53 protein-coding genes (1 of these 53 only partly in view) are annotated in these 55302 nt (G+C 69.5%); 29 read left to right on the forward strand and 24 right to left on the reverse strand.

The window, feature by feature from the left end:
- The first annotated feature begins 355 nt into the window (after positions 1–355).
- Positions 356–1561, forward strand: a complete 1206-nt coding sequence (gene trpB / locus FG154_RS10510) for a tryptophan synthase subunit beta (RefSeq protein WP_145107433.1) — start codon at positions 356–358, stop codon at positions 1559–1561.
- A gap of 52 nt (positions 1562–1613) precedes the next feature.
- Here the strand turns inward: trpB and ahcY are convergent, their stop codons facing one another.
- Positions 1614–3005, reverse strand: coding sequence for an adenosylhomocysteinase (ahcY, locus tag FG154_RS10515; protein ID WP_145107435.1), 1392 nt, complete (start codon positions 3003–3005; stop codon positions 1614–1616).
- Positions 3006–3123: 118 nt separating this feature from the next.
- On the opposite strand from ahcY, the gene FG154_RS10520 reads away from it, so the two are divergent.
- Together FG154_RS10520 and FG154_RS10525 are read left to right on the forward strand one after the other, a co-directional pair.
- Positions 3124–4083 (forward strand): glycosyltransferase family 8 protein, encoded by a 960-nt coding sequence (locus FG154_RS10520; RefSeq protein WP_145107437.1) that lies wholly within the window; start codon positions 3124–3126, stop codon positions 4081–4083.
- Complete coding sequence (locus FG154_RS10525) at positions 4080–4673, forward strand: HD domain-containing protein (protein ID WP_145107440.1); 594 nt, start codon at positions 4080–4082, stop codon at positions 4671–4673. Before FG154_RS10520 ends, FG154_RS10525 begins: the two co-directional genes overlap by 4 nt.
- A 2-nt stretch (positions 4674–4675) precedes the next feature.
- Here the strand turns inward: FG154_RS10525 and FG154_RS10530 are convergent, their stop codons facing one another.
- The 3 genes from FG154_RS10530 to FG154_RS10545 all read right to left on the reverse strand — a co-directional run bounded on the left by FG154_RS10530 (position 4676) and on the right by FG154_RS10545 (position 6826).
- On the reverse strand, positions 4676–4990 hold the full coding sequence (locus FG154_RS10530) for an H-NS histone family protein (protein ID WP_145107442.1): 315 nt from the start codon (positions 4988–4990) through the stop codon (positions 4676–4678).
- Between the two features lie 593 nt (positions 4991–5583).
- On the reverse strand, positions 5584–6138 hold the full coding sequence (locus FG154_RS10540; protein WP_011909904.1) for an ActR/PrrA/RegA family redox response regulator transcription factor: 555 nt from the start codon (positions 6136–6138) through the stop codon (positions 5584–5586).
- Positions 6131–6826, reverse strand: a complete 696-nt coding sequence (locus FG154_RS10545; RefSeq protein ID WP_145107444.1) for an SCO family protein — start codon at positions 6824–6826, stop codon at positions 6131–6133. The genes FG154_RS10540 and FG154_RS10545 overlap by 8 nt, the downstream gene beginning before the upstream one ends.
- Positions 6827–6919: 93 nt before the next feature.
- Here FG154_RS10545 and regB point away from each other — a divergent pair, with 93 nt between their 5' ends.
- The 11 genes from regB to rfbF all read left to right on the forward strand — a co-directional run bounded on the left by regB (position 6920) and on the right by rfbF (position 22158).
- A complete protein-coding gene (gene regB / locus FG154_RS10550; RefSeq protein ID WP_145107446.1) occupies positions 6920–8308 on the forward strand; it encodes a sensor histidine kinase RegB in 1389 nt (462 codons plus the stop codon).
- Positions 8309–8414: 106 nt separating this feature from the next.
- Positions 8415–9977, forward strand: coding sequence for a PAS-domain containing protein (locus tag FG154_RS10555; protein ID WP_145107448.1), 1563 nt, complete (start codon positions 8415–8417; stop codon positions 9975–9977).
- Positions 9978–10028: 51 nt separating this feature from the next.
- A complete protein-coding gene (tsaE, locus tag FG154_RS10560) occupies positions 10029–10514 on the forward strand; it encodes a tRNA (adenosine(37)-N6)-threonylcarbamoyltransferase complex ATPase subunit type 1 TsaE (RefSeq protein WP_186312331.1) in 486 nt (161 codons plus the stop codon).
- Positions 10507–11535 carry an aminoglycoside phosphotransferase family protein gene (locus FG154_RS10565; RefSeq protein WP_145107451.1) on the forward strand — a complete coding sequence of 343 codons (1029 nt, stop codon included), beginning with the start codon at positions 10507–10509 and terminating at the stop codon, positions 11533–11535. Before tsaE ends, FG154_RS10565 begins: the two co-directional genes overlap by 8 nt.
- On the forward strand, positions 11517–12182 hold the full coding sequence (locus FG154_RS10570) for a nucleotidyltransferase family protein (RefSeq protein WP_145107452.1): 666 nt from the start codon (positions 11517–11519) through the stop codon (positions 12180–12182). Before FG154_RS10565 ends, FG154_RS10570 begins: the two co-directional genes overlap by 19 nt.
- On the forward strand, positions 12175–15177 hold the full coding sequence (gene addB, locus FG154_RS10575; protein WP_145107453.1) for a double-strand break repair protein AddB: 3003 nt from the start codon (positions 12175–12177) through the stop codon (positions 15175–15177). The genes FG154_RS10570 and addB overlap by 8 nt, the downstream gene beginning before the upstream one ends.
- A 31-nt stretch (positions 15178–15208) precedes the next feature.
- Positions 15209–18526 (forward strand): double-strand break repair helicase AddA, encoded by a 3318-nt coding sequence (gene addA, locus FG154_RS10580; protein ID WP_145107454.1) that lies wholly within the window; start codon positions 15209–15211, stop codon positions 18524–18526.
- 58 nt (positions 18527–18584) lie between these two features.
- Positions 18585–18905: a thioredoxin gene (gene trxA / locus FG154_RS10585; protein WP_145107455.1), complete on the forward strand. Its 321-nt coding sequence runs from the start codon at positions 18585–18587 to the stop codon at positions 18903–18905.
- 245 nt (positions 18906–19150) lie between these two features.
- Entirely contained in the window at positions 19151–19708 is a 558-nt protein-coding gene (hslV, locus tag FG154_RS10590) for an ATP-dependent protease subunit HslV (RefSeq protein WP_108221315.1), read from the forward strand.
- Positions 19705–21006: an ATP-dependent protease ATPase subunit HslU gene (gene hslU, locus FG154_RS10595; protein ID WP_145107457.1), complete on the forward strand. Its 1302-nt coding sequence runs from the start codon at positions 19705–19707 to the stop codon at positions 21004–21006. Before hslV ends, hslU begins: the two co-directional genes overlap by 4 nt.
- Positions 21007–21384: 378 nt before the next feature.
- Positions 21385–22158, forward strand: coding sequence for a glucose-1-phosphate cytidylyltransferase (gene rfbF / locus FG154_RS10600; protein WP_145107458.1), 774 nt, complete (start codon positions 21385–21387; stop codon positions 22156–22158).
- A gap of 45 nt (positions 22159–22203) precedes the next feature.
- Here the strand turns inward: rfbF and FG154_RS10605 are convergent, their stop codons facing one another.
- Positions 22204–23211 (reverse strand): glycosyltransferase family 2 protein, encoded by a 1008-nt coding sequence (locus FG154_RS10605; RefSeq protein ID WP_145107459.1) that lies wholly within the window; start codon positions 23209–23211, stop codon positions 22204–22206.
- A gap of 369 nt (positions 23212–23580) precedes the next feature.
- The gene (locus FG154_RS10610; protein ID WP_085996593.1) at positions 23581–23742 is read right to left on the reverse strand and encodes a hypothetical protein; all 162 of its coding nucleotides are present in this window, start codon (positions 23740–23742) and stop codon (positions 23581–23583) included.
- Between the two features lie 327 nt (positions 23743–24069).
- Between FG154_RS10610 and otsB the strand changes: the two genes are divergently transcribed.
- Together otsB and otsA are read left to right on the forward strand one after the other, a co-directional pair.
- On the forward strand, positions 24070–24852 hold the full coding sequence (gene otsB, locus FG154_RS10615; protein ID WP_145107460.1) for a trehalose-phosphatase: 783 nt from the start codon (positions 24070–24072) through the stop codon (positions 24850–24852).
- Positions 24849–26261, forward strand: a complete 1413-nt coding sequence (gene otsA, locus FG154_RS10620; RefSeq protein WP_145107462.1) for an alpha,alpha-trehalose-phosphate synthase (UDP-forming) — start codon at positions 24849–24851, stop codon at positions 26259–26261. The genes otsB and otsA overlap by 4 nt, the downstream gene beginning before the upstream one ends.
- Positions 26262–26297: 36 nt before the next feature.
- On the opposite strand, the gene FG154_RS10625 is transcribed toward otsA, so the two are convergent.
- Together FG154_RS10625 and FG154_RS10630 are read right to left on the reverse strand one after the other, a co-directional pair.
- Positions 26298–26999, reverse strand: a complete 702-nt coding sequence (locus FG154_RS10625; RefSeq protein WP_145107463.1) for a winged helix-turn-helix domain-containing protein — start codon at positions 26997–26999, stop codon at positions 26298–26300.
- Positions 27000–27017: 18 nt separating this feature from the next.
- Complete coding sequence (locus tag FG154_RS10630; RefSeq protein WP_145107464.1) at positions 27018–27221, reverse strand: hypothetical protein; 204 nt, start codon at positions 27219–27221, stop codon at positions 27018–27020.
- Positions 27222–27547: 326 nt separating this feature from the next.
- Here FG154_RS10630 and FG154_RS10635 point away from each other — a divergent pair, with 326 nt between their 5' ends.
- From FG154_RS10635 to FG154_RS10645, 3 genes are all read left to right on the forward strand, one after another.
- A complete protein-coding gene (locus tag FG154_RS10635) occupies positions 27548–27763 on the forward strand; it encodes a hypothetical protein (protein ID WP_145107465.1) in 216 nt (71 codons plus the stop codon).
- 85 nt (positions 27764–27848) lie between these two features.
- Positions 27849–28094 carry a WGR domain-containing protein gene (locus FG154_RS10640; RefSeq protein WP_145107466.1) on the forward strand — a complete coding sequence of 82 codons (246 nt, stop codon included), beginning with the start codon at positions 27849–27851 and terminating at the stop codon, positions 28092–28094.
- Entirely contained in the window at positions 28091–29146 is a 1056-nt protein-coding gene (locus FG154_RS10645; RefSeq protein ID WP_145107468.1) for a saccharopine dehydrogenase, read from the forward strand. The genes FG154_RS10640 and FG154_RS10645 overlap by 4 nt, the downstream gene beginning before the upstream one ends.
- 105 nt (positions 29147–29251) lie before the next feature.
- Here the strand turns inward: FG154_RS10645 and FG154_RS10650 are convergent, their stop codons facing one another.
- From FG154_RS10650 to FG154_RS10670, 5 genes are read right to left on the reverse strand one after another with little or no spacing between them, the layout of a single operon-like run.
- Positions 29252–29989, reverse strand: a complete 738-nt coding sequence (locus FG154_RS10650; protein ID WP_145107469.1) for an SDR family NAD(P)-dependent oxidoreductase — start codon at positions 29987–29989, stop codon at positions 29252–29254.
- Positions 29986–30546 carry a DUF3833 domain-containing protein gene (locus FG154_RS10655; RefSeq protein ID WP_145107471.1) on the reverse strand — a complete coding sequence of 187 codons (561 nt, stop codon included), beginning with the start codon at positions 30544–30546 and terminating at the stop codon, positions 29986–29988. The genes FG154_RS10650 and FG154_RS10655 overlap by 4 nt, the downstream gene beginning before the upstream one ends.
- Before the next feature lie 3 nt (positions 30547–30549).
- Positions 30550–31755: an MFS transporter gene (locus FG154_RS10660; protein ID WP_145107474.1), complete on the reverse strand. Its 1206-nt coding sequence runs from the start codon at positions 31753–31755 to the stop codon at positions 30550–30552.
- Positions 31752–32501: a DUF1365 domain-containing protein gene (locus FG154_RS10665; RefSeq protein ID WP_145107476.1), complete on the reverse strand. Its 750-nt coding sequence runs from the start codon at positions 32499–32501 to the stop codon at positions 31752–31754. The genes FG154_RS10660 and FG154_RS10665 overlap by 4 nt, the downstream gene beginning before the upstream one ends.
- A gap of 8 nt (positions 32502–32509) precedes the next feature.
- On the reverse strand, positions 32510–33802 hold the full coding sequence (locus tag FG154_RS10670; protein ID WP_145107478.1) for an NAD(P)/FAD-dependent oxidoreductase: 1293 nt from the start codon (positions 33800–33802) through the stop codon (positions 32510–32512).
- A 220-nt stretch (positions 33803–34022) separates the two neighbouring features.
- Here FG154_RS10670 and rpoE point away from each other — a divergent pair, with 220 nt between their 5' ends.
- Positions 34023–34568, forward strand: a complete 546-nt coding sequence (gene rpoE, locus FG154_RS10675; RefSeq protein WP_145107480.1) for an RNA polymerase sigma factor RpoE — start codon at positions 34023–34025, stop codon at positions 34566–34568.
- A gap of 8 nt (positions 34569–34576) precedes the next feature.
- Positions 34577–35221: a ChrR family anti-sigma-E factor gene (locus FG154_RS10680; RefSeq protein ID WP_145107618.1), complete on the forward strand. Its 645-nt coding sequence runs from the start codon at positions 34577–34579 to the stop codon at positions 35219–35221.
- Between the two features lie 61 nt (positions 35222–35282).
- Here FG154_RS10680 and FG154_RS10685 read toward each other — a convergent pair whose 3' ends face one another.
- The 9 genes from FG154_RS10685 to FG154_RS10725 form a co-directional block, all read right to left on the reverse strand.
- On the reverse strand, positions 35283–36419 hold the full coding sequence (locus FG154_RS10685) for a DNA recombination protein RmuC (RefSeq protein WP_145107482.1): 1137 nt from the start codon (positions 36417–36419) through the stop codon (positions 35283–35285).
- Between the two features lie 10 nt (positions 36420–36429).
- Complete coding sequence (gene mutL, locus FG154_RS10690) at positions 36430–38268, reverse strand: DNA mismatch repair endonuclease MutL (protein ID WP_145107485.1); 1839 nt, start codon at positions 38266–38268, stop codon at positions 36430–36432.
- A gap of 56 nt (positions 38269–38324) precedes the next feature.
- A complete protein-coding gene (locus tag FG154_RS10695; RefSeq protein ID WP_145107486.1) occupies positions 38325–39632 on the reverse strand; it encodes a M16 family metallopeptidase in 1308 nt (435 codons plus the stop codon).
- Positions 39629–40975, reverse strand: coding sequence for a M16 family metallopeptidase (locus FG154_RS10700; RefSeq protein ID WP_186312332.1), 1347 nt, complete (start codon positions 40973–40975; stop codon positions 39629–39631). The genes FG154_RS10695 and FG154_RS10700 overlap by 4 nt, the downstream gene beginning before the upstream one ends.
- Positions 40976–41053: 78 nt before the next feature.
- On the reverse strand, positions 41054–41581 hold the full coding sequence (locus FG154_RS10705) for a DUF3035 domain-containing protein (protein WP_145107490.1): 528 nt from the start codon (positions 41579–41581) through the stop codon (positions 41054–41056).
- Between the two features lie 53 nt (positions 41582–41634).
- Entirely contained in the window at positions 41635–42195 is a 561-nt protein-coding gene (gene lspA, locus FG154_RS10710) for a signal peptidase II (protein ID WP_145107494.1), read from the reverse strand.
- 1 nt (position 42196) lies between these two features.
- Entirely contained in the window at positions 42197–43786 is a 1590-nt protein-coding gene (purH, locus tag FG154_RS10715; RefSeq protein WP_145107496.1) for a bifunctional phosphoribosylaminoimidazolecarboxamide formyltransferase/IMP cyclohydrolase, read from the reverse strand.
- A gap of 26 nt (positions 43787–43812) precedes the next feature.
- Positions 43813–45510, reverse strand: coding sequence for a heparinase II/III family protein (locus FG154_RS10720; protein WP_145107498.1), 1698 nt, complete (start codon positions 45508–45510; stop codon positions 43813–43815).
- 25 nt (positions 45511–45535) lie between these two features.
- Positions 45536–46765: an RsmB/NOP family class I SAM-dependent RNA methyltransferase gene (locus FG154_RS10725; RefSeq protein ID WP_145107499.1), complete on the reverse strand. Its 1230-nt coding sequence runs from the start codon at positions 46763–46765 to the stop codon at positions 45536–45538.
- A gap of 67 nt (positions 46766–46832) precedes the next feature.
- On the opposite strand from FG154_RS10725, the gene FG154_RS10730 reads away from it, so the two are divergent.
- Positions 46833–47012, forward strand: a complete 180-nt coding sequence (locus FG154_RS10730; RefSeq protein ID WP_009563153.1) for a DUF1674 domain-containing protein — start codon at positions 46833–46835, stop codon at positions 47010–47012.
- Positions 47013–47109: 97 nt separating this feature from the next.
- Here FG154_RS10730 and dapB read toward each other — a convergent pair whose 3' ends face one another.
- Positions 47110–47919 carry a 4-hydroxy-tetrahydrodipicolinate reductase gene (gene dapB, locus FG154_RS10735; protein ID WP_145107502.1) on the reverse strand — a complete coding sequence of 270 codons (810 nt, stop codon included), beginning with the start codon at positions 47917–47919 and terminating at the stop codon, positions 47110–47112.
- Between the two features lie 164 nt (positions 47920–48083).
- Here dapB and rbfA point away from each other — a divergent pair, with 164 nt between their 5' ends.
- The 7 genes from rbfA to pnp all read left to right on the forward strand — a co-directional run bounded on the left by rbfA (position 48084) and on the right by pnp (position 54936).
- Positions 48084–48497 carry a 30S ribosome-binding factor RbfA gene (gene rbfA / locus FG154_RS10740; RefSeq protein WP_181318508.1) on the forward strand — a complete coding sequence of 138 codons (414 nt, stop codon included), beginning with the start codon at positions 48084–48086 and terminating at the stop codon, positions 48495–48497.
- Positions 48487–49224, forward strand: a complete 738-nt coding sequence (locus tag FG154_RS10745) for a phosphodiester glycosidase family protein (RefSeq protein WP_145107506.1) — start codon at positions 48487–48489, stop codon at positions 49222–49224. The genes rbfA and FG154_RS10745 overlap by 11 nt, the downstream gene beginning before the upstream one ends.
- Before the next feature lie 67 nt (positions 49225–49291).
- Positions 49292–50197 carry a tRNA pseudouridine(55) synthase TruB gene (truB, locus tag FG154_RS10750; protein WP_145107508.1) on the forward strand — a complete coding sequence of 302 codons (906 nt, stop codon included), beginning with the start codon at positions 49292–49294 and terminating at the stop codon, positions 50195–50197.
- A gap of 194 nt (positions 50198–50391) precedes the next feature.
- The gene (gene cysK, locus FG154_RS10755) at positions 50392–51468 is read left to right on the forward strand and encodes a cysteine synthase A (RefSeq protein WP_145107510.1); all 1077 of its coding nucleotides are present in this window, start codon (positions 50392–50394) and stop codon (positions 51466–51468) included.
- Between the two features lie 209 nt (positions 51469–51677).
- Positions 51678–52187 carry a DUF1643 domain-containing protein gene (locus FG154_RS10760; RefSeq protein ID WP_011909865.1) on the forward strand — a complete coding sequence of 170 codons (510 nt, stop codon included), beginning with the start codon at positions 51678–51680 and terminating at the stop codon, positions 52185–52187.
- Between the two features lie 154 nt (positions 52188–52341).
- Positions 52342–52611, forward strand: a complete 270-nt coding sequence (gene rpsO / locus FG154_RS10765; protein ID WP_011909864.1) for a 30S ribosomal protein S15 — start codon at positions 52342–52344, stop codon at positions 52609–52611.
- A 180-nt stretch (positions 52612–52791) separates the two neighbouring features.
- On the forward strand, positions 52792–54936 hold the full coding sequence (gene pnp / locus FG154_RS10770) for a polyribonucleotide nucleotidyltransferase (RefSeq protein WP_145107513.1): 2145 nt from the start codon (positions 52792–52794) through the stop codon (positions 54934–54936).
- An 81-nt stretch (positions 54937–55017) separates the two neighbouring features.
- Here pnp and FG154_RS10775 read toward each other — a convergent pair whose 3' ends face one another.
- Positions 55018–55302, reverse strand: the 3' portion of a protein-coding gene (locus FG154_RS10775) for an EVE domain-containing protein (protein WP_145107515.1). The gene runs 129 nt beyond the window's last position; the window shows 285 of its 414 coding nt (coding positions 130–414); the start codon falls outside the window, past its right edge; its stop codon occupies positions 55018–55020.

The raw sequence follows: 55302 nt of genomic DNA on the forward strand, positions 1-55302 counted from the left end.
GAAGGTGCCCGCCTCGCAAGGCCCCCGGCGGATACTTGTGGGTAACTTCAAGCCGGCTGAGACCGCCGAGACTTGAAATGGAGGGCCCCACCCCAGAGGGACCCTCCATCCACCCCACATGCTCCCATCCGGCACCACATGTGTCTCTGAAGGTCCCCGGGCGTCCTGCCCTGATGAGACCAAGGTAGCGCGATAGGCCCCGCCGCGCAAAGGCGAAGCCCCCGGTATTCGACTCGAATGCAAGCGGCCTTCTGGCGGGCGAGCGCCCGTTCTTCCCTGCGACGACGATCCGGCTGGAAGCCGCGCGCGGGGCGGCAGATAGTTCCTGCGACCAACCCAGAGCAGGAGGGGCCGAATGAGCGCCTATATGAAATCCCATCCCACGCGCGAAGGCTTCTTCGGCCCCTACGGCGGCGCCATGCTGCCCCCGCCGCTCGAGCCGCATTTCGCGGCGATCCGCGAGGCCTATGACCGGATCTCGAAATCGGCCGACTTCATCAATGAGTTGCGCTACATCCGCAAGCATTTCCAGGGCCGGCCGACGCCCGTCTCCTACCTCAAGAACCTGTCCGCGATCTGCGGCGGCGCGCAGATCTACGCCAAGCGCGAGGATCTGAACCACACCGGCGCCCACAAGCTGAACCACTGCATGGCCGAGGGGCTTCTGGCGCGCTTCATGGGCAAGACGAAGCTGATGGCCGAGACGGGGGCCGGCCAGCATGGCGTGGCGCTGGCGACGGCCGCCGCCTACTTCGGCATGGACTGCGAGATCCACATGGGCGAGATCGACATCGCCAAGGAGGCGCCGAACGTCACCCGCATGAAGCTTCTGGGCGCGACCGTGGTGCCGGTGGGCTTTGGCGGCCGCTCGTTGAAAGAGGCGGTGGACAGCTGCTTCCAGAGCTACCTTTCGCAGGCGGACACGGCGCTCTTCGCCATCGGCTCGGTCGTGGGGCCGCATCCCTTCCCGATGATGGTGCGCGACTTCCAGCATGTCGTGGGCGTCGAGGCGCGCGAGCAGTTCCTCGAGCTGACCGGAGAGCTGCCCGACATGGTGGCGGCCTGCGTCGGCGGCGGGTCGAACGCGATGGGGATCTTCTCGGGCTTCATCGATGACGATGTGGCGCTTTACGGGGTGGAGCCCTGCGGCACCTCGTCAAGGCTGGGCGAACACGCGGCGACCATCACCTATGGCGAGGATGGCGACATCCACGGCTTCCGCACGATGGTGCTGAAGGATGCCGAGGGCAATCCGGCGCCGGTGCATACCGTGGCCTCGGGCCTCGACTATCCCGGCGTCGGGCCAGAACATGCCTTCCTGCACCGCTCGGGCCGCGTGACCTACACCGGCGCCGACGACAAGGAGGCGCTGGCGGCCTTCTACGCCCTCTCGCGGCATGAAGGCATCATCCCGGCGCTGGAAAGCGCCCATGCCGTCGCCTTCGCCATGCGCGAGGCGAAGAACCATCAGGGCAAGTCGATCCTGATCAACCTCTCGGGCCGGGGCGACAAGGACATCGACTATGTGACCGAAACCCACGGCTTCGGCGACGGGCTGTAACGGGAAGCGCCGCCCGGTTGCCCGGGCGGCGCGTCTCGCGCGGCGGGCGCGCTCAGTAGCGGTAGTGCTCGGCCTTGTAGGGGCCCTCGACCTTCACGCCGATGTAGTCGGCCTGTTCGGGGCGCAGCTCGGTCAGCTTCACGCCGATCTTCTTCAGATGCAGCCGGGCCACCTTCTCATCCAGCGCCTTCGGCAGGATGTAGACGCCGGGCGCATACTCGTCGCCCTTGGTCCACAGCTCGATCTGCGCCAGCACCTGGTTGGTGAAGCTCGCCGACATCACGAAGGACGGATGGCCGGTCGCGTTGCCGAGGTTCAGCAGACGCCCCTCGGACAGCAGGATGATCCGCGCGCCCGAGGGCATCTCGATCATGTCCACCTGGTCCTTGATGTTGGTCCACTTGTGGTTCTTCAGCGCCGCAACCTGGATCTCGTTGTCGAAGTGGCCGATGTTGCCGACGATGGCCATGTCCTTCATCTCGCGCATGTGCTCGATGCGGATCACGTCGCGGTTGCCGGTGGTGGTGATGAAGATGTCGGCCGAAGCGACCACATCCTCGAGCACCACGACCTCGAACCCGTCCATGGCGGCCTGCAGCGCGCAGATCGGATCGACCTCGGTCACCTTCACGCGGGCGCCCGCGCCCCGCAGGCTGGCGGCCGAGCCCTTGCCCACATCGCCATAGCCGCAGACCACGGCCACCTTGCCCGCCATCATCACGTCGGTCGCGCGGCGGATGCCGTCCACGAGCGATTCCTTGCAGCCGTACTTGTTGTCGAACTTCGACTTGGTGACGCTGTCGTTCACGTTGATCGCGGGGAAGGGCAGCAGGCCCTTCTTGTGCAGATCATAGAGGCGGTGCACGCCCGTGGTGGTCTCTTCCGAGACGCCCTTGATCGCGTCGCGCTGCTTCGTGAACCAGCCGGGGGTCTCGGCCATGCGCTTCTTGATCTGGTTGAAGAGGCACACCTCCTCGTCGCTCGTGGGCACCGCGATCAGGTCGGTCTCGCCCGCCTCGACCCGCGCGCCGAGAAGGACATAGAGCGTCGCGTCCCCGCCGTCGTCGAGGATCATGTTGCAGGTGCCCTCGGGGAACTGGAAGATCCTGTCGGTATAGGCCCAGTATTCCTCGAGCGTCTCGCCCTTGATGGCGAAGACCGGCACGCCCGAGGCCGCGATGGCGGCGGCGGCGTGGTCCTGCGTCGAGAAGATGTTGCACGAGGCCCAGCGGACGTCCGCACCCAGCGCCACCAGCGTCTCGATCAGCACGGCGGTCTGCACGGTCATGTGCAGCGACCCTGCGATCCGGGCGCCCTTGAGGGGCTGCGAGCCGCCGAACTCTTCCCGCAGGGCCATCAGTCCCGGCATCTCGGTCTCGGCGATGTCCAGTTCCTTGCGCCCGAAGTCGGCGAGCGATAGATCCTTGACGATGAAATCGGCCATGGGCTTTCGGCTCCTGATCACTAAGTCGGCCCTGCCTTAGCATTGACGCGGGATCGGAGCAATCCGCGCCCCCTGCGGCTTTCGAGGCATTGCGGGCCGCAAGGACGAAAGGACGATCATGGCCCTGAATGTGGAAGCATCGCGGCCGGCGCGGGCGCGGCAGGCCGTGATCTTCTGTTGCGACCGGAACTATTACCCCTACGCCATGTTCGCGGCGGCGCAGATCGCAGGGCGGCACCCGGATCGCGGCTTTGACATCTGCATCGCATCCTTGGAGGCGCTGGAAGAACCGCCCTCGCTATCGGAACTGGGCGTGCGGCATTGCACGATAGACGCCGCTGACCTCTTTGCCGATTTCGGGCTCGACGATCGCCGGACGGCCGTCACCTATCTGCGGCTCGTGCTGCCCGAGGCCTTTTCAGGGGACTATGACCGGATCCTCTATCTGGACTCGGACATATATATTCAGGGAGGAGACCTTGCGGCCCTGCTCGCCCTGCCGTTGGCAGGACGGCCCCTGGCGGCGGTGCGCGACAACAAGCAGTGGCGGACGCCCACGCGGCGCATGGTCGATTTCGACCGGCTGGGATTGCCTCAAAAGCCCTATTTCAACGCGGGCGTCCTGCTCTTTGACGTTCCGGCCTTCCGCGCAGCCAGCCTGTTTCAGGAGGCGCTCCGCATCGGGCAGTCCCAAGGCCATCAGCTGGTCCGCAATGACCAGTCGCTGCTGAACGCAGCCCTGCTGGGCAACTGGGCCGAGCTCAGCCCGTCCTGGAACTGGCAATATACATGGTCCTCACGGCTGTTCGCCGCCATGCTCGGCCCGAACATCATCCATTTCATCGGCCGGTGCAAACCGTGGTGCGACCCGGACAATCTCCTTTCCCCGCAGTTCGCACGGGATCTGCAAATCTTCCTCGCCCGCCATTTCCCCGATCACCCCCCCCTTCCCCTTGGCCCCGGATTGCGCCCCGACTCTCTCGCCATGCGCCGAATGCTGATGAAGCACCTGCTTTCCTCCGGCAGACTTGCACGCTATCTCGACCGTTTTCCCTCGGACCTGACGGTGGGCCAATGAAACGCGCGTGGCAAAGGATGCTGTCGGGGCGCCGGCTGGACCTGCTGGACCCGACGCCCGTGGATATCGAGATCGAGGATATCGCGCATGGCCTCGCCTTCGTGGCGCGCTGGAACGGCCAGACGCGCGGAGACTACGCCTATTCGGTCGCCGAACATTCCCTTCTGGTCGAGGAGATCTTCAGCCGCTGCCAGCCACGAGCCGCGATGCGCTGGCGTCTGGCGGCCCTGCTGCACGATGCGCCGGAATATGTCATCGGCGACATGATCAGCCCGGTAAAGGATGCCATTGGGGCGCAATACGGCGATCTGGACGCGCGCCTCTCGGCGGCCATTCACATCCGCTTCGGCCTTCCCGCGCAATTACCCCTTCAGGTCAAGCGGGACATCAAGAAGGCTGATCGTATCTCTGCCTGGCTTGAGGCGGTGCAGATCGCGGGATTTACCGAGGCGGAAGCGGATCGCTTCTTCGGGCGCCCCGCCGAGGCGCTGCTCGACGGCCTGAAGATCCGCCTGCGGCCACCGGTTGAAGTGCGGGCAGCCTTCACCGCCCGCCACCAGGAGCTTCAATTGGCGCTGGATCGCCGCTGAAGTCAGATCGCCATGCTTTCGGCCGGTTTTCCGGCCTTGATCGCGGCGTCGAACCAACGCGGTTTGCGACCCCGGCCGGACCAGGTGTCCGAGGGGTTTTCCGGGTTGGCATATTTGGGTTGCGCCGCCGCGCGGCGTCTGGTGGCGGCGGCACCAGTCAGTTCCGATAGCGAGAAACCGAGCTCACGGGCCTTTTCTTCCAGTTCGGCCAGTGCATCCCGCTTCCGCCGGTCCTCATAAGTCGAGATCGCCTTGGCAACCTGTGCCTGAAGCGATTTGAGTTCCTTGAGGCTCATGGAGTCGAGATCGATATCCATTCATTCATCCCGTCATGCAAACGCGTGTCATCAATTACTTTTACGACCGGAGGAAAAGGTCAATCGGATTACAGGAAAAATTTCGATTTTCGTCCGCCTGCATCACAGGAATTTCAGCAAGCCTTATACTTTCAGGCAGGAGATGCCGGAATGGCACGCCTTTGGAAGCCGTTGATTATTCGCCTTGCGCTAGAAACAGCCTCGCCCGGAAGAACAGCTTTCAACGGCATGCAGCCCCATGGCCGCTGAAATGCGCCTGAGGTATTGCCGCCGCCTGTGCAAAGGACTGAACGCACCGGAGAGGCTTGCACCCACACCCCGGTTCAGGGCGCCCCGTGGCCAGCCAAAGCCTGTGGGCACAAGCGCCGCAGGAACGAGGCCCGATCGGCCCGCACGACTGCGTGACCGGCACCCGGCCGTCTCGGGGCGTGCAGCGCCCCCATGATCATGAACTTCAGAGCACCAACCCGCCGGCCCCAGGCGGATGCCCGCTCCGGCCGTCCGGGGCGCGCATCCGGCCTGTTCCGGGCCACCGGAACAACCGCGTGGCCCCGGACAGGGAGGCACAGGCCGCCGGTTCGACGGCCGCCGCTTCAGCGCGGGCTGCGCTTGGCCAGGATCCGCTGGAGCGTCCTGCGGTGCATGTTCAGCCGCCGCGCGGTCTCCGAGACGTTGCGATCGCACATCTCGTAGATGCGCTGGATATGCTCCCACCGCACCCGGTCGGCCGACATCGGATTCTCGGGAGGCGGCGGCAGGCTCTCGCCCTTGGCGAGCAGCGCGTGGGTCACCTCGTTGGCGTCGGCCGGCTTGGACAGGTAGTCCGTCGCACCGATCTTCACCGCGGCGACCGCGGTCGCGATCGCGCCATAGCCCGTCAGGACGACGATGCGGCAATCCGGCCGCCGCTCGCGCAGCACCTCGACCACGTCGAGCCCGTTGCCGTCCTCGAGACGCAGGTCCACGACCGCATAGGCCGGCGGACGCGCCTGCGCGATCGACTTGCCCTCGGCGACACTCTGCGCGGTTTCCAGCACGAAGCCCCGCTTCTCCATCGCCTTGGCAAGCCGCTTCAGGAAGGGCTCGTCATCGTCCACGAGAAGAAGGGACCGATCGGCCCCGAGTTCGAATACCAGATCCTCAGCCATGATTGTCGCCCATCTGCGTTCCCCTCGATGCTTGATAGGACTTCTGCGACCGAGCGTCAAAGGAAGTTGACACATGGCTGTCATTCACGAAGCACGAAATTCGCTCCGCGATCTGTTCGGGCGTGTCGTCACGCTTGAAGAAGTCCACGAAACCAGCGCCCGGCAGCATGAAGTAGGTGAAGGTGGAATGATCGATCAGATAATACTCATCCTCGGCCTCCTGCAGGCGGAAGAAGGTCTTGTAGGCCTGTGACGCCGCCTTGACCTGCTCCTCGGTTCCGGTCAGCGCGATCGTCGAGGGATGGATCGCCTCGGCGAAGAACTTCAGCTGCTCGGGCGTGTCGCGGGCGGGATCGACCGAGACGAAGACCGGCGTCACGTCGATGCCCCACTCGGTCAGGATGTCCACCGCCTGCGCGTTGCGCGCCATGTCGAAGGGGCAGACATCGGGGCAGAAGGTATAGCCGAAATAGACCAGCGCAGGCTTGGCCAGCACCTCGCGGTCCGTCACGGTCTCGCCGTCCTGGTTCACCAGCGTGAAGGGTCCGCCGATCGCGCCGCCGGCCACCTGATTGGCCCCGCACTGCGCGAAACGGTCCTCGGGCTGGCGTAGCAGCACCCAGGCCGCCGACCCCGCCAGAAGCGCGACGACAGCCACCGCGGCAGCACCGGCATAGAGCTTCGTCATGAGATGGTTCCTCCACGCTTGCGGTTGCCGATTGATCCCGCGGGCCCGGCAACCTAACAAGGTCCCGATACAGGCAAAGTGACATGGGCTGCAATGATACTCGGTCCCGACGGCATTCTGAACCGTGACACCCGCGGCGACTGGGTCCGGCTGCGCACGCTGATCCTGCTGCGCTGGATGGCGGTGGCGGGCCAGCTGGCCGCCATCATCGTGACCGACTGGTATCTGGGCGTGCGCCTGCCCATGGGGCTCTGCTTCATGGCCGTGGGCGCCTCGGTCATCGCCAACGTCATCGCCACCTTCGTCTTCCCGCAGAACCGCCGCCTGACCGAGTTCCAGGCGCTGATGATCCTGCTCTTCGACCTCACGCAGCTGTCGTTCCTGTTGTTCCTGACGGGCGGGCTGACCAACCCGTTCGCGCTGCTGATCCTCGCGCCCGTCACCATCTCGGCGCTTGCGCTCGAACTGCGCACCACGGTGATCCTCGGCGCGATCGCCATCGGTCTTCTGACCTTCACCGCCTATTTCCACCTGCCGCTGATCCTGTCGGACGGGTCGAGCCTGACGGTGCCGCGCATGTTCGAGTTCGGCTTCTGGCTTGCCATCGTCATCGGCATCCTGTTCCTCGGCCTCTATTCGCGGCGGGTGGCGATCGAGATCCGCTCGATGTCCGACGCGCTTCTGGCGACGCAGATGGCGCTCGACCGCGAGCAGAAGCTGACCGACCTCGGCGGCGTCGTGGCCGCGGCCGCGCATGAACTGGGCACGCCGCTGGCGACGATCAAGCTCGTCAGCTCGGAACTGGCCGAAGAGCTGTCGGACCAGCCGTCGCTGCGCGACGATGCCGAGCTGATCCGCGCGCAGGCGGATCGGTGCCGCGACATCCTGCGCTCGATGGGCCGTGCCGGGAAGGACGATCTCCAGATGCGGCAGGCGCCCCTGGGCGAGGTGCTGCGCGAGGCGGCCGAGCCGCATGTCGGTCGCGGCAAGCGGGTCGAGTTCGACCTCTATCCCAGCCGCGACGGGGACGAGCGGCAGCCGGTGATCCTCCGCCGTCCCGAGGTGATCCACGGGCTGCGCAACCTGATCCAGAATGCGGTGGATTTCGCCCGCTCGACTGTCTGGATCGACGGCGAATGGACGGGCGACCGGATCGCCGTCCGCATCGTGGACGATGGCGAGGGCTATCCCCCCGCGATCATCGGCCGCATCGGCGACCCGTTCGTCCGCCAGCGCCGCAGCGAAGAGAGCCAGTCGCGCCGTCCGGGCTACGAGGGCATGGGCCTCGGCCTCTTCATCGCCAAGACGCTGCTCGAGCGGTCGGGCGCCGAACTCAGCTTTGCCAACGCCGCCGACCCCTTCCTGCGCAGCCACGAGCGCCCCGAGCGTTGCGGCGCCATCGTCGAGGTGATCTGGCCGGTGGACCGGCTCGTGGTGGTGCACAATGCGCCGCTGGGCGAAAACGTCCTGATCCAGGGATGAGCGGCGGCACGGGCCGCTGCCTGCGGTTGTTGCTGCATTAACGGGCTGTTAACCCTCTGCGCCGCAAGCTGCGGGCGTTTGACCATTCAGTCCGGGGTTACGGCAGATGGAGTTTGACTGGGCACTCGCGCTCGGGCTGATCCTGACCGCAGCAATGGCCGCCTCTGCCGCGATCGTGCTGGCGGGCGTGCTGCAGGCGCGGTCCGGCCGGCGGACGGGCGGGATCTTCTCCGACCCGCAGTCCGGCACGGTCTTCCTGTTCGACGGCGAGACGCTTCTGGACGCAACGCCCGGGGCGCGGGCCATCCTCGCCCTCTCGCCCGCCCGCGGCGGGCCCTGGCCGCGGCTGCTCGCCTATCTCGTGCCGCGCTTTCCCGATCTCGACTCGCGTCTGGCCACGCTGGCCGGAGACGGGCGGCTCACGCTCGCCTCGACGGGTGAGGCCGATCCGCTCCTCCTGATGGCCGAGATGCGGGGCGGCGTCACGCGCCTGACGCTCGACGATCCCACCAGCGCCGAGCGGCCCCGGCTGGACCATCTGGCGCAGCGCGCGCTGGTGGAAGAGCTGGACCAGCTCCGCGCGAGCGTCTCGCAGGCGCCGCTGATGATGTGGCGCGAGAGCGGGCGGGGAGAGGTGATCTGGGCCAACGCCGCCTATCTCCTCGAGGCGGCGAAACGGCTCGACCCCGGCGAGGACCTGAGCTGGCCGCTCCCCCGCCTCTTCGAGCGCGCCGCCACCGCGCAGGGCGCGCCGGGGCAGCGCCAGAAGCTCGAGACGCAGGGCACCGCCCGCTGGTTCGAACTGGTGGGCTTTGCCGAGGGCGAGGGCCGGCTTCTCTTCGCGCTGCCCGCCGATGCCGCCGTTCAGGCCGAGGCCTCGCTGCGCGACTTCATGCAGACGCTGGCAAAGACCTTCGCGCACCTGCCGATCGGGCTCGCGATCTTCGACCAGCACCGCAAGCTCGCGCTCTTCAATCCGGCCCTGCTCGACCTCACGAGTCTGCCGCCCGACATGCTGGCGCTGCAACCCTCGCTGTTCTCCTTCCTCGAGGCGCTGCGCGACCGGCAGATGATCCCCGAGCCGAAGGATTATCCCAGCTGGCGCCGCCAGATCCTCGAACTCGAGAAGGCGGCTTCCAGCGGCCTTTACACCGAGACCTGGAGCCTGCCCTCGGGCCAGACCTACCGGGTGATCGGGCGGCCCCACCCGAACGGGGCCCTCGCGCTGATGTTCGAGGACATCTCGACCGAGATGAGCCGGACCCGCCGCTACCGGGCCGATCTCGAACTCGGGCAGGCCGTGGTCGATGCGATGGACGAGGCGATCGCCGTCTTTTCGCAGGCGGGGGAACTGGTGATGACCAACGCGGCCTACGGCGCCCTCTGGGGGCACGATCCGGTCGAGACGGTGGGCAGTGGCTCGATCGTGCAACTCTGCGAGCAATGGCGCACCCGCACCGCCCCTTCGCCCCTCTGGTCCGAGGCCGAGCGGTTCGTGGCCGACCTCGGAAACCGGCGCCCCTGGAGCGGAGAGGTCCGGCTGGACGACGGCCGCCTGATCTCCTGCCGCTTCTCGCCGCTGACGGGCGGGGCGACGCTGGTCCTCTTCCGCATCAACCGGCCCGATGAGGCCGCCCCCGCCGAGGCGGCCACCCTCCGCCGCGCGTGAGCGCCACGGGCGACGCGCCCGCGGCCCTTGCACCCGGACGCGGCTCTGGGCATGGTCGCGCCCATGTCCGCGCCCGCCTCCCTCACCCTCTCGCTTCCCTCGGAAGACGCAACCGCCGAACTGGGCGCGCGGCTGGCCCGGCGGCTGCAGCCCGGCGACGTGCTGCTCCTCGAGGGGCCGATCGGCGCCGGCAAGACCCACCTCGCCCGCGCGCTGATCCGCAGCGCGCTCGGCCGCGAGGAAGAGGTGCCCTCGCCGACCTTCACGCTTGTCCAGACCTACGAGGCCGCGGATCACGAGATCTGGCACGCCGACCTCTACCGCCTGACCCACCCCGACGAGGTGCTGGAACTGGGCCTTGAAGCGGCCTTCTCGACGGCGGTCTGTCTCGTGGAATGGCCGGACCGGCTGGGCGACCTTGCCCCGCCCGACGCGCTACGCCTGCGGCTCGAGGCCGAGGGCGAGGGGCGGCGCGCGGTCCTCTCGGGCGGTCGTCCGGGCCTGCTCGCACAGCTGGAGCGTGACTGGCATGGATGATGCGGCACCCGCCACCCGCGAGGCGCTGGCGCAGGCCTTCCTCGCGCGCTCGGGCTGGGGCGCGGCGCTTCGGCACCATCTGGCGGGCGACGCCTCGGACCGGAGCTACCAGCGGCTGCAGCGGGGCCCCGAAACCGCGGTGCTGATGGATGCGCCCCCCGGCAAGGGCGACGATCCGGCCGCCTTCGTGGCGATTGCCGCCCATCTGCGCAGCCTCGGCCTCTCGGCGCCCGAGGTGCTGGCCTGCGATCTGGCGAACGGCTTCCTGCTTCTCGAGGATCTGGGGGACGCGCTCTTCGCCCGCCTGCTGTCCGGCGGCGACGGCCCGGCCGAAGGCGCGCTCTACGAAGCGGCGACCGATGTGCTGATCCACCTCCAACGCGCGGCCCCGCCCGCAGGGCTGCCCGACCTGACGGCGGCGGAATGGGCGCAGGCCGCGGCGATGGCGCCCGACTGGTATGCGCGCGCCGCGACCGGAACGGCCCCCGATGCCGCCCGCTTCACGGCCCTGCTCGAGGAGGCACTCCGCCGCCATGCCGACGGGCCGCGGGTCCTGATCCTGCGGGACTATCACGCCGAGAATCTGCTCTGGCTGCCCGCGCGGTCGGGCCTTGCGCGGGTCGGCCTGCTCGATTTCCAGCTCGCCCAGATGGGGCAGCCGGGCTACGATCTCGTCTCGCTCGTGCAGGACGCGCGGCGCGATGTGCCCGAGGCCCTGGAACGCGCCATGATCCGCCGCTTTGCCGCCGCGACCGGAGCGGAGCCGGAGGCCTTCGAGGCGGCCCATGCGGTTCTCGGCGCGCAGCGGGCGCTGCGCATCCTGGGCATCTTCGCGCGGCTCTGCCTCGTCGCGGGCAAGCCGGGCTATGTCGCGCTGATCCCGCGGGTCTGGGGCCAGCTCTGGCGCAACCTCGCGCATCCGGCGCTGGCGCCGCTGGCGGCCGAGTGCCGCACCCTTCTGCCGGAGCCCGCTCCGGCCGTTCTGGAAAGGATCCGCGCGCAATGCGGCCAGATGCGGTGATGATCTTCGCGGCGGGCTTCGGGACGCGCATGGGCGCCCTGACCGCCACCCGGCCCAAGCCGATGATCGAGGTGGCGGGCCGCCCGCTGATCGACCATGCGCTGGCGCTGGCCGAGGCCGCGGGCGTGGCGCGCATCGTGGCCAACACCCACTATCTGCCCGCGCCGCTTCAGGCCCATCTGGCCGGCCGCGCCCGCATCTCGCACGAGGAGGAGATCCTCGAGACCGGCGGCGGCCTCCGCCACGCCCTGCCGCTGCTGGGGCCGGGGCCGGTCTTCACGCTGAACAGCGACGCGGTCTGGACAGGCGAGAACCCTCTGAACCGGCTCGCGCAGGGCTGGCGCGAGGGGATGGAGGCGCTGCTCCTGCTTGCGCCCTCGGGGGCGGCGCGGGGCGACTTCACCATGGATGCCGAGGGCCGGATCGCCCGTGCGCAGGGCGCGCCGGGTTACACCTATCTCGGGGCGCAGATCCTGCGGACAGAGCGGTTGACGGCTGTCAACGCGCGCGCATTCTCGCTCAACCTGATCTGGGACCAGATGATCGGGGCCGGCACGGCCTTCGGCCTCGTGCACCGCGGCGGCTGGTGCGACGTGGGCCGCCCCGAAGGGATCGCCGAGGCCGAGGCGATGCTTGCCCATGTCTGACGCGACGTTCCCGTTCCAAGGGCCGGGCCCCCGCCTCTTCGGCCTGCCGCCCGGCGTGGATTTCCCGGCGGCTCTGGTGCGCGGCCTGCGCGCCCGGATGGCCGGCGCCCCGCCCGAGGCGATGGCGCGGGTCGAGCTTTACGTCAACACGCAGCGGATGCGGCGGCGGGTCGTCGATCTGATGACGGCCGAGGGCGCGGGCTTCCTGCCGCGCATCCGCCTCGTGACCGAACTGCCGCCGGTGCCCGGCCTGCCCGCCCCCGTCCCGCCGCTTCGCCGGCGGCTGGAGCTTGCCCAGCTCGTCGCACGGCTGATCGAGGCGCAACCCGACATCGCGCCCCGCTCGGCGCTCTTTGACCTCTCGGACAGCCTCGCCGACCTGATCGACGAGATGCAGGGCGAGGGCGTGCCGCCCGAGGCCATCGCGCGGCTCGACGTGGCCGACCATTCGGCGCACTGGCAGCGGACGCAGGCCTTCATGGCGATCGTGGCGCCGATGTTCGGGGCGGACGCGCCCGACGCGCAGGCGCTGGCGCGGATGGCGGTCGAGCGGATCGCCGCCCGCTGGGCCGAGGCGCCGCCCGATCATCCGGTGATCGTCGCGGGCTCCACCGGGTCGCGCGGGACGACGGCGCTCTTCATGCAGGCGGTGGCGCGGCTGCCGCAGGGCGCGCTCGTGCTGCCCGGCTTCGACTTCGACCTGCCCACCGAGGTCTGGGACGGGCTGGGCGATGCGCTGACCGCCGAGGACCACCCCCAGTTCCGCTTTCACCGGCTGATGAATCTCGTGGGGGCCGCGCCTTCTCAGGTGCACCGCTGGACCGACGAAAGCCCGCCGAGCCCGGCGCGGAACCGGCTGATCTCGCTGTCGCTCCGGCCCGCGCCGGTGACGGACCAGTGGCTGACCGAGGGGCAGCGCCTGACCGATCTCGCGCTTGCGGCCGAGGGCATGACGCTGATCGAGGCCGCGGGGCCGCGGGCCGAGGCGCTGGCCGTGGCGCTCATCCTGCGCAAGGCCGCCGAAGAGGGCCGGCGCGCGGCTCTCATCACCTCGGATCGGGGGCTCACGCGGCAGGTGGCGGCGGCGCTCGATCGCTGGGGGATCGTGCCGGACGATTCCGCGGGCCGCCCGCTCGCCCTCTCGGCGCCGGGGCGGTTCCTGCGGCATGTGGCGCGCCTATTCGGCCAGCGGCTGACCGGCGAGGCGCTGCTCACGCTGCTCAAGCATCCGCTGACGGCCACCGGCTCGGACCGGGGCAACCACCTGCGCTGGACGCGGGATCTGGAGTTGCACCTGCGGCGCAAGGGGCCTCCGTTCCCGACGGGCGCGGATCTGGATCTCTGGGCCGGGGCGCGGCCGGACGACGGGGTGACGGACTGGGCGCGCTGGCTGGGCGCGCTGATCGAGGGCCTCGATGCGGCGGGCACCCGCCCCCTGTCCGATCATGTCGCCGCCCATCTGGCGCTGGCCGAGGCGCTGGCCGCGGGGCCCGCCGGCACGGGCACGGGCGAGCTGTGGCTGAAGGAGGCGGGTGAGGCCGCGCGCGCCGCCGTCGAGGAGTTGCGCCGCGAGGCCCCGCACGGGGGCGAGCTGACCACCGCGGACTACACCGACCTCTTCGACGCGATCCTCGCCCGCGGCGAGGTGCGCGAGGCGGTGCAGGCCCATCCCGGCCTGATGATCTGGGGCACGCTCGAGGCGCGCGTGCAGGGGGCCGATCTCGTGATCCTCGGCGGCCTTAACGACGGCACATGGCCGCAGCTGCCGCCGCCCGATCCGTGGCTCAACCGGCAGATGCGGCTCCGGGCGGGGCTTCTTCTGCCCGAGCGGCGGATCGGCCTCTCGGCGCACGACTACAGCCAGGCGGTCGCCGCACCCGAGGTGGTGCTGACCCGCGCCACCCGCGACGCCGAGGCCGAGACGGTGCCGTCGCGCTGGCTGAATCGGCTGATGAACCTGATGAGCGGGCTGAAGGCGCAGGGCGGGCCCGAGGCGCTGGAGGCGATGCGCGCGCGGGGACGCGGCTGGCTGGCGCTCGCCTCGGCGCTGGAGCAGCCCGAGGCGCCGGTGCCGCTGGCCGCGCGGCCCGCGCCGCAGCCGCCCGTTTCGGCGCGGCCCGACCGGCTGGCCGTGACCGGCATCCGCACGCTGATCCGCGACCCTTACGCGATCTATGCCCGCCACATCCTGCGGCTCTATCCGCTCGACCCGCTGCACCGGGCGCCGGATGCCCGGCTGCGCGGGTCGATCCTGCACCGCATCCTCGAGGAGTTCGTGAAGGACCGCACGCCGGGGACCGACCGCGCCGCCGAGCGCGCGCGCCTGATGCGGATCGCCGGAACGGTGCTGGCCGACGAGGTGCCCTGGCCCGCCGCCCGCGCACTGTGGCTTGCCCGGCTGGACCGGGCGGCGGATTTCTTCCTCGAGACCGAGGCGGCGCATGGCGGAACCCCGGTCGTGCTGGAAGAGGAAGGCCGCGTGGACCTCGCGCCCCTGCGCTTCACCCTGACCGCCAAGCCGGACCGGATCGACAGCCTGCCCGACGGCCGGCTTCATATCCTCGATTACAAGACCGGAACCCCGCCCACCAGGAAGCAGCAGGAGCAGTTCGACAAGCAGCTTCTGCTCGAGGCGGCGATGGCCGAGCACGGCGGCTTTCGCAAACTGGGGCCCACGGACGTGGCGCGGATCAGCTACATCGGCCTCGGATCGAGCCCCAAGGTGGAGAGTGTCGAGACCGACGCAGCCCTTCTGGGGCAGGTCTGGGAGGGGCTTCACGCCCTTGTCGGCCGCTACCTGCGACGCGAGCAGGGCTATGTCTCGCGCCGGGCCATGTTCGGCGAGCGGTTCCCCGGCGACTACGACCATCTCGCGCGGTTCGGCGAGTGGGAGATGAGCGACAGCCCCGTGCCGGTGCCGGTGGGGGAAGAGGCGGGCGCGCCGTCCGGCGAGGCCCGCCCGCGCGACAGGACGCGCCCGGAGGATGCCGCATGAGACGCCCGTCCGATTCCGCCGGAGCCGCGCCATGAGCCGCCGCAGGGACGAGGCGTCCGAGCGGCAGGTGCAGGCCGCCGACCCGCGGGCCTCGACTTGGCTTTCGGCCAACGCGGGCTCGGGCAAGACGCGGGTGCTGACCGACCGGGTGGCGCGGCTGCTGCTGGACGGGGTCGAGCCGCAGCGCATCCTCTGCCTGACCTACACCAAGGCCGCCGCCTCCGAGATGCAGAACCGGCTGTTCCGGCGGCTGGGCGAATGGGCGATGCTCGAGGACGCCGCGTTGCGCGCCGCGCTCGATGCGCTGGGGGTGGAGGCGGTCGGGCACGAGGTGCTGGCGCAGGCCCGCCGGCTCTTCGCCCGCGCCATCGAGACGCCGGGCGGGTTGCGGATCCAGACGATCCACTCCTTCTGCGCGACGCTCTTGCGCCGCTTCCCGCTCGAGGCGGGCGTCTCGCCGCAATTCACCGAACTCGACGACCGCGCGGCGCGCCTCTTGCGCGACGAGATCCTTGAAGAGATGGCCGACCGCACCGCGCCCGCGCTGGTGGCCGAGCTGGCCCGCGCCTACACGGGCGAGGAGTTCGGCGCGCTGGCCGAAGAGGTGGCGCGCAACCGGGCGGGCCTCGTGCCGCCGCTGGACGCCGCCGCCTGCCGCGCGCTCTATGGCGTGACGGGCGGGGCGGACGAGCTGCTGGCGCAGGTCTTCCTCGGCGGCGAAGAGGAGTGGATGCCCGGCCTGATCGCCGCGCTCGAGGCGGGATCGGCCAACGACCAGAAGGCGGCGGCGAAGCTGCGGCTTCTGTCCTTCTCGGCGCCGACGACCGCGACGCTGGCGGGGCTCGAGGGGGTGCTGCTGACGGGCGCCTCGGCAAAGGAGCCCTACACGGCCAAGATCGGCAGCTTTCCGACCAAGGCCACGCGCGGCGCGCTCGGGCCGCTCGCCGACCGGCTCGAGGCGCTCATGCGCCGGGTCGAGGCGGCGCGCCCGGTCCGCTGCTGCCTGCTGGCGGCTGAGCGCGCGCGGCTGATCCACGCCTTCGCGGGCGTCTTCCTGCCGCTCTACGAGGCGCGCAAGGCCGCGCGCGGCTGGCTCGATTTCGACGATCTGATCCAGCGCGCCAAGGGGCTGCTGACCGATTCGTCCGTCGCCCAGTGGGTGCTGTTCCGGCTTGACGGCGGCATCGATCATATCCTCGTGGACGAAGCGCAGGACACCAGCCCCGACCAGTGGAAGGTGATCGAGCTTCTGGCGCAGGAGTTCACCGCCGGCCGCGGCGCGCGCGAGGTCGAGCGGACGATCTTCGTCGTGGGCGACAAGAAGCAGTCGATCTATTCCTTTCAGGGCGCGGACGTGGCGGCCTTCGACCGGATGCGGGCCGAGTTCGGCGAGCGCCTCGCGGGGGCCGAGCGGCGGCTGGAAGAGCTGGACCTGCTCCATTCCTTCCGCTCCTCGCCTGCGATCCTGCGGCTGGTGGATCTGACCTTCGACGAGCGGCGCCGGCAGGATCTGGGCGGCGAGGTCCGTCACATCGCCTTCCGCTCGGACATGCCGGGGCGGGCCGAACTCTGGCCGCTGGTCGAGGCCGCGACCGAGCCCGAACCCGAGAACTGGTTCGATCCGGTCGATCTCGTCTCGGACGAGCATCACGCGGCGCGGCTGGCGCGGCAGGTTGCCGCCCGCATCCGCGCCATGATCGAGGAGGGCGTGCAGATCCCGCAGCCGGGCGGTTTCCGCCCCGTCGCGGCGGGCGATTTTCTGATCCTCGTCCAGCGGCGTTCGGACATCTTTGGCGAGATCATCCGCGCCTGCAAGGAGGCGCGCCTGCCCATCGCCGGGGCCGACCGGCTGAAGCTGGGGGCCGAGCTTGCGGTGCGCGACCTGTCGGCGCTCCTGGCCTTTCTCGCGACGCCCGAGGACGATCTCTCGCTCGCGGCCGTGCTGCGCTCGCCGCTCTTCGGCTGGAGCGAGGCGGAGCTGTTCGATCTGGCGCACGGGCGCGAGGGCTATCTCTGGCGCCGGCTGCGCGAGCGCGAGGCGACCCATCCCGAGACGGTCGCCATCCTGCGCGACCTGCGCGATCAGGCCGACTTCCTGCGCCCGTTCGACCTGATCGAGCGCGCGCTGACGCGCCACGACGGCCGCCGCCGGCTGCTCGCACGACTGGGCGAAGAGGCCGAGGATGGCATCGACGAACTTCTGAGCCAGGCGCTGGCCTACGAGCGGACCGACGTGCCGAGCCTGACCGGCTTCCTGACGTGGCTGCAGACCGACGAGGTCGAGGTGAAGCGGCAGATGGAGGCCGCGGGCGGGCGCATCCGGGTGATGACGGTGCATGGCTCGAAGGGGCTCGAGGCGCCGATCGTGATCCTGCCCGACACGGCCGACCGCAAGCCACGCGAGCATGACGAGATCTTCACGCTCGATTGCGGGGCGCGGGTCTGGAAGACTCCGGCCCCCGAGAGCCCGCCGCAGATCGCCGCCGCGCGCGAGGCCCGGCGGGCGCGGGACGCGGCCGAGAACCTGCGGCTGCTCTACGTGGCCATGACGCGGGCGCAATGCTGGCTGATCGCGGCGGCGGCCGGCAAGCTCGAGAGCGGCGGGGCCTGGCATGATCTGATCCGGCAGGGGATGGAGGCCGCGGGCGCTGAACGGCGGGCGGACGGCACGCTGCTGCTCGTCGAAGGGGACTGGCCCGCCCCCGCGCCGCGCCCCGCCGTGGCCGAGGCCGGGCGCCCGGCCCTGCCCGGCTGGGCCCGGACCCATGCGGCCGCACCCGTGGCCGCGCCGGGGCTGCTCTTGCCGTCGGATCTGGGCGGGGCAAAGGCGCTGCCGGGCGAGGCGCTGCCCACCGAACTGGCGCTGGCCCGCGGCTCGGCCGTGCACCGGCTGCTCGAGCATCTGCCGCTCCATCCGCCGGAGACGTGGGACGAGGTGGCACGGGGGCTTCTGCCCGACTTGGGGGATCTCGGGGACGTGCTCGAGGAGGTTCGGGCGGTTCTTTCGGCCGAGGATCTGGGCGCGGCGCTGGTGCCCCACGCGCTTACCGAGGTGCCGGTCACGGCCGAGGTTGCCGGGCGGCGGCTCTTCGGCACGATCGACCGGCTGGTGGTGGCGCCGGACCGGGTGCTGGCCGTGGACTACAAGACCAACATGGTAGTGCCGGACCGTCCCGAGGAGGTGCCGGAGGGCATCCTGCGCCAGATGGGCGCCTATGCTGAAGCCCTGACCCGGATCTACCCGGATCGCGAGGTCGAGACCGCGATCCTCTGGACGCGGACGGCGAGCCTGATGCGGCTGCCACGCGATATCGTGAGGTCGGCCCTTGCCCGAGCCACGACAACTTGACGCGGAGACGGGCGGTCCTTACGTTCCAAGCAAGCCCTACGGATCAGGAGAATTGAATATGTCCACCGTTCCCGTGACGGACGCCACCTTCGACACCGAAGTGCGCAAGTCCGACGTGCCCGTCGTCGTCGATTTCTGGGCCGAATGGTGCGGCCCCTGCCGGCAGATCGGCCCGGCGCTCGAGGAACTGTCGAACGAATATGCCGGCAAGGTCAAGATCGTGAAGGTCAACGTGGACGAGAACCCGGAAAGCCCCGCCATGCTGGGCGTGCGCGGCATTCCGGCGCTGTTCCTGTTCAAGGACGGGCAGGTGGTCTCGAACAAGGTCGGCGCCGCGCCCAAGGCCGCGCTGGCGAACTGGATCGCCTCGGCCCTCTGAGCAGGGTCCGGCATCAACCGACGCGGGGCGCCTTCGGGCGCCCTTTTCGTTGTTCCGCGCGCCTTTGGCAGCGGTCGGCGGACAGGTCGGGACCGGGGCTCTGCGGCATCTTTCCCCTTCCGACAGCCCCGGACGATGCGCCAAGAAGGCCGGAGTGCGCCTGACGACGCGGCCGGAGTGACTCACCGTCGCTCGGGTTGTGCCCCCCGCGGCGGGGCTCCATATAGGCGCAAACGGAGGGTTTCATGGCAGAAGACAGGTTTCCCGGCTGGCACGGCACCACCATCCTCGCCGTGCGCCGGGGTGGCGAGGTCGTCGTCGCAGGCGACGGGCAGGTGAGCCTCGGGCAGACGGTCATCAAGGGCACCGCGCGCAAGGTGCGCCGGCTGTCGCCCGGCGGACACGAGGTTGTGGCGGGCTTCGCGGGCTCGACCGCCGACGCCTTCACGCTGCTCGAACGGCTGGAAAAGAAGCTCGAGGCGGCGCCGGGCCAGCTGGCCCGCGCCTGCGTGGAGCTGGCCAAGGACTGGCGCATGGACAAGTATCTGCGCAACCTCGAGGCCATGCTGATCGTGACCGACGGCGAGACGCTTCTCGTCATCACCGGCGCGGGCGACGTGCTCGAGCCCGAGCATGACGTGACGGCGATCGGGTCGGGCGGCAACTTCGCGCTGGCTGCGGCGCGGGGGCTGATGGCCACCGACCTGCCGGCCGAGGAGGTCGCCCGCAAGGCGATGGCGATCGCGGCCGACATCTGTGTCTATACCAACGGCAACCTGACGGTGGAGCGTATCTCGAAATGACCGACCTGACCCCGCGCGAGATCGTCTCGGAGCTTGACCGCTTCATCATCGGCCAGAAGGACGCCAAGCGCGCCGTGGCCGTGGCCCTGCGCAATCGCTGGCGCAGGAAGCAGCTATCCGACGACATCCGCGACGAAGTTTACCCCAAGAACATCCTGATGATCGGCCCGACCGGCGTCGGCAAGACCGAGATCTCGCGCCGTCTGGCCCGGCTCGCCAAGGCGCCCTTCCTGAAGGTCGAGGCCACCAAGTTCACCGAGGTGGGCTATGTCGGCCGCGACGTGGACAGCATCATCCGCGATCTGGTCGATGCCGCCATTGTCGAGACCCGCGCCCGGATGCGCGAGGATGTGAAGAGCCGCGCGGTAAAGGCCGCCGAGGATCGCGTTCTCGAGGCGATCGCGGGCCGGGATGCGCGCGAGCAGACCCGCGAGATGTTCCGCGGCAAGCTGAAGCGGGGCGAACTGGACGCGACCGTGATCGAGGTGGAGGTGGCCGACACCTCGAACCCGATGCAGATGCTCGACCCCACGGGGCAGGGCCAGATGGGGATGATGAATCTCGGCGAGATCTTCGGGAAGGCCTTTGGCGGGCGCACCACCCGGCGCAAGATGACGGTGGCCGAAAGCCACGACATCCTGATGAACGAGGAGGCCGACAAGCTTCTCGACGACGAGGTGGTGAAGGCCACGGCGCTCGAGGCGGTGCAGGAAAACGGCATCGTCTTCATCGACGAGATCGACAAGGTCTGCGCGCGGTCGGACATGCGGGGGGCCGACGTCAGCCGCGAGGGCGTGCAGCGCGATCTGCTGCCGCTGATCGAGGGCACGACGGTCTCGACCAAGTATGGCCCGGTCAAGACCGACCATATCCTCTTCATCGCGAGCGGCGCCTTCCACATCGCCAAGCCCTCGGACCTGTTGCCCGAGCTTCAGGGCCGCCTGCCGATCCGGGTGGAGTTGCGCGCGCTGACCGAAGAGGATTTCGTCCGCATCCTCTCGGAGACGGACAATGCGCTGACACGGCAATACAAGGCATTGATGAATACCGAGAAGGTGGGGATCACCTTCACCGAGGACGGGATCAAGGCGCTCGCCTCGATCGCGGCCGAGGTCAACCGCTCGGTCGAGAACATCGGCGCCCGGCGACTCTATACGGTGATGGAGCGGGTGTTCGAGGAGCTGTCCTTCCACGCGCCCGACCGCTCGGGCGAGGAGGTCACGGTGGATGCGGCCTATGTCGAGAAGAACCTGGGCGAGCTGGCCCGCTCGACCGATCTGAGCCGCTACGTCCTCTGACACACTGCCGGCGGGGGGCGATCCCCCGCCGCTGCGGGACCGGAGCGCCTCGCGCCCTCGCCGCCACGGGCCGGGCCTGCCAAAAAAGTTTCATCCCTCTGCAGAAAGCACTCGCCCTTGAGCCCGGGGCGCGTATCTTTCTCCATGTGACCCGGCGTCGGCATATCCGGCGGGCTTTTCCCTTGGGCCGGGTGCAGTCTGTTGCGACCGCAGGATTTGGGATGAAAGACCTGTATTTGATCTGTGCATCGCGGCCGCACCGCAGGACGCGAGGTGCCACAGACCCTGAACGACCAGTTTCCGATGCGGGCCGCCCGGACCGCGCCCTTTTCCGACCGGGCTTCATTGAGACCACGACCCTTTGACAGGAGCATTTGCATGAAGGCCGTTTTGCTTGCGGGTGGCTATGGAACGCGGTTGAGCGAGGAGACGGGCGTCGTGCCCAAGCCCCTCGTAGAGATCGGAGGCCGGCCGATCCTCTGGCACATCATGAAGATCTATGCCGCCCACGGCATCACGGACTTCGTGATCTGCTGTGGCTACAAGGGGCACATGATCAAGGATTATTTCCTGAGCTACTTCCACCGCAACAGCGACATCACCATCGACGTCCGCTCCAACGAGATCGAACTGCACCGCCCCGTCTCGGAGCCGTGGCGCGTGACGATGGTGGATACGGGCCTGGAGACGATGACCGGCGGACGCATCAAGCGCATCCGCGACCATATCGGCGACGAGCCCTTCTGCCTGACCTATGGCGACGGCGTGTCCGACATCGACATCGGCAAGCTGGTGGCCTTCCACAAGGAACAGGGCGTGGCGGGCACGGTGACCGCCGTCCGCCTGCCCGGCCGCTTCGGGGCGCTGGACCTGTCCGAAGGGACGCGCGTGAACCGCCTGCGCGAGAAGAGCATCATGGATGGCCAGACCATCAACGGCGGCTTCTTCGTGCTCGAACCGTCGGTCTTCGACTATATCGAGGGAGACAGCACCGTCTGGGAGGAAGAGCCGCTGCAGGGGCTGGTGCAGGATGGCCAGCTGGCCGTCTATCGCCACGACGGCTTCTGGCAGAACATGGACACGCTGCGCGACAAGACCCTCTTGCAGGGCATGTGGGAGAAGGGCAAGGCGCCCTGGAAGATCTGGGAGTAGCCTGGGTCGCCGGTCCCGGTGCCGCAGGGCACCGGGAGGTCTGGCCTACCACTGCAGGCTTTCCTGCTCGCGGTGGGGCAGCACGGCCAGGAACCGGAACGGCATGGCGGGCAGCAGGCCCGGATCAAGCGCGGCGAGCTTCCATGCGAGGGACAAGGTCGGAACCCGGCGCTGAAGCAGGGCGCGCATGAAGAGATAGCTGTAGGCGCGCCGGTAGCGGCTGACGCGGTTCGCCACGATGCTGCGATCCTCGGGCGACAGCGAGAGCCTCCGGGCGAGGGTGTGAAAGAACATCAGCATGTAGCCGGTGCGGTCCACCACCTTGGTCGAGCGCCAGTCGAACGCATCGAAATAGACGTTCACCCCGCGCCCGCACAGGACGTTCAGCTTCCACGAGACCACCGTCCGCGCGCCCGCCGCGATGAGCGACAGCCAGAAGAGCTGGTCCTCGCCCGCGTTGCGCAGGCGCGGCTCGAACCGCAGCTGGCGCACGAAGCTCTGCCGCACCACGACCGTCGAGGTCTGGCTGAGATAGGTGCCGATCGAGGCGGTCATGATCGACGGCTGGTCGAAGGCGAGGATCGGGATCTCGGCGTCGATCACCGTCACGCCCGCATGGCGGGCCTCGCGCATCTCCCGCAGCGCCGGCGTCCGCTCGAAATAGGTGATGTCGTCGTCCGTCCGCTGGTGATCGCAGAAGTGGAAGTCGTAGCCCTTTTCCAGCAGGTCCAGCGCGTCCCGCAGGTGCGTGGGTTGCCAGATGTCGTCGGAATCGAGGAAGGCCACATGGTCGTAGCCCTCGGCCTCGACGGCGTCGAGCCCGGCGTTGCGGGCCGCTCCGGGCCCGCCGTTCTTCTGCTCGATGAGCCGCACGGGCACCTTGCCCTGCCAGGCGGCCAGTTCGGATCGGGCGGGAACGGGGGACTCGTCGTCGATCACGAAGACCGTCAGACTGTCGCCCTCGCGCAGACGCTGCGCCTCGACCGACTCGAGGGCGCGCGACAGGATCCCCTTGTCCCTCTGGTAAAAGGGAATGATGATCGCCGTTCGCATGTTGAAAAGATCCTGAAAAAATAGCGATAGGTCAAAACCGCCGCCGCTCCTCGCCGTGGCGAGACTGCAGGCCGCGCGGTCAGGTTAGGCAGAGAGACCTGCCGGAGACAAACCCTTTCGAGCGTGAGAGTTCCACTTGAACCGCCCTGCGCGGCGGATTCAACCGATGGGCGCGGGTCTCGGCGGGAAGTCGCGCGTCGGATGCGCACCAAGCGCGCGGATTCAGCGAAGGGCGGCGGCGCCCCTCGCCGATCTGCCAGAGCATCTGTCGCGGGAAAGTGCGGCTCCACTGCGAAACCGCAGTGGAGATCCGTCGGACAGGCAGCATCGCGCAGGTGGTGACGCTGCCGGAGTGGGCTCTGCCGGGACTTATTGCTTGGGCGGGGTCGCGGCGAACAGCGCGGCGACGAGACCGCCCACCACCATGCCGACAAACCAGTGACCGCCGGCAAAGGCGAACATGATGCCCACGCCGACGAAGATTACCGCGGCCATCATCAGGCGAAAGGCGAGTTCAGAGACTTCGGGCATGTGTGCCTCCATACATGCAAGCTGGGCCAGTCCTCACCGTTGCCGCCGGGGCGCGCTTGCGTCAAGCCGCCGAGCGCCGCTTCGGGCCATGGGCGACATCACGCCGCTCCCTTGCACTGACCGGAAGGACAGGCGGGACCGCGCCTGACGGTCCGGCGACCGCCCGCGGCCCCGCAGATCGTGGCCGCCGGTTCAGGCCGCGAAGCGCCGGAGCGCGCGGCGCGGAACAAGGCTGTCGCCGGTCTTCTGCGGCTGCAGCGAACTTTTTCGTGAACCGGATCGCCCCGTCGTGCGTTCCCCCCTGTCCGCAACATCGCCGGAGGCACCATGCATCAATCCGCCCTGCATCCCGAAAATGATGACGGCAAAGCCATACTCCGCTCGGCATTGCGCGATGCCCCAGGAGAGTGGGCCCTGTTTCTCGACATCGACGGGACGCTGGTGGACATTGCCGAGCAGCCGCACGACGTCCGGGTCGAGCCCGGCCTGCCCCGGGATCTGGCAAGCCTGGCCGGTCGCATGGGCGGCGCGCTGGCCCTTGTGACGGGCCGGCGGGTGGACTGGATCGACGCCAACTTCGGCCCTCACCTCTTTCCGGCCGCAGGGCTGCACGGGGTCGAGCGGCGCCGCGCCTCGGGCGAGCTGGACCGGGCGGCGCTGACCCCCTCGCTCAATGCGCTGCGCAAGGATCTCGGGCGGCGCACGGCGCGGATGCCGGGGGTGCTGCTTGAGGACAAGGTGGCGGCGGTGGCGCTGCATTACCGTCAGGCGCCCGAACGGGAGCCGGACGTGCGGGCGATGATGGAGATGGCGTTGAAGGTGATGGGTGACGGCTGGGTGTTGCAGCACGGAAAGATGGTGGTCGAACTTCGGCCGGCCTCGGCCAACAAGGGCACGGCGGTCGAGGCCTTCCTGTCCGAGTCGCCCTTCGCGGGCCGCCGCCCCGTCGCCGTGGGCGACGATGTGACCGACGAAGAGATGTTCCGGGTCGCCAATGCCCGCGGCGGCCTCTCGGTCAGGATCTGCGAGACGGAGGCGCCGACACTGGCCGCCGCGCGGCTGGAGTCGCCGCAGGCGCTGCGGGATCTCGTGGCGGAGCTTGCGGCATGAGCCGGCTGGTCGTCGTGTCGAATCGCGTGCCGCTGCCGGACGAGAATGGAAATCCCCCGCCCGGAGGGCTTGCGGTCGCGGTCCACGCGGCGCTGCGCAAGAACGGCGGGATCTGGATGGGCTGGTCGGGCCGCTCGACCGGCGAGGGCGAGCCGCAGGGCCTCACTACGCTCGAGCAGGACGGGATCAGCTATGTGCTGACGGATCTGTCGCAGGCCGATCTCGACGAATATTACAACGGCTTCGCCAACCGGGTGCTCTGGCCGATCTTTCACTGCCGGCTGGATCTGGCCGAATATGCCCGGCAGGAGATGGCGGGCTATTTCCGCGTGAACCGCCTCTTTGCCGACCGGCTGGTGCCGATGCTGGAACCGGACGATGTGATCTGGGTGCATGACTACCACCTGATCCCCCTGGCGCAGGAGTTGCGCAAGCGGGGGGTGCGCAACCGGATCGGCTTCTTCCTTCACATCCCCTGGCCGCCCGCCGACATCCTCACCGCCCTGCCCGTCTACGAGATCATCATGCGCGGTCTTGCCGCCTACGATCTCGTGGGTTTCCAGACCGACTACGACCTCGACAACTTCGTGGGCTGCCTGCGCCGCGAGGGCTGGGGCGACTGGTCCGCGCCCGGCTGGCTCACCGCCTTCGACAAGGAGGTGGCGGCGGCGGCCTTCCCCATCGGGATCGAGACCGAGGATTTCGCCCGCCTGGCGGCCAAGACCGACGGGCTCGATCTGGTCACCGACATGCAGCAGAGCCTGCATGGCAGCGCCCTCATCATCGGGGTGGACCGGCTGGACTATTCCAAGGGGATCGCCGCCCGCATCGACGCGTTCGAGCGGTATCTCACCCGCAATCCCGACCAGGCCGGCAAGGTCACGCTGCTTCAGGTGGCGCCGCACTCCCGCTCGGACGTGCCGGAGTATCTCGACATGCAGGGGCAGGTAGAGGCGCATTGCGGGCGCGTGAACGGCGCCCACGGCACGATCGAATGGGTGCCGATCCGCTATGTGAACCAGTCGCTGACGCGGCCGGTGCTGGCCGGTCTCTACCGGCTGGCAAAGGTCGGGCTGGTGACGCCGCTGCGTGACGGGATGAACCTTGTCGCCAAGGAATATATCGCCTCGCAGGACCCGTCCGATCCCGGTGTCCTGGTGCTGTCACGGTTTGCGGGCGCCGCGCGCGAGCTGGACGGGGCGATCCTGATCAACCCCTACGACACCGAGCAGACGGCGAACGCGATCGGCCGCGCGCTCTCGATGCCGCTTGACGAGCGGATGGCGCGCTGGAGGCGGATGATGGACCATCTCGAGGCGCATGACGTGCTCTGGTGGTGCCGGACCTTCCTCGGCGCCCTGCGCGATGCGCCGGTGGACAACGGCGCCCTCGTCCGGGACGAAGCCTGAGACGCCGCCCGCCCCGATCCGCGGGCGGCGCGCGCCTCAGGCGGTGAAGGCGTAGCCCACCCCATGGACGGTGCGGATGAAGTGGCTTCCGCTTTTGGACGAGGGCATCTTCCGGCGCAGCCGGCTCACGATTCCGTCCACGACGCGGTCGTAGCTCTCCCAGCTCCGCCCCTTGATCGCGTTCATGATCTGGTCGCGGCTGAGAACCTGCCCCCGCCGCGCCAGAAGCGCCGCCAGCAGCTCGAACTCCGAGGTGGTCAGCTCGATCTCGGCGCCGTCGGGGGCCCAGACCTTCCGCGCCTGAAGGCTCATGCCATAGCCCTCGAACGCATGATCGACCTGGGGGCGCCCGGCGGGTAGGGCCGCCGCCGCCCGGCCCGTCCGGCGGAAGACCGCCCCGACCCGCGCGGCCAGCTCGCGCGCGACAAACGGCTTGACCAGCGAGTCATCGGCGCCAAGCTCCAGCCCCAGAACACCGTCGCTTTCGGCGCGCCGCGACGCGAGAAGGATGATGCCGCGATCCGTGACCTGCCGCAATTCGCGCACCAGAGAGAGGCCGTTTCCGTCCGGCAGCGACGTGTCGATCAGAAAGAGATCCACCTGCTCCTGCGCGTGGATCCTGCGGAACTGCGCCAGGGTCTTGGCCGTGATCACCCGGAACCCGCGCTCTTCCAGCACTTCCTGCACGACTGTCAGCACCGAGGCCTCGTCATCGAGTGCAAGGATGCACGGGACCATCCGTTACTCCGAGTTCCGTCACCTGACCATCGGGACAACCTTAGCGTGTTTTTCCATCGAGGCAACGCCCGAAAGCCCCGCGCCGCGCGGCAGACGCTCCCGGATCCGGTCGGGCGAAGGATCGGTTGCAAACACGTTCCGCGTCTCAAGCCCTTCGCGATGAAGATATCGAAGTGCGCGCAAGCGGCGCGTCCGGGCCAGCTGGATCAGGGCAACCGTCATTCTGCCTGCCTCCTTTCGAACGGGCGGAATTGCGCTCAAGGAGGGAAACGGCGAAAGCTGAACACCTTTTAGTTGTGTCCTGCAAAATTTCGCAACCTCTTGGCGTCGCTCGCTTTCTTCAGCTGTGACTTTTTTGCCAGAGTAGGCAGAAATTCTCGGACGGATGGACCTTTGACCCCCTTTCGCATAATCGGCACAAATCCGCCTACTACCTGTTTGAGGGTAGAGTGGGTAACGAATCATTATCCGGTTGAGCAGCGGCTGCCATGCGCTGCGGGACGCCGGAGGGGGCTCGCGCAAGCGCTTCGTTCTGGGGAGACGATGGAATGACACATATCCACGACGGCGAGAAACCCGCCTTCCGCCTGGGCTGGCCCTTCTTCGTCAGGGCGGCCCGCCAGCCCTCCGCCAACCTCAAGACACCCAAGATCCTGACGCGCGAAGAGCTGAAAGAGCTTTTCTCGTCCGAGTTGTCCCAATCCGGCACCGAGCGCCGCGAACGCCCCCTCGGCATGAGACAGGGCGGACGCTTTCCAGCCTGATCCCCCGGCCCGACAGCCTTTCCCCCCTGTCCAGCCGTGGCAGATCTGGTATCTCTGGCAACAAGACCGCCACCGGAGGCCCCAGATGCTGACATATCTCTGTCTGAGCGAAACCGACGGCCCCGCCCGCTTCTACCGGGTGGAACTCGCCTACAACCTCTTCGGCGAATACACCGTCCTGCGCGAATGGGGCCGCCGCAGCCCCGGTCGGGCCGGCCGGAGGCTCGTCACCTGGTTTTCCAACCTGCGGGATGCCTGCCTAGCGGCCGAGCGTTGGCACCAGCGCGCCCGTCGGCGTGGCTACCGCACCACCATCGAAGGCAGCGCATGACGCATCTGTGGGTGAGGGCCGAACAGCGGCCCAACGAGGAACGTGTGGGGCTCACGCCCGCAGGCGCCGCGGCGCTGGTGGCCAAGGGCATCCGGGTGACGGTCGAGGCCAGCCGCGTCCGCGCCCTCTCGATCGAGGGCTACGCCGCCGCGGGCTGCGCCATCGCCGCCGAGAACTCCTGGCCCTCCGCCCCCGACGACGCGATCATCTTCGGGTTGAAGGAACTGCCCGAGGACGGCACCCCCCTCCGCCACCGCCACATCCTCTTCGGCCACGCCTTCAAGGGCCAGCCCGCCGGCCGCATCCTCCTGGAGCGGTTCAAGGCCGGCGGCGGCACGCTCTACGACCTCGAGTCGCTGGTGGACGAGACCGGACGCCGCGTCGCCGCCTTCGGCTATTGGGCGGGCTACGCCGGCGCCGCCGTCGCGCTGAAATGCTGGGCGGCGCAGGCGCGGGGCGGGATCTGCGATCCCGTCTCAACCTGGCCCGGCCGCGAAGGCCTGCTGGCCGATCTCGCCGCTGAGCTGGCGGCCTCCGGGGCGCCGCAGCCGCGCGCACTGGTGATCGGCGCGCAGGGCCGCGTGGGCACCGGCGCGGCCGACCTCTGCGAGTCGATGGGCCTCGCCGTCACCCGCTGGGACATCGCCGAAACCGCGCACGGCGGCCCCTTCCCCGAGGTGCTCGAGCACGAGATCTTCCTCAACTGCATCCTTGCGCGGCCCGGCTGCCCGGTTTTCGTGCCGGCCGAGGCGCTCGACGCCCCGCGCGCCCTCCGCGTGATCGGAGACATCGCCTGCGATCCGACCTCGGACTTCTCGCCGATCAAGGTCTATGATCGCGTCACCAGCTGGTCGGCGCCCGCGCTTCGCGTCCATGCCGACCCGGTGCTCGACGTGATGGCGATCGACAACCTGCCCTCGCTCCTGCCCGTCGAGAGCAGCGAGGATTATGCAGCCCAGCTGCTCCCCTCGCTCCTGGCGCTCGACCGCCTCGACGAGGGCGTCTGGGCCCGCGCCAAGGTCGAGTTCGACCGCCACATGGCCGATCTCTGACCGCCCGCCGCGCGTTTCATTCTCGCACGAATATCCTCGGGGGGAGCCCGTCCCCCGGACGGGCGCGGGGGGCAGACAGCCCCCCGCCTTTCCACAGGCGCGCGCTCAGCCCTTCCCGAGCATCCGGTAGAACAGCCCGTCCGGCAGCAACTGCGAGAAGCGGAAGAACGAGGCGAACATCAGCGGGAAGTTCATGCGGAAATTGTCCGAGCACATGTGCTCGAACATGTGCTGCGCCGCCTTCTCCGGCTCCATGATCGAGGGCATGCGGAACCTGTTCTTGTCGGTCAGCCGGGTGCGTATGAAGCCGGGGTTGACCAGCTGCACCTCGACGCCGGTGCCGCGCAGGTCGGCGTAGAGCGACTCGGTCAGCGCCATGACGCCCGCCTTGCTGGCGGAATAGCCGATGGCGCCGGGCAGGCCGCGATAGCCGCCGATGCTGCCAACCACCACCAGATGCCCGCGGTTCGCGGCGATCATGCCCGGCAGGATGGCCGAGGCCAGCCGCACGAGCCCCGACAGGTTGGTGTCGATCATCGCCTCGACCTTGGCCGTCTCCCACTCCTGCGCCTTCATCGGCCAGTAGGTCCCGGCGAGATAGACCACGCCGTCGAAGGACCCCACCTTGACAAGCGCCGCCTCGATCGAGGCCTCGGAGGTCACATCCAGCACGACCGCTTCGGCCGGCGCGGGCATCGCCTCGACCGCCTCCGCCAGACGCGCCTCGTCGCGGCCCGACAGGATGACCCGCGCCCCCGCCCCGCTCAGTTTCTTCGCCAGCGCGAGACCGAGGCCCTCGCTTCCGCCGATGAGCCAATACCGCTTACCTACAAAGTCTCTCATCTCTCGATCCGTCTCAGTGTCGCCACAAGCTCGGCCACCTTGATCCCGAACTTGCGGAACTGGCTCCGATTGATGATCGTGCCATTCTCCAGACGGTACATCCAGTCAATCACATCCAGCACATGCCCCCCTGCGTCATCTTGAAGCCGCAGCCGGTAGCGCAGGCAAAGGGCTGATCCTTCAGCCTTTCCGACCCCGGTGCCCACCACGTCATCGGCCTGTGCACGCAGCGTCCCGTCGTTGCCTAGGGTAAAGCGCCACTCGCGCCGGTCGGTGGCGCCGCTGTCGTAGCGGAAGTGCTCGGTCAGCACGCCGGAGGTTCCGTCCCAGCGCCCCTCCATGTCCGCAACGAACCGCGAGGTGACGCGGCCGGTCGGCCCGTAGATCACGCCCTCGCACAGCAGGGGCCCGGCCAGATCGCGCCGCGGATCGAGCAGGGGCCCCTTGCCGGCATAGTCCGCCGGCCGCTGCGCCGCGAAGGCGAGGGTTCGGCTGCGCAGCAGGGCAAGGCCGAGGATCACGAGGGCACCAAGCGCAAGGAACAGGAACGGGGTCACGGGTCAGCTCTCCGGGATGGGGGTGGCAAGCAGGAGGAGGATGGCGAAGACCTTCAGCGCGCAGGGCACGAGGGCATAGAGCACCGACAGCAGGAGGAGCGCACCCTCGGGCCCGGTGCTGCCCGGCGTGAAGCCCGCCAGTTGCAGCAGCGGCAGGACCGAGGCCGCCGCCAGCGCAAGCGCAAGTTTCGAGGCAAAGGACCAGAGGCCGAAGGCCGTGGCCTCCCCCGATCCCGTGCGCGCGAGATGGCGCGCGAAGATTGCGGGCAGCAGCACCATGTCGGCCCCCAGCGCCGCGCCCGACGCCGCGCAGATCAGCGCGAAACCCACGATTTCGCCCGGCCCCAGCGTGAAGGCGAAGACGAAGGACGCCACGGCCAGCGCCATGCCCGCCAGCAGCACGGGTTTCGCGCCTCGGGTGCGGGCGGCGCGGCTCCAGCCGGGCGCGCTCGCCGCGGCGGCGAGGAAGAACAGCAGAAGCAGCGGTCCCTCCCAGCCGGCGGCGTCGAGGCGGCTTTCGACGAAGAACAGGAAAAGCGTCGAGGTCACCGCCACCGGCGCCGCATTGACCAGCGCCAGCAGCAGAAGCCGCCGGATCATCGGATCGCGCAGCACCGCCCGCAGGTCCGGCCGCGGCGGCTCGGCCAGGCCCGCCCATTCGCGGCGCATGGCGAACCACGCCACCAGCGCAAGCCCGGCAAAGCCCCAGGCAAAGAGGGCAAAGCTGCCCAGCACGACCGGCGCGACGGCCGCCAGAGAGACGCCCGCGAGCGCCCCGGCCTCGCGCCAGCCGGCCAGCCGCAGATGCCCGCCCGGTCCCAGCCGCGCGGCCTTGCCCACCCCTTCGGAGTAGAAGGCGATGGTGAGGAAGGAGAAGGCCGAGAAGAGCACGACCAGCATCAGCGCGAACCACAGGAGCGGCGCGACCGGCGGCGACACGGCAAAGAGGCCCACCATCGCCAGCGCGAGCAGCAGCACCGCCCCCGCCACCATGCCGGCCCGGCGCCGGCGCGTCACCTCGGCCAGCCATCCCAGCGCGGGATCCTGCACCACATCCACCAGCCGGAGCGCGGCCAGAACCGCGCCCAGCGCGCCCAGGCTCATGCCATGTTCGTCCACATAGACCTTCGGCGCATGGATGTAGATCGGCAGGCCCGCAGCCGCGATCAGCCCCGCAAGAAGCGACCACGGCAGAAGCCTCGCCGTCACCGCGTGACGTCTTGCAGCGGCGGCGCCGGCCGGCTGCGGTAGCGGGCGCCCTTCAGCGCCAGCTTCAGCGCCTGCCAGTGGATCAACGCCAGCACCCGGCGCGAGCCGAAGGGCCGGCGCAGGCAGGCCCGCAGGATGCCCATGTTCGTAAGCGGCGCCCGGCGCCCCGTGAGGGTGGCATAGAGCCCGCCCTCGGCAAAGTTGTAGTCGATCCAGACGCCTACCCGATCCTCACGGATGTCAAAGCGGAAGCGGTAGCCGCCCTCGATCGGCTGGAAGGGCGAGACATGCATGATCTTGGCCGCGGTCAGCGTGTCCGTCCGCTCGATGGCCGAGCCGTCTTCCTTGGCGCAGAGATACCAGTGACGGTCGCCGAAGGTGTTGCTCACCTCGGCGACGACGGTGCGCAGCGCCCCCTCGGCGTCATGGCAGAGCCAGAAGCTGACCGGGTTGAACACATGCCCCATCACCCGCGGCTGTGTCAGCAGAAGGATGCGTGCGGCCGGAGCCATCCCCTGCGCCGCCAGCACCTCGCGCACCCAGGCGACGCCCCGGCCCTGCCCCGGCTCACCGCCGTAGTCGCGGTCATGCAGCGCAATCAGGTTGGCCCGGTTGCGCGAGAAGAGCGCGGGCCCCTCGACCGCCTCGGGATCGACGATCAGGTAATCCACCCCGTAGCGGAAGCTGTTCCCGAGCGCGCCCTTGCGCCCGTGAAAGGTCTCACCCTGAACATGCTCGGCCCACATGGCGCGCCTCAGGCCGCGACCGGGGTGGCGGCGCGGCGGCGCATCGCCTCGACCACATCCACGGCGCTTGCAAAGCCGTCCTCATGGAAGCCGTTCCGCATCCAGGCGCCGGCGAACCAGGTCTGCCGCTCGCCGTTCATCATCCGCAGCGCCGCGACGCCCAGTTGCGCGGCCAGATCATAGACCGGATGACGGAAGGTCACGACGTCATGCACCAGCTCTTCGCGCACCTGCCGGTTGCCGTTCAGCGTCACGAACAGCGGATCGTCCTCGGGGATCGGCTGAAGCGAGTTCATCCAGTAGGTGATATCGATCGGCGCCTGCGGATCCTCGGGCTCGAGATAGACCCACGAGGCCCAGGCGGCCCGACGCTTGGGCATGACCGACCTGTCCGAATGGAGCACCGCCCGGTTCGGCTGGTAGCGCACCGATCCCAGCGCCGTCCGCTCGGCCTCGGTCGCATCCGACAGAAGCCGCAGCGTATCGTCGGAATGGGTGGCGAAGATGACCTCGTCAAACGCCTCCCACTCGCCGCCCTCGGCACGCACGCGCACGCCGCCGCCTTCGCGCCGCACGCCCGCCACCCCGGCGCCCAGCCGCAGATCCACCCCGCGCGACGCCATCGACGCCTGCAGGCGGCTTACATATTCGATCGAGCCACCCGCCACCGTGTACCACTGATGCTGCCCGGTGTGCGACAGCAGCGCGTGATTCTCGAAGAACCGCAGCATCGCCTGCGCGGGAAAATCCAGGATCCCGCGCGAGGGCGTGGACCAGATCGCCCCCGAGATCGGCAGCAGATAATAGTCGCGGAACCAGTTGCCCAGTTCGAGCCGCGCCAGAAGCTCGCCGATCGTCATGCGGGGATCGTCGGCATGCTCCATCGCGTGCGCGTTGAAGCGCAGCACATCCATCAGCATGTTCAGGAAGCGCGGATCGAGGGCATTCCGCTTCTGCGCAAAAACGGCCTTCAGGTCCTTGAGCCCGTATTCCAGCCGCCCGCCGCGCACCGAGGCGCCAAAGCTCATGTCGCTCTTGACCACGGGCACCTTGAGCTCGTCGAAGAGCCGCGTCAGGTGCGGGTAATTCACCTTGTTGAAGACGATGAAGCCCGTATCCACCGGCTGATCGCCGCGCTTGCCGGCCAGAACCGTCCTTGCATGGCCGCCGAGGCGCTTCTCGGACTCGAACAGGACCACCGCGTGATCGCGGGCGAGCATATGCGCCGCCGCCATCCCCGAGACCCCTCCACCGATTACAGCGACGCGCCGGCGCGCGAACTCAGACGTCTCGAATGGCATGCCCTGCACCTTCCCTCTTCATGTGCGGTTGATACGCTGCGTCACGCGGCCCGGATCAGTCGGCCCGCAGCTTTTTCTCGACCCGGCCGGGTGATCCAGACTGCCCCGCGGGGCGTAAACAGCGCGTAAGGAGCACGGCAGGGGCCAACCGAAAAATACGGATGCAAGCGGGAGACCGGTTGCCTATCTTCTCCCGCGGGCGACGAGGGAAAGGCCTGCTGTGACGGACAAGAGTAACGGGACGGACTGGGTGGCACTCATGCGTGCGATCCGGGATCATCGGGACGAGGCAGCCTTCGCGGAGCTGTTCCAGCACTTCGCGCCGAGGGTGAAGGGCTTCCTGATGAAATCCGGCAGCGTGGAGTCCCAGGCCGAGGAATGTGCGCAGGATGTGATGGCAACGGTGTGGCAGAAGGCTCATCTCTTCGATCCGTCGCGGGCGTCGGTGGCGACCTGGATCTTCACGATCGCGCGAAACCGGCGGATCGACGGGCTGCGAAAGGCGCGCCAGCCAGAGCCCGAGGATCTCTTCTGGGGCCCGGACGCCGAGCCCGATCAGGCCGACGTCTATGAAATGCAGCAGGAGAACGACCGCCTCGGCCGCGCCATCGCCCGCCTGCCCGAGGCGCAGCGGGCCCTGATCGAGCGCGCCTTCTTCGGCGACCTCACCCACCGGGAACTTGCGGTCGAGACCGGGCTTCCCCTTGGCACCATCAAGTCGCGCATCCGGCTCGCGCTGGAACGTCTGCGCCAGCACATGAGTTGAACGAGACCATGACGATCCGGCACCATGTTTCCGACGCCCTCCTGACGGCCTATGCGGCGGGCTCGCTGCCCGAGGCATTCTCGCTGGTGGTGGCGACACATCTTTCGCTCTGCGACGATTGCCGCGCACGGGCCGCGGCCCTCGATGCGGTGGGCGGGCGGCTGATGGAAGAGGCGGCTCCGGTCGCCCTCTCCGAGGGCAGCCTTGCCGCCGTCATGTCCCGGCTCGACCGCCGCATCGAGGTGCCCGCGCGGCCCGCCCGCCGCGCCGACCCGCGCGCCCCCGCGCCGCTGGCCGACTATGTCGGCGGACGGCTCCAGGATGTCCGCTGGCGGGCGCTGGGCGGTGGCGTGCGGCAGGCGATCCTGCCGACCGGAGGCGAGGCCATCGCGCGGCTTCTGTGGATACCGGGCGGCCAGGCCGTGCCCGACCACGGCCACCGGGGGATGGAGCTGACGCTCGTGCTGCAGGGCGCCTTCCGCGACGAGACGGACCGCTTCGGCCCCGGCGACCTCGAGATTGCCGACGAAGAGCTTGAGCATACGCCGACGGCCGAGGCCGGGATCGACTGCATCTGCCTCGCCGCGACCGACGCGCCGCTGCGCTTCAACAGCTTCCTTCCCAAGCTGGTGCAGCCCTTCTTCCGCATCTGAGCGCGCATTGGCCGTGGGCAGAAGGGCCGTGCATTTCACGAAGCGCGAATGACGCGGGCCTTTACTCGGCCGCGTCGGTGCGTGGTCTCATATCCTCGAAGTCGAAATTGTCGAGCCTCCGAGCCTTCTTGCCGGCCTTGCCGGCCGAGATGCGGATCTCTTCCACGTCGCGCGCGGCCTGCGTGAAGTGGCGGTCGAGGTTGCCCACGCGGTCCGTCAGCCGGTCGATCTCGCGGCCCAGTTCGGCCAGTTCGCGCCGGATCGCGCCAGCCTGCGCCCGCATCCTTGCATCCTTCAGCACCGCCCGCATCGTGTTCAGCACCGCCATGCAGGTGGTGGGCGAGACGATCCAGACCCGCGCCGCAAAGCCTTCGCGCACGATGTCGCCGAAATTGGCATGAAGCTCGGCATAGACCGCCTCGGAAGGCAGAAACATCATCGCCCCGTCCGCCGTCTCGCCCTCGAGAATGTATTTCTCGGCGATGGCGCGGATATGGGCGCGAACGGCCACCCGCATCATCCGCTGCGCCTCCATCTGCGCCGCCGGATTCTCGGCCGCCCGCAGCGCCTCGTAGGCCTCGAGCGGAAACTTCGAGTCGATCACGATTGGCCCCGGCGGCTCGGGGAGGTGGATCAGGCAATCCGCCCGCCGCCCGTTCGAAAGCGTCGCCTGCATCGTGTAACTGTCGGAGGGCAAGGCCTTCTGCACGATGTCATTCAGCTGGATCTCGCCGAAGGCGCCCCGCGTCTGCTTGTTGGACAGGATGTCCTGCAGCCCCAGCACGTCGCCCGACAGCTTCTCGATGTTGGCCTGCGCCCGGTCGATGGTCTCAAGCCGCTGATGCAGATCGCCCAGCGAGCGCGCCGTGCGCAGCGCGGTGCCGTGCAGGCTCTCGGCCATGCCGCGCTGCACCTCGGCCAGGCGCCGCTCCATCAGCTGCAGCATGGCGCCCTGGCTCGAGGCCTGCGCCTCGGAGACATGATGCAGCCCGCCCGCCAGCCGCTCCTGCCCGTCCGAGAGCATCTGCACCTGCTGGCCGAGCCACCCCAGCTCGTTCAGCATCGGCGCGACCATCCGCGCCGACCGCCCGGCCGCGCGCAGGATCAGCAGGAGCATCACCAGAAGGATCAGCCCCGCGCCCACGCCAAGCACCAGCGGGTCGTCCCAGCTGAAGGTCCGGTCGCCGATGCGGATCATTGCGGGCGGGTCATCGCCGGCCGAACAGCCGCTCGATGTCGGCCAGCTTCAGCTCGACATAGGTGGGCCGGCCGTGGTTGCACTGACCCGAGAGGGGCGTGGCCTCCATCTCGCGCAGAAGCGCGTTCATCTCTTCGGCCCGCAAGGCGCGGCCCGAGCGCACCGATCCGTGGCAGGCCATGCGCGAGAGCACGGCGTCCATCCTCGCCTGAAGCCGGTCCGAGCTGCCCAGATCGGCCAGATCGTCGAGAATGTCGCGCAGGAGCGGCGCCGCCTCGACCTTGCCGAGGATGGCGGGCACCTCGCGAACGGCAACCGCGCCCCCGCCAAAGGGCTCGAGCACGAGGCCGAGGGCCGCCAACTCGTCCGCCGCCTCGAGAAGCCGGGCGGCGTCCGAGGGCGACAACTCGACGATCTCGGGGATCAGCAGCACCTGCCGCGCGATACCGGCCCCGTCGCGTTGCCGCTTGAGCCGTTCATAGACCAGCCGCTCGTGCGCCGCGTGCTGGTCCACGATCACGAGGCCGCGGGCGGTCTGCGCAAGGATCCAGTTGCCGTGGATCTGCGCGCGCGCCGCCCCGAGCGGACGATCCTCGGCCGCGTCAACGGGCGCCTCCTCAACCCGCGCGGCGGGCGCCTCGGCCAGCCCCGGCATGGCCGCCTGCGGCGCCTGAAAGGCGAAGCTGCGCGCGACCGAGGCGGCGGACGGGCGGTCCATCTGGTAGATGCGCGCCGCGGGCGGGGCGGCGGCCTCGGGGCGGAAGGCCTCGAGCGTGTCCCCGGCGACGGTGGTCGAGGCGCGATGCCCCGCCCCCGCCAGTGCCTGACGCAGCGCGGTGACGATCAGCCCGCGCACCTCGCCCGACTCGCGGAACCGCACCTCGGCCTTGGCGGGATGCACGTTCACATCCACCCGCTGCGGATCGCAGATCAGGTTCAGCACGGCGGCCGGATAGCGGTCGCGGCTCAGCACATCCATGTAGCCCGCCCGAAGCGCGCCGAGCAGCATCCGGTCGAGCACCGGACGGCCGTTCACGAACAGGAACTGCGCCACGCCCGAGCCACGCGAGTAGGTCGGCAGCGCGGCGTAGCCCTGCAGGCGCAGCCCTTCGCGCGCGACATCGATGCGCAGCGCGTTCTCGGCGAAATCGGCGCCCACCACCCGCGCCACGCGGCGGTGGAGGGCGTCGAAGAGATCCCCACCCTCGGCCTCGGCGCGGAACAGCAGACGCGGCTCGCCCGCGGAATGGTCGGTCAGGGTGAAGCCCACCTCGGGCTCGGCCAGCGCCAGACGGCGGACAACCTCGGCGATGGCCTGCGTCTCGGCGCGGTCGGTGCGCAGGAACTTGAGCCGTGCGGGCGTGGCGAAGAAGAGGTCGCGCAGCTCGACCACCGTGCCCGCCCCCAGCGCGGCGGGGCGCACGGGCTCCATCCGGCCGGCGCTGACGGTCACCGCCGCACCCTCGCCCCCGGCCACCCGCGAGGTGATCACAAGCCGCCCCACCGCCGCCAGCGAGGGCAGCGCCTCACCGCGGAAGCCGAAACTGCGGATGTCGAGCAGGTCCGAGCCGTCGATCTTCGAGGTGGCGTGGCGCGACAGGGCGAGCGGCAGATCCCCGGCCGTCATGCCGCAGCCGTCATCGGTCACGCGGATGAGCGTCTTGCCCCCGTCGGCAATATCCACCGAGACCCGGCGCGCGCCGGCATCGAGCGCGTTCTCCACCAGTTCCTTGACAGCCGAGGCCGGACGCTCCACCACCTCGCCGGCCGCGATGCGGTTGATGGCGGCTTCGTCGAGCTGCCGGATCACCGGGCGCGCGGCGCCTATCTTGGGGCTGAGGAGCGTCATGCTACCAGCCTTAGCAGAAGAGCCGCCGCTTCGCCACCGGGAACAACCGATCGGCCTCAGCCGTCGGACGCGAGCCCCTCGGGCTCGCCCACCACGACGAAATGCAGCGCCTCGGGCTTGAGGAGGCGCGCGGCCACGCGCTTCACATCCTCGAGCGTCACGGCCTCGACCTTCGCATTGCGCGTCACCGGATAGTCGATCGGCAGGTCCTCCATCTGCATCCCGACGAGGATGCTGGCGATCGGGCCGTTGCCGTCGAAGCGCAGCGGATAGGAGCCGGTGAGGTAGGTCTTGGTCGCCTCCAGTTCCTCGGCCGTCACGCCTTCGGCCGCCGCGCGGGTCCATTCCTCGCGCACGATCTGGACCGCCTGCCCCACCGTCGCGTTGGAACTGGCGAAGTGGCCCATCATCAGCTCGGCATGGTCCATCGGCGCGAGATAGGACCCGATCCCGTAGGTCAGCCCGCGCTTTTCGCGCACCTCGGTCATCAGGCGCGAGCCGAACCGGCCGCCGCCGAGGATCTCGTTGAGGACATAGGCCGGGAAGAAGTCGGGGTCGTCGCGCTTGATCCCTTCATGCCCGAAGCGCACGGATGCCTGCGGGGTCGGAAACTCGACCACCGTCACCCCGCCGCCGATCCGCCACTCGGCCCGCGGAGGCATGGGGGCGCCCTCGGCCGGCAGGTCGCCGAGCAGCCGGTCGAGCAGCGTGCCCAGCTCTTCCGCCGTGATGTCGCCCGCCGCCGCGACATAGATCCGGTCGCGGGCGAGCGCGGCACGGTGCGCCGCCACGATGTCGTCGCGCATGAGGGCCCGGACGCTGTCGGGGGTGCCCGACCCGTCGCTGCCATAGGGGTGGGCGCCGAAGGCCTTCTCGTGGAAGGTCCGGCCGGCAATCCGCGTCGGATCCTTGGCATCCGAGGCCAGCCCCGACAGCACCTGCCCCCGCACGCGCTCGATGGCGTCGGCATCGAAACGCGGCTCGACCAGCGCGAGGCGAAGGAGATCCACCGCCTCGTCCCGATTCTCGGTCAGGAAGCGGGCCGAGACGGCCACCGCATCCGTGGTGGGACGGAAGGAAAAGCTGGCGGCCAGCCCGTCGCGGGCACGGGCAAAGCCCTGCGCGTCGAGATCGCCGGCGCCTTCCTCGATCAGGCCCGTCATCAGGTTGACCGCCCCCCGTGCGCCCTCGGGATCGAGCGAGGTGCCGCCCCGGAACCGGATCTCGAGCGCGGTGAAGGGCAGGTCGTGCGACTCCACCAGCCAGGCGCGAATGCCGCCGGGGGAAGTCACATCCCGGATCTGGACATCGGCCCGCACCGGCAGGGCGAACAGGATCAACGCAAAGGTCAGGCGCAGCATCATTGGCTTGTCTCCTCGTCGGCCTGCATCAGCCAGCCGGTGACGGCGCGGCGGCGGTCGAAGACCTCGCGCGCGGCGGCCATCACGTCCTCGGGCGTCACCGCCTGCAGCACATCGGGCCAGGCCTTCACGTCCTCGACCGTCAGCCCCGTGGTCAGCGCGGCGCCGTAGCGGCGGGCCAGCCCGTCCACATTGTCACGCGAATAGATGTCCTGCGCGCCGAGCTGGATCTTGATCCGCGCGAAATCCTCTGGGTCGGGCCCCTCCTCGAGGAAGCGCGCGACGACCTCATCCATCGCCTCCTCGGCCTCGTCGAGCGGCACGCCGGGCACCGGCACGACCGCAAGCCCGAAGCTGCCCGAGTCGAGCGCCCCGCCATTGTACCAGGCCTGCGCCCAGACGGCGCGGGGCCGCTCGCCGAACTGCAACTCGCGCGCGAGAAGCGATGTGGTGGGGCTGCCGCCCAGCAGCTCGGCCAGGATCGTGAGGGCCGCCGCCTTCTCCTGCGCGCCGCTCTGACGGGCGGGGGCGAGGTAGCTGCGCGAGACATAGGGCTGCGCCACGCGCGGATCGGTGAAGGTCAGGCGGCGCTCGGACAGTTGCGGCGGTTCCTGCGGGCGCAGCCGCTCGGGCAGGTTCGCCGATGGCTCGAGCGGGCCGTAATGCTCTTCGGCCATGCGCCGCACCTCGGCCGGGTCCACGTCGCCCGCAACCACCAGGATCGCGTTGTTCGGCGCGTAATAGGTCCGGTAGAAGCTGAAGGCGTCCTCGCGGTCCAGCTGCTCGATCTCGTGCCGCCAGCCGATGATCGGGATGCCGTAGGGGTGGTTCAGGTAGGCCGCCGCGCGGCTCTGCTCGGAAAAGATCGAGCCGGGGTCGCTGTCGATGCGCTGGCTGCGCTCTTCCAGCACCACCTGCCGCTCGGTGCGCACATCCTCTTCCGTCATCTCGAGGTCGCGCATCCGGTCGGCTTCCATCTTCATCATCAGATCGAGCCGGTCGGCCGCGACGCGCTGGAAGTAGGCGGTGTAGTCCCACGAGGTGAAGGCGTTGTCGTCGCCGCCCTGCGCCTCGACCGTGGCCGAGAACTCGCCCGCGGCCAGGTCGTCCGTGCCCTTGAACATCAGATGCTCGAGGAAGTGGGCGATGCCGGAATGGCCGGGCGGCTCATCGGCGGCGCCCACGCGATACCAGACCATATGGGTCACGACAGGGGCGCGGTGATCCTCGATCACCACCACCTCAAGCCCGTTCGGCAGGCGAAAATCGCTCACCGTCTCGGCCAGGGCGGGAAGCGAGAGCATGAGCCAGGTGGCGGCCGGAAGGGCCAGGCGGCGCAGCATCATCATGTCCTTCCAGAAGATGGATCTGCGCGAAAGCTACCGCCGGACCGCGGCGCCGCAAGTCCCCCTACGGGCTTGTGATCACTCGCGCCCGGCGACAGGCGGCGCCGAGGGGTTGCGGGCGCCCGCCGCACGCCAGCGGGCCAGCTCGGCCTGCTGGTCCAGCGCCATCGGGCGATAGGCGTCGAAATAGACGTTCACGTTGAACACCCGCTCGAGCAGGCGGCCGTCATTGTCCCGCCGCCACTGGTAATCCTCGGCCGCAAGCGTCGGGCGGATCGTGGCGTCGCGGCCGAAGCGGGTGGCGTGCGCCACGACCGGCGCATCCGCGGCGGGAATGGCACCCGACGCCGCCGGATTGCCGCCCAGCGCCGCAACGGCATCGCCCAGCGGGTTCGGGTCGGCGCGGTTCGCGCCACCGGGCGTCGGAGGCGGGAGCGCACCGATCGTCTCGGGGATCTCGAGCGGCTTGACGGGCAGGATGCCGAACTCGTCCGGGCCGGGTCCGCTGGCGCGCAGGTTCATCAGCTTCGGATCTCCGCCGCCACAGCCGGCCAGCAGGAGCATCGCCAGTGCCGCACCCGCCCCTGCGCCTCGAGCTGCCCGCATGCCTCGTCTCCTTGCTGCCTCGTGCCCGTCTTTAGCGCAAAGGTTCCGAGCCGTCACGGGGTCTTTCCGCCCCCGCGTCGGCCAGACCCGTTCGACTTGCCGTCCGAGGGCTTGCGTTTCGCCGCGCCAGCCCCGGACTTGCCGGGCGCGGGCTTCGTCTCGCGCGTGAAGAGCACCAGACCGAAGGCGCCCGCAAAGATCGCGATGTCGGCGACGTTGAACGCATAGGGATTCTCGATCCCGCAGCAGGACATGTTGAGGAAATCCGCCACCGCGCCATACAGGATGCGGTCCACCACGTTGCCGATCGCCCCGCCGATCAGCAGCCCGCCGGAAACGCGCGCCATCCGCGACGGCTCGCTGCGGCCGACCCAACGCCAGACCCAGGCCGAGATCGCCAGCGACACCGCGATCAGGCCCCAGCGCACGATCTCCTGGTCCGACGAGCCGATGCCGAAGTTGATCCCCCGGTTCCAGGCCATGCGGAAGGTCAGCCAGGGCGCGACGAGGTCGATCGCCCCCCGGTGCGCCAGCCCGAGTCCCCAGACGACGATCCATTTCGTCGCCTGGTCGATCAGAAAGACGATGAGGGCCGTGAGCGCCGTCAGCCGCATCTCAGTGCCGGAAGTGCCGCTGACCGGTGAAGACCATGGCAAGGCCCGCCTCGTCCGCCGCCGCGATCACCTCGTCGTCGCGCATCGAGCCGCCGGGCTGGATGATGGCCGTCGCCCCCGCCTCGGCGGCGGCGAGAAGGCCGTCGGCGAAGGGGAAGAAGGCGTCCGACGCCACGACCGAGCCTTGCGTCAGCGGCTGGGCGAGGCCCAGCGCCTGCGCCATGTCCTGCGACTTGCGCGCCGCGATGCGGGTGGAATCAACCCGGCTCATCTGGCCCGCACCCACGCCCACCGTGGCGCCGTCCTTCACATAGACGATGGCGTTGGATTTGACATGCTTGGCCACGGTCCAGGCGAAGAGCAGGTCGGCCAGTTCGGCATCCGAGGGCGCGCGCTTCGTCACAACCTTCAGGTCGAGCGCATCGACATGACCCGCATCGCGGTCCTGCACGAGGAAGCCACCCGCCACCTGCTTGAACGCCAGCCCCGGCGCGAGCGGATCGGGCAGGGCCTCGGTCGTCAGCAGGCGCAGGTTCTTCTTGGCGGCGAAGATCGCGCGGGCCTCCTCGTCGGCGCCGGGGGCGATCACCACCTCGGTGAAGATCTCGGTGATCTTCTCGGCGGTCGCCGCGTCGAGCGGCTGGTTCAGCGCGATGATGCCGCCGAAGGCCGAGACGCGGTCGCAGTCGAAGGCGCGCGCGTAGGCCTCGGCCAGCGTCGCGCCACGCGCCACGCCGCAGGGGTTGGCGTGCTTGACGATCACGCAGGCCGGTCCCTCGGCCGGGTCGAACTCGGCCACCAGCTCGAAGGCCGCATCGGTGTCGTTGATGTTGTTGTAGGACAGCTCCTTGCCCTGCCACTGTTTCGCGGTGGCGACGCCGGGCCGGCGCGAGCCGTCGGTGTAGAAGGCCGCCTTCTGGTGCGGATTCTCGCCGTAGCGCATGGTCTGGGCCAGCGTGCCGGCAAAGGTGCGGCGGCGCGGCGCCTCGGCCTTGAGCGCGCCGGCCATCCAGGCCGACACGGCCGCATCATAGGCGGCGGTCCGCGAATAGGCCGTCAGCGCCAGCTTCTGCCGGAAGGCGAGCGTCGTGGCCCCGTCGTGCGCGCGCAGCTCGTCGAGCAGCGCCTTGTAATCGGCCGTATCGGTCACGACGTTCACGAAACGGTGGTTCTTGGCCGCCGCCCGGATCATGGCCGGACCGCCGATGTCGATGTTCTCGATGCAGTCGTCGTAGGAAGCGCCGCGCGCCACCGCCGCCTCGAACGGATAGAGGTTCACCACCAGCAGGTCGATCGGCTCGATCCCGTGCGCGGCCATCGCCACCAGATGCTCGTCATCGTCGCGCAGCGCCAGAAGCCCGCCATGCACCATCGGATGCAGCGTCTTGACCCGGCCGTCCATCATCTCGGGGAAGCCCGTGACCTCGGCCACGTCGCGCACCTTGAGCCCTGCGGCCCGCAGTGTGGCGGCCGTGCCGCCGGTCGAGATCAGCTCCACCTCCAGCTCGGCCAGGGCGCGTGCGAGGTCGAGGAGCCCCGACTTGTCGGAAACCGACAGAAGGGCGCGGCCAACGGGAACAAGATTCGTCATCACATTGCCTCCAGGTCAAAGCCAGGTCAGGGCCGGGTCGCGGGCGGATCGTCCCGGTCCAGGTCACGAATGGCCAGCGGAGTATCCTCTGTCTTGGCCAAGGTCCAGCCGATCCGGGCCTCGTGCCCCACAAGAACGGCGTGGAGGACGATCTGCTTCGTGGCGCGGGGGAGCATGTGGGCGCGGTCGAGATAGACCGAAGGATCGAGCGTCAGCCGCGCCGCGCCCTCGAACCGGAAGGCCCAACGCTCGCCGCTGGAAAGCGTCAGCCCCACGCCGAGCCCGGCGGGCTCGAGGCTCGCCCGCACGTCCGCATGCAGGTGAAACCGCAGGGCGAGGCAAATGCCCTGCCCGCGCGCCGTCTTCAGGACCGAGTCGAGCCGCTTCTTCTCGGCCGGCGTCAGGGCGGCAAGCGTCTCCGAGCCCGAGAGGCTGCGCCCGTCGGGCGCCAGCAGCAGCTCTCGCCGGTGGGTCAGGCCGTGCGTCTCGGCCCATCCGGCATGAACAAGGCTGAGCTGCGTCCCCGCCGCGCCGCGCTGGCGGTGCGCGGAAAGGACGCGGGCCCGCTCGGTCATCTCCTTGCCCGACCGGCCGAGACGGGACGAGGAAAAGCCCTCGATCGCCAGCGTCGAATGCGAGGGAGTCGCGCGTCCCGCCCGGTGCCATTCCGTGCCCCAGGCCCGCCCCGAACCGCAGGAGACGATGACCGGCCGCCGGCCCGAACTCATCTCGAAGGCCAGCGTCGAGGCATGGGCGTGGGGACCGGCCGGAGGGTCCGCCGCATCGACCAGCACGCTCGTCCGCCCGGCCGAGAGGCGCAGGAAGCCCATGGCCGCACCCTCGGCCGGAACGGCGGGCACCGCCGCGGTGGCGAGGGCGCGCTCCACCCGCTCGGCCACGGTGCGGCCGCCGCCGTGGAACCGCGGGAGCCCGCCGTCGGAATGCCGGAGGGCGCGCAGGACGGGCGCGATCCGGTGGATCGCCGCACGATGGGCCTCGGCCACCGGACGGCCAGCGGCCACAAGGGCCGCCTCGGCCTCGGCGAGGATGGCGAACAGCTCGGCCAGTTCCTCGGGGCTGCGCGAGGCGACGGCGCCGTGGGCATCGACCTGCGCCTCGGCCTCGCGCCCCAGCGCCACGGCGGCGGCGGTCACATGGCGGTCCATCCCCTCGAGCACGAGGCCCGCGCGCAGGATCGCCGACAGCGCCTCGATCCGGGCGGGACCGCGGGCGCTGGTCCAGCGCCGCTCGAGGAAGCGGAGCGTCTGCGAGGCCGCGCGGGCCAGGGTCGCCTGATCGCGCTCACCGGCCTCGGCCAGCAGCGCCGCATGGCTCATCCAGCGCCCGAGCCGGTGTGCCGCGAGAGCGGGAGTCCAGCCCGGTCCCCGGCCGCGGCCAAAGCGGGCGATCCAGCGGAAGGTCCAGTCGCGCGCAAGGGCCCGCGCGGGGCGGTCGCCCAGCCCGGCGAGATCGTCGAGCCAGCCGAAACCATGGGCCTCGGCAAGCTGGGCGGCGCCGGCCCCCGGCAGGTCCCACGGCGCCGTGCCGGGCGCCTGCACCAGCCGCCCCTCGACAAGGTGGGTGCCCGCGACCAGCCAGCGCCCGCGCTCGGGCAGGCCGAGGCAGCCGGGCTCTGGCAGAAGCGTGAAGCGGCGCGCCGGGCGGCTGAGCCGCGCGCGCCAGACGGCGAGCCGATCGAGAAGCGCGACCCTGCCCTCGCTCACGCTGCCCCCGCTCCGCTCTTCCGGCTCATGGCTTGCGCACCCGAACCATGTAGAAGCCGTCCATGCCCCCCGCCTCGGCCCAATGGTCGGGGCGCAGGCGGAGGCCGCCCTCGGGGCCGACCCAGCCGGGCTCGATCCCCGCCAGCGACGGGGGCTCGACCCTGAGGGCGGGGTGACGTTCGAGAAGCGCCGAAAGCTGCGCCTCGCCCTCCTCCTCGAGGAGCGAGCAGGTGCAGAAGACGAGGCGTCCACCGGGCTTCAGCATCCCGAGCGCCCGGTCCAGCATCGCGGACTGAAGCACGACCAGCGCCGGCAGTTCGCTGCCGTCCTTGACGAAGGGCAGGTCGGGATGGCGGCGGATCGTGCCGGTGGCCGAGCAGGGCGCGTCGAGCAGGATCGCATCGAACGGCCCGCCCTCCCAGGACAGCAGGTCGGCGGCCACCACCTCGGCCTTCAGGCCGGTGCGGGCCAGGTTCTCGCGCAGACGGACGAGGCGTGGCTCGGACAGGTCGAGCGCCGTGACCTCGGCGCCCGCGGCGGTGAGCTGGAGCGTCTTGCCCCCCGGCGCCGCACAGAGATCGGCGATCCGCTCGCCCGGCTGCGGATCGAGCAGCCGAACGGCCAGCGCCGCGGCCGCATCCTGCACCCACCAGTCGCCCGCCTCGAAGCCCGGAAGGGTCGAGACCTGCCCCGGATCGCGCAGCCGGAAGCTGCCCGTAGGCAGCGGCTCGCCCGGCGCGATCCGCCCCGGCTTCGCCGTCAGGTCGAGCGGAGGCGCCGCGGCCTGCACCGCCTCGATGGCCGCCACCACGCCGCGGCCCCAGCGCCGCACGAGCGGCTGGCGGAGCCACATCGGCATCGGTTGGGCGGGCAGGTCGACAAAGGAGGCGGGCGCGAGCTTGCGCAGCACCGCATTGACCAGCCCCGCCAGATGCTGCGTGCGGCGCCCGCGCCGCGCCAGATCCACGGCGGCATTGACCACGCCGTGCGGAGCGGCGCCCTCGACCGCCATCTCGACCACGGCGAGCCGCAGGATGTTGCGCACCGTGAGCGGGGGCGCCTTGCGCAGATGCGGCGAAAGCAGCCGGTCGGCCGGGTCGAGATGGCGCAGCGCCGTCAGCGCCAGCCGCTGCGCCCGCGCGCGCTCGGCCGGGCCGGCGGGCGGCAACTCGCCCAGCGCCTGCGACAGGAGCCTCCGCTCGCCCAGCACCGCATCGAGAAGCGCCACCGCCATGCCCCGCGCCTCGTCCGCCATGCCGCCTCCTTGTTCCGCCGCTCTCCGGCGGTATATCATGCGGCAAGCCCTTACAAGGAAGCCCGACATGACCGAAGAGACCCGCAAGGACCTTCCGCCCGAGGCGTTGCGCGCGCTGGCCGAGGCCGAGGAGCGCCGCCGGCAGGCCAAGGCGCTCGACCTGCCGAAGGAGATCGGCGGGCGCAACGGGCCCGAGCCGGTGCGCTTTGGAGACTGGGAGAAGAAGGGGATCGCGATCGATTTCTGACCGCGCCCGAGGGGCCGGCCGCCGGGGCTCTGCCCCGGACCCCGGGATATTTCGGCGAGAATGAAAGGGCAGGCCCGGTGAGCGCGGTTCGGGCGGGTCAGAGGCCCAGGACGTCGATCATGTCATACTGGCCCGGACGCTTGTCCTGGCCCCAGAGCGCCGCCCTGAGGGCGCCGCGGGCGAAGATCGCGCGGTCGGTGGCGACGTGGCGCAGCACGATGCGTTCGCCGGCCGCGGCGAAGATCACGTCATGTTCGCCCACGATGTCGCCGCCGCGGATGGCCGAGAAGCCGATGCTGCCCGGCGCGCGGGGGCCGGTGATGCCGTCGCGGCCCGAGACACGGGCGCGGTCCAGATCCGTCCCCCGGCCGCGCGCGGCGGCCTCGCCCAGCATCAGCGCCGTGCCGGAGGGCGCGTCCACCTTCATCCGGTGGTGCGCCTCGACCACCTCGATGTCCCAGTCGGTGTCGAGAGCCTCGGCCACCTTCTGCGTGAGCCGGGTGAGCAGGTTCACCCCGAGGCTCATGTTGCCGGCCCGCACGATGACTGCGTGATGGGCTGCCCATTCGAGCTTTTCGAGGTGGGCCGGATCGAGCCCGGTGGTGCCGATCACATGGACGGCACGGGCCTGCGCGGCCAGTTCGGCGAAATGCACCGTCGCCTCGGGGGAGGTGAAGTCGATGACGGCCTGCGCCTGGGCAAAGGCCTCGAGCGGGTCGTCGGTGACGGTGACGCCGATGGCGGCGCCTCCCATGGCGGCGCCGGCATCGCGGCCGACCCAGTCGCTGCCCGGCCGCTCGACCGCGCCCACGAGGCGGGCCTTGTCCGAGGCGAGCACGGTCTTCATCAGCATCTGGCCCATCCGGCCCGAGGCCCCGGTGACGACGATACCCGGCAGATCCGACATGACGCGCTCCTTGCTTTTCCGCCTTCCTAGCGGCTTCGCGCGTCGCGCGCAAAGGGCGGGGCGCCGCGGGCGTGCCCGGCGGCCGGGGCGGAGGTGCGGCTGCGCCAAGACCGGCCCCTGCGAGCGGCGTTGCGGGGCGGCGCGAAAGGGCCTACATGGGCCTGATGGCACACAGATCCCACACCGGCACCGGCCCCTCGCAACGCCAGCTTCGCGTCGGCGAACTGATCCGCCGCACGCTCGCGGACGTGCTCAACCGTGGCGAGATCCACGACCCCGACCTGAACCGGATGTCGATCACCGTGGGCGAGGTGCGCTGCTCGCCCGACCTGAAGGTGGCGACCGTCCATGTCATGCCGCTGGGTGGCAAGGATGTGGAGGAAGCGATCGCGCTTCTGTCGAAGCACCGCGGCGAGCTGCGCCATCACATCACCCGGCAGATGACGCTGAAATACGCGCCGGACCTGCGCTTCCGGCCCGACGAGACCTTTGACCGGCTCGACGAGACGCGCCGGCTGTTCTCGGACGAGACGGTGCAGCGCGACATCCGCGGCAGCGGGGATGGGGATGAGGACTAGGCTCGTTGCGCTGGCCCTCGCGCTCTGGCCGGCCGCCTGTGCGACGGCCGAGCCGGCCTGCCGTGACCTGACCTTCGAGGGCACGCGCTACAGCCTGTGCGAGGCACAGGCCGGCGACGACATCCGCCTGTTCCAGACCGCGCCCGACGGCAAGCCCTACGGCAGCTTCGAGCGGATCAACAGCGCGCTGGCGCCCGAGGGGCGGCAGCTTGCCTTTGCGATGAACGCGGGCATGTATCACGCCGACCGCCGGCCGGTGGGGCTGCTGGTCGAGGAGGGCCTCGAGCGTGCGCCGATCGTGACCTCGGCCGGGCCGGGCAATTTCGGGATGCTGCCCAACGGCGTCTTCTGCGTGGGCGAGGGCTATCGCGTGATCGAGTCGCGCGCCTTTGCGGCCGAGCGGCCCGCCTGCCGCTTTGCCAGCCAGTCGGGCCCGATGCTGGTGATCGGGGGCAAGCTGCATCCACGCTTTCTGGTGGACAGCGATTCGCGCTATGTGCGCAACGGCGTGGGGGTCAGCGCCGACGGCAGCCGCGCCGTCTTTGCGATCTCGAACCGCCCCGTCACCTTCCACGAGTTCGGCCGTCTCTTCCGCGATGCCCTGGAGCTGCCCGACGCGCTCTATTTCGACGGCTCGATCTCGCGCCTCTACGATCGCGGCGCGCGCCGGTCGGACTGGGGCACGCCGATGGGCCCCATCGTGGGGCTGGTGGTTCCGACGCCCTGACCGCAGGCGCCGTTGACGCGACCGGCGCGAGGGGCTAGCAGGCGGCCTTCTTTCTGGAGGGACGAGCATGGGACGGACGCGCAAGGGCCGGGCGATCTCTGGCTGGCTGGTGGTGGACAAGCCCGCGGGCATGACCTCGACCGCGGTCGTGAACAAGGTGCGCTGGGCGCTCGGGGCGCAGAAGGCGGGCCATGCGGGAACGCTCGACCCGGATGCGACCGGGGTCCTGGCCGTTGCGCTGGGCGAGGCCACCAAGACCGTCCCCTACATCACCGACGCGCTGAAGTGCTACCGCTTCATGGTGCGGCTGGGCGTGGCCACGCGGACGGACGATGCGAGCGGCGAGGTGATCGCCACCTCGGAGGCGCGGCCGGCGGACGCGGAGATCGAGGCGGCGCTGGCGGCCTTCCGCGGCGAGATCATGCAGGTGCCGCCCCAGTTCTCGGCGGTGAAGGTCGAGGGCGAGCGCGCCTATGACCTCGCACGCGAGGGCGAGCGGCTGGATCTAGCCCCCCGGCCGCTCTGGGTCGAGAGTCTCGAGCTGATCTCCCGGCCGGATGCGGACCATGTCGAGCTGGAGATGGTCTGCGGCAAGGGCGGCTATGTCCGCTCGATCGCCCGAGATCTCGGGCAGGCGCTGGGTTGCCACGGCCATGTCGAGTGGCTGCGCCGGACCTGGTCGGGGCCGTTCGAGGCCGAGGACGGGATCTCGGTCGCCACGATCGACGAACTGGCCAAGAGCGAGGAGCTGCTCACGCATGTCATGCCGCTGGCCTGCGGACTGGCCGATCTGCCGGAGCTGCCCGCCACGGCCGAGGGCGCCGCGCGGCTGAAGTGCGGCAACCCAGGCATGGTGATCGCCTCGGACGTGGAGTTCGGCGAGGAAGCCTGGGCCAGCTTTCAGGGCCAGCCGGTCGCGGTCGGCATCTACAAGGCGGGCGAGCTGCATCCGACGCGGGTGTTCAACCTCTGAGGGGCTGTCTCGGGCCCTCGCCTCCCTGCGCTCCGTCACGTCAGGCGCCGCCCCGGGTGCGGGTGGCCGGGCAACCGCGTTCCACGCGCGGCGGCCCCTTCGGAACAACCCTCCACCGGCGCGGCGAAAATGGGGAAACACGACGCGCCGGAACGGGTTAAGCTGCGGCAACCGAGAGTGACAGGAGAAGCATCATGGATGCCCAGAAGATCCGGACGACCGAGGGCCGCGGCAGGCTCTACGACAGCGTGCTCGACACGGTGGGCAACACGCCCGTCATCCGCATCAACAATCTCTCGCCCAAGGGCGTGACGATCTATGTGAAGGCCGAGTTCTTCAATCCGGCGAGTTCGGTGAAGGACCGGCTGGCGCTAAACATCATCGAGGCGGCGGAACGGTCGGGCAAGCTGAAGCCGGGAATGACGGTGGTCGAGGCGACCAGCGGCAACACCGGGATCGGCCTTGCGATGGTCTGCGCGCAGAAGGGCTATCCGCTGGTGATCACCATGTCCGAGGCCTTCTCGGTCGAGCGGCGGCGGCTGATGCGGCTTCTGGGCGCCAAGGTGGTGCTGACGCCGCGGGCGGGCAAGGGCTTCGGCATGTACAGGAAGGCGCAGGAGCTGGCCGAGGCGAACGGCTGGTTCCTGGCCAGCCAGTTCGAGACGGACGCCAACGCCGACATCCACGAGGCGACCACCGCGCGCGAGATCGTGGCGGATTTCGAGGGCCAGCGGCTCGACTGGTTCGTGACCGGCTACGGCACCGGCGGGACGGTGACGGGGGTGGCGCGTGTCCTGCGCCGCGAGCGGCCCGAGGTGAAGATCGTGCTGTCGGAGCCTTCGAACGCGCAGCTGGTGGGATCGGGCGTCGCGCAGGAGCGGAATGCGGACGGGACGGCGTCCTCGGGCCATCCGGCCTTCGAGCCGCATCCGATCCAGGGCTGGACGCCGGACTTCATCCCGAAGGTGCTGCAGGAGGGGCTCGACGCCGGGGCTTGTGACGAGCTGATCCCGGTCTCGGGCGAGGACGGGATGAAGTGGGCGCGCGAACTGGCGGCCAGGGAGGGCATCCTCACCGGGGTCTCGGGCGGCTCGACCTTTGCGGTGGCGCTGGAGGTGGCCCGGCGGGCGCCGGAAGGGTCGGTGATCCTGGCGATGCTGCCCGACACGGGCGAGCGCTACATGTCCACTCCGCTCTTCCAGGCCATCGGCGAGGAGATGGACGAGGAAGAACAGGCGCTTTCGGCCTCGACCCCGAGCTTCCAGCTCTGAGGCGGACAGCCTTGGCGGAGGCGCCGCGCGAGGGGGCATCGAACCCCCTCGCGCGGCCCTGCCGGGGACGAACCGATCCGGGGCCTCGGCTACGGAACCGGCGCCCCTGCCCTTGCCGGCGCGGCCGCCGCGCGGGGAGGCGGCCGAACCCGCGCCCTTGCCCTTCCCGGCGCGGCCGCCTAGGTGGAGGCGGCCGAACCGGAGGGCAGATGATCACGCGCAGCTTCGTGAAGGGCGATGCGCCCTCGACCGCCGTCTATTCCGACTGCGAACGCTACCGCTATCTGTTGACGCGCATCTGGGACCCGGCCGGCGCGAAGGCGCTGTTCATCATGCTCAATCCCTCCACGGCCACCGAATACCAGAACGACCCGACGGTGGAGCGCTGCGAGCGGCGGGCCCGGGCGCTCGGCTTCGGGGGGTTCCGTGTCTGCAACATCTTTGCCTGGCGGGACACCGACCCGAAGAAGATGCGCGCGGCGCCCGATCCGGTGGGCAATCCCGAGAATGACGAGGCGATCGCCCACTCTGCCCCGTGGGCCGACCGGATCGTCTGCGCCTGGGGCACGCATGGCGCCTTTCTCGACCGGGGGCGGCAGGTCGAGGCGCTGCTCCGGGCGACCGGACTGCCGCTTCACCATCTCGGGCTGAACCAGGACGGCCAGCCGAGGCACCCGCTCTACATCGGCTATCACCAGCCGCCGATCCTCTGGGAGTGACGGCGCCGCCCGCCCCCGCCGTCGGCGGAGAAGACGCTTTCCTTTCAGGCGTTTTTCCCGTATAGGCGCACATCCGCCCCTTGTGGCGGAGCTACAGGGCCCTGCTGGACGACATCCCGGCTTGCGCCGTCACACACAGAACATGGAGTATCCGATGTCGATCACCGTCGAAGAAAAAGCCCGTCTCATCAAGGAATACGCTACCAAGGAAGGCGACACCGGCTCGCCGGAAGTCCAGGTGGCGATCCTCAGCTCCCGCATTGCGACGCTGACCGAGCACTTCAAGTCCCACAAGAAGGACAACCACTCCCGTCGGGGTCTCCTGATGATGGTGGCGCAGCGCCGCAAGCTGCTCGACTACCTCAAGAAGAAGGAAGAAGCCCGCTACACCGCGCTCATCGCGCGTCTGGGCCTCCGCCGCTGACCTTGAAGCGCGCCCTGCGGGGCGCGTTTTCCTATTACGGACGCGGGGACGGTCTCCGCGGATGACGGCCTCCCCGACGGGCTCCGCGGGACAGGCCACGGCATGAGACAGGAGCCACGGGCATGCGGCCCGTACGCAACAGGCCGGGCGGAGGGTCCCCCGGTCAGGACAGGAAACGAGATGTTCAACGTTACAAAGAAATCGATCGAATGGGGCGGCGAGACGCTGACCCTCGAGACCGGCAAGGTCGCCCGTCAGGCGGATGGCTCGGTCATCGCCACGCTGGGCGAGACCTCGGTCATGGCCAACGTGACCTTCGCGAAAGCCGCGAAGCCGGGCCAGGACTTCTTCCCGCTCACGGTTCACTACCAGGAACGCTATTACGCTGCGGGCAAGGTGCCCGGCGGCTTCTTCAAGCGTGAAGCCCGCCCCTCCGAGAAGGAGACGCTGACCTCCCGCCTGATCGACCGCCCGATCCGCCCGCTGTTCGTGGACGGGTTCAAGAACGAAGTGCTGCTGATCGTCACCGTTCTCAGCCATGACCTCGTGAACGAGCCCGACATCGTGGCGATGATTGCCGCTTCGGCGGCGCTCACGATTTCGGGCGTGCCCTTCATGGGGCCGATCGGGGCCGCGCGCGTGGGCTTTGCCAACGGCGAATATGTGCTGAACCCCGATGTCGACGACATGCAGAAGCTGCGCGAGAACCCCGAGCAGCGTCTGGATCTGGTCATTGCCGGCACGAAGGACGCCGTGATGATGGTCGAATCGGAGGCTTACGAGCTGTCCGAGGCCGAGATGCTCGGCGCGGTGAAGTTCGGCCACGAGGCGATGCAGCCGGTGATCGACATGATCATCGACTTTGCCGAGGAAGCCGCGAAAGAGCCCTTCGACTTCTCGCCGCCGGACTACGCCGCGCTCTATGCCAAGGTGAAGTCGCTCGGCGAGGCGCAGATGCGCGCCGCCTTCGCGATCCGCGAGAAGCAGGAGCGGGTGAACGCCATCGACGCCGCCCGCGCCGCGATCAAGGCGCAACTGTCGGATGCGGAACTGGCCGACGAGAACCTCGGCACCGCCTTCAAGAAGCTGGAAAGCTCGATCCTGCGCGGCGACATCATCAACGGTGGCGCCCGCATCGACGGCCGCGACACGAAGACCGTCCGCCCGATCATCTCGGAGACGAGCGTCCTGCCGCGCACCCACGGCTCGGCGCTGTTTACCCGCGGCGAGACCCAGGCGCTGGTCGTGACCACGCTCGGCACCGGCGAGGATGAACAGATCATCGACGCGCTGCACGGCAACTCGCGCTCCAACTTCCTGCTGCACTACAACTTCCCGCCCTATTCGGTCGGCGAAGTGGGCCGCTTCGGCCCGCCCGGCCGCCGCGAGATCGGCCACGGCAAGCTGGCGTGGCGCGCGCTTCAGGCGGTTCTGCCGGCGGCGACCGACTTCCCCTACACGATCCGCGTCGTGTCCGAGATCACCGAATCCAACGGCTCGTCCTCGATGGCCTCGGTTTGCGGCGGGTCGCTGTCGATGATGGACGCGGGCGTGCCGCTGAAGGCGCCGGTCGCGGGCGTGGCCATGGGCCTGATCCTGGAAGACGACGGCAAATGGGCCGTGCTGACCGACATCCTGGGCGACGAGGATCACCTCGGCGACATGGACTTCAAGGTGGCGGGCACCGAGAACGGCATCACCTCGCTGCAGATGGACATCAAGGTCGCGGGCATCACGCCCGAGATCATGGAGCAGGCCCTCGCCCAGGCGAAGGACGGCCGGATGCACATCCTCGGCGAGATGTCGAAGGCGCTGTCCTCGGCCAATTCCTTCTCGGCCTATGCGCCGAAGATCGAGACGCTGACCATCCCGACCGACAAGATCCGCGAAGTGATCGGTTCGGGCGGCAAGGTGATCCGCGAGATCGTCGAGGTCTCGGGCGCCAAGGTCGACATCAACGACGACGGCGTGATCAAGATCGCCTCGAACGATCAGGCGGCCATCAAGAAGGCCTACGACATGATCTGGTCGATCGTGGCGGAGCCGGAAGAGGGCCAGATCTACACCGGCAAGGTGGTGAAGCTGGTCGATTTCGGCGCCTTCGTGAACTTCTTTGGCAAGCGCGACGGTCTGGTGCATGTCAGCCAGATCGCCAACAAGCGCCTGACGCACCCCAACGAGGTGCTGAAGGAAGGCCAGGAAGTGAAGGTCAAGCTGCTCGGCTTCGACGAGCGCGGCAAGGTCCGCCTCGGCATGAAGATGGTCGATCAGGAGACCGGGCAGGAAATCGCGCCCGAGAAGAAGGAAGAGGCCACCGAGGCCTGATCTTTCGGGCGCCTGCCGCCCGGCCTTGGCCCCGCCGCATCCGCGGCGGGGCCTTTTGCTGTCCTGCGGACCGCAGATGGCTCAGAGGCCGCCCATCTCGCAGATCACGCGCCATTCCTCGTCGCTGACCGGCTGGACCGAGAGGCGCGAATTGGTGACGAGCACCATGCCGGCCAGCCGCGGCTCGGCCTTGATGGCCTCGAGCGTCACAGGCCTCGGCATCGGCTCCACCGCCCGGACCGTCACGCAGTCCCAGCGCGGATCGTCGGCGGTGGAATCGGGCGCGGACAGGCCGCAGACCTCGACGATGCCCACGACTTCCTTGCCGATGTTGGAATGGTAGAAGAACCCGCGCTCGCCGAGCTT

The sequence above is a fragment of the Cereibacter sediminicola genome (assembly GCF_007668225.1).
GTDB lineage: Bacteria > Pseudomonadota > Alphaproteobacteria > Rhodobacterales > Rhodobacteraceae > Cereibacter_A > Cereibacter_A azotoformans.

Excerpts from the sequence above, each read along its gene's own strand:
- trpB (WP_145107433.1), top strand. The coding sequence starts at position 356 with ATGAGCGCCTATATGAAATCCCATCCCACGCGCGAAGGCTTCTTCGGC.
- ahcY (WP_145107435.1), bottom strand. The coding sequence starts at position 3,005 with ATGGCCGATTTCATCGTCAAGGATCTATCGCTCGCCGACTTCGGGCGC.
- FG154_RS10520 (WP_145107437.1), top strand. The coding sequence starts at position 3,124 with ATGGCCCTGAATGTGGAAGCATCGCGGCCGGCGCGGGCGCGGCAGGCC.
- FG154_RS10525 (WP_145107440.1), top strand. The coding sequence starts at position 4,080 with ATGAAACGCGCGTGGCAAAGGATGCTGTCGGGGCGCCGGCTGGACCTG.
- FG154_RS10530 (WP_145107442.1), bottom strand. The coding sequence starts at position 4,990 with ATGGATATCGATCTCGACTCCATGAGCCTCAAGGAACTCAAATCGCTT.
- FG154_RS10540 (WP_011909904.1), bottom strand. The coding sequence starts at position 6,138 with ATGGCTGAGGATCTGGTATTCGAACTCGGGGCCGATCGGTCCCTTCTT.
- FG154_RS10545 (WP_145107444.1), bottom strand. The coding sequence starts at position 6,826 with ATGACGAAGCTCTATGCCGGTGCTGCCGCGGTGGCTGTCGTCGCGCTT.
- regB (WP_145107446.1), top strand. The coding sequence starts at position 6,920 with ATGATACTCGGTCCCGACGGCATTCTGAACCGTGACACCCGCGGCGAC.
- FG154_RS10555 (WP_145107448.1), top strand. The coding sequence starts at position 8,415 with ATGGAGTTTGACTGGGCACTCGCGCTCGGGCTGATCCTGACCGCAGCA.
- tsaE (WP_186312331.1), top strand. The coding sequence starts at position 10,029 with ATGGTCGCGCCCATGTCCGCGCCCGCCTCCCTCACCCTCTCGCTTCCC.
- FG154_RS10565 (WP_145107451.1), top strand. The coding sequence starts at position 10,507 with ATGGATGATGCGGCACCCGCCACCCGCGAGGCGCTGGCGCAGGCCTTC.
- FG154_RS10570 (WP_145107452.1), top strand. The coding sequence starts at position 11,517 with ATGCGGCCAGATGCGGTGATGATCTTCGCGGCGGGCTTCGGGACGCGC.
- addB (WP_145107453.1), top strand. The coding sequence starts at position 12,175 with ATGTCTGACGCGACGTTCCCGTTCCAAGGGCCGGGCCCCCGCCTCTTC.
- addA (WP_145107454.1), top strand. The coding sequence starts at position 15,209 with ATGAGCCGCCGCAGGGACGAGGCGTCCGAGCGGCAGGTGCAGGCCGCC.
- trxA (WP_145107455.1), top strand. The coding sequence starts at position 18,585 with ATGTCCACCGTTCCCGTGACGGACGCCACCTTCGACACCGAAGTGCGC.
- hslV (WP_108221315.1), top strand. The coding sequence starts at position 19,151 with ATGGCAGAAGACAGGTTTCCCGGCTGGCACGGCACCACCATCCTCGCC.
- hslU (WP_145107457.1), top strand. The coding sequence starts at position 19,705 with ATGACCGACCTGACCCCGCGCGAGATCGTCTCGGAGCTTGACCGCTTC.
- rfbF (WP_145107458.1), top strand. The coding sequence starts at position 21,385 with ATGAAGGCCGTTTTGCTTGCGGGTGGCTATGGAACGCGGTTGAGCGAG.
- FG154_RS10605 (WP_145107459.1), bottom strand. The coding sequence starts at position 23,211 with ATGCGAACGGCGATCATCATTCCCTTTTACCAGAGGGACAAGGGGATC.
- FG154_RS10610 (WP_085996593.1), bottom strand. The coding sequence starts at position 23,742 with ATGCCCGAAGTCTCTGAACTCGCCTTTCGCCTGATGATGGCCGCGGTA.
- otsB (WP_145107460.1), top strand. The coding sequence starts at position 24,070 with ATGCATCAATCCGCCCTGCATCCCGAAAATGATGACGGCAAAGCCATA.
- otsA (WP_145107462.1), top strand. The coding sequence starts at position 24,849 with ATGAGCCGGCTGGTCGTCGTGTCGAATCGCGTGCCGCTGCCGGACGAG.
- FG154_RS10625 (WP_145107463.1), bottom strand. The coding sequence starts at position 26,999 with ATGGTCCCGTGCATCCTTGCACTCGATGACGAGGCCTCGGTGCTGACA.
- FG154_RS10630 (WP_145107464.1), bottom strand. The coding sequence starts at position 27,221 with ATGACGGTTGCCCTGATCCAGCTGGCCCGGACGCGCCGCTTGCGCGCA.
- FG154_RS10635 (WP_145107465.1), top strand. The coding sequence starts at position 27,548 with ATGACACATATCCACGACGGCGAGAAACCCGCCTTCCGCCTGGGCTGG.
- FG154_RS10640 (WP_145107466.1), top strand. The coding sequence starts at position 27,849 with ATGCTGACATATCTCTGTCTGAGCGAAACCGACGGCCCCGCCCGCTTC.
- FG154_RS10645 (WP_145107468.1), top strand. The coding sequence starts at position 28,091 with ATGACGCATCTGTGGGTGAGGGCCGAACAGCGGCCCAACGAGGAACGT.
- FG154_RS10650 (WP_145107469.1), bottom strand. The coding sequence starts at position 29,989 with ATGAGAGACTTTGTAGGTAAGCGGTATTGGCTCATCGGCGGAAGCGAG.
- FG154_RS10665 (WP_145107476.1), bottom strand. The coding sequence starts at position 32,501 with ATGTGGGCCGAGCATGTTCAGGGTGAGACCTTTCACGGGCGCAAGGGC.
- FG154_RS10670 (WP_145107478.1), bottom strand. The coding sequence starts at position 33,802 with ATGCCATTCGAGACGTCTGAGTTCGCGCGCCGGCGCGTCGCTGTAATC.
- FG154_RS10680 (WP_145107618.1), top strand. The coding sequence starts at position 34,577 with ATGACGATCCGGCACCATGTTTCCGACGCCCTCCTGACGGCCTATGCG.
- FG154_RS10685 (WP_145107482.1), bottom strand. The coding sequence starts at position 36,419 with ATGATCCGCATCGGCGACCGGACCTTCAGCTGGGACGACCCGCTGGTG.
- mutL (WP_145107485.1), bottom strand. The coding sequence starts at position 38,268 with ATGACGCTCCTCAGCCCCAAGATAGGCGCCGCGCGCCCGGTGATCCGG.
- FG154_RS10695 (WP_145107486.1), bottom strand. The coding sequence starts at position 39,632 with ATGATGCTGCGCCTGACCTTTGCGTTGATCCTGTTCGCCCTGCCGGTG.
- FG154_RS10700 (WP_186312332.1), bottom strand. The coding sequence starts at position 40,975 with ATGATGCTGCGCCGCCTGGCCCTTCCGGCCGCCACCTGGCTCATGCTC.
- FG154_RS10705 (WP_145107490.1), bottom strand. The coding sequence starts at position 41,581 with ATGCGGGCAGCTCGAGGCGCAGGGGCGGGTGCGGCACTGGCGATGCTC.
- lspA (WP_145107494.1), bottom strand. The coding sequence starts at position 42,195 with ATGCGGCTGACGGCGCTCACGGCCCTCATCGTCTTTCTGATCGACCAG.
- purH (WP_145107496.1), bottom strand. The coding sequence starts at position 43,786 with ATGACGAATCTTGTTCCCGTTGGCCGCGCCCTTCTGTCGGTTTCCGAC.
- FG154_RS10725 (WP_145107499.1), bottom strand. The coding sequence starts at position 46,765 with ATGGCGGACGAGGCGCGGGGCATGGCGGTGGCGCTTCTCGATGCGGTG.
- FG154_RS10730 (WP_009563153.1), top strand. The coding sequence starts at position 46,833 with ATGACCGAAGAGACCCGCAAGGACCTTCCGCCCGAGGCGTTGCGCGCG.
- dapB (WP_145107502.1), bottom strand. The coding sequence starts at position 47,919 with ATGTCGGATCTGCCGGGTATCGTCGTCACCGGGGCCTCGGGCCGGATG.
- rbfA (WP_181318508.1), top strand. The coding sequence starts at position 48,084 with ATGGCACACAGATCCCACACCGGCACCGGCCCCTCGCAACGCCAGCTT.
- FG154_RS10745 (WP_145107506.1), top strand. The coding sequence starts at position 48,487 with ATGAGGACTAGGCTCGTTGCGCTGGCCCTCGCGCTCTGGCCGGCCGCC.
- truB (WP_145107508.1), top strand. The coding sequence starts at position 49,292 with ATGGGACGGACGCGCAAGGGCCGGGCGATCTCTGGCTGGCTGGTGGTG.
- cysK (WP_145107510.1), top strand. The coding sequence starts at position 50,392 with ATGGATGCCCAGAAGATCCGGACGACCGAGGGCCGCGGCAGGCTCTAC.
- FG154_RS10760 (WP_011909865.1), top strand. The coding sequence starts at position 51,678 with ATGATCACGCGCAGCTTCGTGAAGGGCGATGCGCCCTCGACCGCCGTC.
- rpsO (WP_011909864.1), top strand. The coding sequence starts at position 52,342 with ATGTCGATCACCGTCGAAGAAAAAGCCCGTCTCATCAAGGAATACGCT.
- pnp (WP_145107513.1), top strand. The coding sequence starts at position 52,792 with ATGTTCAACGTTACAAAGAAATCGATCGAATGGGGCGGCGAGACGCTG.